At 70.3% G+C, this 43,016-nt stretch carries 33 protein-coding genes and 1 pseudogene (1 of these 34 cut by a window edge); 16 read left to right on the top strand and 18 right to left on the bottom strand.

Features of this window, described 5'->3' with window-relative positions:
• The 3 genes from G4D83_RS47335 to G4D83_RS36525 form a co-directional block, all read left to right on the top strand.
• The coding region (locus G4D83_RS47335) for an IS3 family transposase (RefSeq protein ID WP_420826686.1) at positions 1-96 on the top strand (96 nt) is incomplete at its 5' end.
• Positions 97-288: 192 nt separating this feature from the next.
• Positions 289-2,034, top strand: a complete 1,746-nt coding sequence (locus G4D83_RS36530; RefSeq protein WP_163869524.1) for a sensor histidine kinase — start codon at positions 289-291, stop codon at positions 2,032-2,034.
• Between the two features lie 42 nt (positions 2,035-2,076).
• Complete coding sequence (locus G4D83_RS36525; protein WP_163869523.1) at positions 2,077-2,859, top strand: SDR family NAD(P)-dependent oxidoreductase; 783 nt, start codon at positions 2,077-2,079, stop codon at positions 2,857-2,859.
• Between the two features lie 63 nt (positions 2,860-2,922).
• Here G4D83_RS36525 and G4D83_RS36520 read toward each other — a convergent pair whose 3' ends face one another.
• Positions 2,923-3,534, bottom strand: a complete 612-nt coding sequence (locus tag G4D83_RS36520) for an outer membrane beta-barrel protein (RefSeq protein ID WP_163869522.1) — start codon at positions 3,532-3,534, stop codon at positions 2,923-2,925.
• A gap of 222 nt (positions 3,535-3,756) precedes the next feature.
• Between G4D83_RS36520 and G4D83_RS36515 the strand changes: the two genes are divergently transcribed.
• Complete coding sequence (locus G4D83_RS36515; RefSeq protein WP_163869521.1) at positions 3,757-4,542, top strand: 2-keto-4-pentenoate hydratase; 786 nt, start codon at positions 3,757-3,759, stop codon at positions 4,540-4,542.
• A 23-nt stretch (positions 4,543-4,565) separates the two neighbouring features.
• Here G4D83_RS36515 and G4D83_RS36510 read toward each other — a convergent pair whose 3' ends face one another.
• The 3 genes from G4D83_RS36510 to G4D83_RS36500 all read right to left on the bottom strand — a co-directional run bounded on the left by G4D83_RS36510 (position 4,566) and on the right by G4D83_RS36500 (position 9,112).
• Positions 4,566-6,020, bottom strand: a complete 1,455-nt coding sequence (locus tag G4D83_RS36510) for a hypothetical protein (protein WP_205522802.1) — start codon at positions 6,018-6,020, stop codon at positions 4,566-4,568.
• Positions 6,021-6,205: 185 nt separating this feature from the next.
• Positions 6,206-7,486 (bottom strand): hypothetical protein, encoded by a 1,281-nt coding sequence (locus tag G4D83_RS36505; RefSeq protein ID WP_163869520.1) that lies wholly within the window; start codon positions 7,484-7,486, stop codon positions 6,206-6,208.
• A 132-nt stretch (positions 7,487-7,618) separates the two neighbouring features.
• A complete protein-coding gene (locus G4D83_RS36500; protein ID WP_163869519.1) occupies positions 7,619-9,112 on the bottom strand; it encodes an FAD/NAD(P)-binding protein in 1,494 nt (497 codons plus the stop codon).
• A gap of 169 nt (positions 9,113-9,281) precedes the next feature.
• Between G4D83_RS36500 and G4D83_RS36495 the strand changes: the two genes are divergently transcribed.
• On the top strand, positions 9,282-9,812 hold the full coding sequence (locus G4D83_RS36495) for a cysteine dioxygenase (protein WP_240357027.1): 531 nt from the start codon (positions 9,282-9,284) through the stop codon (positions 9,810-9,812).
• Here the strand turns inward: G4D83_RS36495 and G4D83_RS36490 are convergent.
• From G4D83_RS36490 to G4D83_RS36475, 4 genes are all read right to left on the bottom strand, one after another.
• Positions 9,751-10,752 carry a sensor histidine kinase gene (locus tag G4D83_RS36490; RefSeq protein WP_163869533.1) on the bottom strand — a complete coding sequence of 334 codons (1,002 nt, stop codon included), beginning with the start codon at positions 10,750-10,752 and terminating at the stop codon, positions 9,751-9,753. The two genes, G4D83_RS36495 and G4D83_RS36490, sit on opposite strands and share 62 nt — an antisense overlap.
• Positions 10,753-10,954: 202 nt before the next feature.
• On the bottom strand, positions 10,955-12,232 hold the full coding sequence (locus G4D83_RS36485; protein WP_163869517.1) for a protein kinase domain-containing protein: 1,278 nt from the start codon (positions 12,230-12,232) through the stop codon (positions 10,955-10,957).
• A gap of 137 nt (positions 12,233-12,369) precedes the next feature.
• A complete protein-coding gene (locus G4D83_RS36480) occupies positions 12,370-13,278 on the bottom strand; it encodes a hypothetical protein (protein ID WP_240357025.1) in 909 nt (302 codons plus the stop codon).
• Between the two features lie 318 nt (positions 13,279-13,596).
• Positions 13,597-15,006: a serine/threonine-protein kinase gene (locus G4D83_RS36475; RefSeq protein ID WP_163869515.1), complete on the bottom strand. Its 1,410-nt coding sequence runs from the start codon at positions 15,004-15,006 to the stop codon at positions 13,597-13,599.
• 283 nt (positions 15,007-15,289) lie between these two features.
• On the opposite strand from G4D83_RS36475, the gene G4D83_RS36470 reads away from it, so the two are divergent.
• Both G4D83_RS36470 and G4D83_RS36465 read left to right on the top strand, forming a co-directional pair.
• Complete coding sequence (locus G4D83_RS36470) at positions 15,290-17,551, top strand: serine histidine kinase EspA (protein ID WP_176437541.1); 2,262 nt, start codon at positions 15,290-15,292, stop codon at positions 17,549-17,551.
• The gene (locus tag G4D83_RS36465) at positions 17,548-19,347 is read left to right on the top strand and encodes an OPT/YSL family transporter (RefSeq protein WP_163869513.1); all 1,800 of its coding nucleotides are present in this window, start codon (positions 17,548-17,550) and stop codon (positions 19,345-19,347) included. Before G4D83_RS36470 ends, G4D83_RS36465 begins: the two co-directional genes overlap by 4 nt.
• A 12-nt stretch (positions 19,348-19,359) precedes the next feature.
• On the opposite strand, the gene G4D83_RS36460 is transcribed toward G4D83_RS36465, so the two are convergent.
• Positions 19,360-23,391 (bottom strand): serine/threonine-protein kinase, encoded by a 4,032-nt coding sequence (locus G4D83_RS36460; protein WP_163869512.1) that lies wholly within the window; start codon positions 23,389-23,391, stop codon positions 19,360-19,362.
• Between the two features lie 172 nt (positions 23,392-23,563).
• On the opposite strand from G4D83_RS36460, the gene G4D83_RS36455 reads away from it, so the two are divergent.
• Together G4D83_RS36455 and G4D83_RS36450 are read left to right on the top strand one after the other, a co-directional pair.
• Positions 23,564-23,914 carry a hypothetical protein gene (locus tag G4D83_RS36455; protein WP_163869511.1) on the top strand — a complete coding sequence of 117 codons (351 nt, stop codon included), beginning with the start codon at positions 23,564-23,566 and terminating at the stop codon, positions 23,912-23,914.
• A gap of 107 nt (positions 23,915-24,021) precedes the next feature.
• Positions 24,022-24,372 (top strand): DUF1428 domain-containing protein, encoded by a 351-nt coding sequence (locus G4D83_RS36450; protein ID WP_163869510.1) that lies wholly within the window; start codon positions 24,022-24,024, stop codon positions 24,370-24,372.
• A gap of 57 nt (positions 24,373-24,429) precedes the next feature.
• On the opposite strand, the gene G4D83_RS36445 is transcribed toward G4D83_RS36450, so the two are convergent.
• Positions 24,430-25,923: a Do family serine endopeptidase gene (locus tag G4D83_RS36445; protein WP_163869509.1), complete on the bottom strand. Its 1,494-nt coding sequence runs from the start codon at positions 25,921-25,923 to the stop codon at positions 24,430-24,432.
• A gap of 440 nt (positions 25,924-26,363) precedes the next feature.
• Between G4D83_RS36445 and G4D83_RS36440 the strand changes: the two genes are divergently transcribed.
• The 6 genes and pseudogenes from G4D83_RS36440 to G4D83_RS36420 all read left to right on the top strand — a co-directional run bounded on the left by G4D83_RS36440 (position 26,364) and on the right by G4D83_RS36420 (position 30,455).
• Complete coding sequence (locus G4D83_RS36440) at positions 26,364-26,822, top strand: response regulator transcription factor (protein ID WP_163869508.1); 459 nt, start codon at positions 26,364-26,366, stop codon at positions 26,820-26,822.
• Positions 26,823-26,876: 54 nt separating this feature from the next.
• A complete protein-coding gene (locus tag G4D83_RS36435; RefSeq protein WP_163869507.1) occupies positions 26,877-27,869 on the top strand; it encodes a lysylphosphatidylglycerol synthase domain-containing protein in 993 nt (330 codons plus the stop codon).
• Between the two features lie 334 nt (positions 27,870-28,203).
• Positions 28,204-28,458 carry a hypothetical protein gene (locus G4D83_RS47120; protein ID WP_338041962.1) on the top strand — a complete coding sequence of 85 codons (255 nt, stop codon included), beginning with the start codon at positions 28,204-28,206 and terminating at the stop codon, positions 28,456-28,458.
• 29 nt (positions 28,459-28,487) lie between these two features.
• On the top strand, positions 28,488-28,832 hold the full coding sequence (locus G4D83_RS47115; protein ID WP_338041961.1) for a DUF6310 domain-containing protein: 345 nt from the start codon (positions 28,488-28,490) through the stop codon (positions 28,830-28,832).
• Positions 28,820-29,580 (top strand): annotated as a pseudogene (locus G4D83_RS36425) (DUF5953 family protein). The gene G4D83_RS47115 and the pseudogene G4D83_RS36425 overlap by 13 nt, the downstream one beginning before the upstream one ends.
• A 122-nt stretch (positions 29,581-29,702) precedes the next feature.
• The gene (locus tag G4D83_RS36420; RefSeq protein WP_240357023.1) at positions 29,703-30,455 is read left to right on the top strand and encodes a glutaminyl-peptide cyclotransferase; all 753 of its coding nucleotides are present in this window, start codon (positions 29,703-29,705) and stop codon (positions 30,453-30,455) included.
• Between the two features lie 3 nt (positions 30,456-30,458).
• Here the strand turns inward: G4D83_RS36420 and G4D83_RS36415 are convergent, their stop codons facing one another.
• From G4D83_RS36415 to G4D83_RS36380, 8 genes are all read right to left on the bottom strand, one after another.
• Complete coding sequence (locus tag G4D83_RS36415) at positions 30,459-31,826, bottom strand: sigma-54-dependent transcriptional regulator (protein ID WP_163869505.1); 1,368 nt, start codon at positions 31,824-31,826, stop codon at positions 30,459-30,461.
• A complete protein-coding gene (locus G4D83_RS36410; protein WP_163869504.1) occupies positions 31,808-33,289 on the bottom strand; it encodes a sensor histidine kinase in 1,482 nt (493 codons plus the stop codon). The genes G4D83_RS36415 and G4D83_RS36410 overlap by 19 nt, the downstream gene beginning before the upstream one ends.
• A gap of 101 nt (positions 33,290-33,390) precedes the next feature.
• Positions 33,391-33,603 carry a hypothetical protein gene (locus G4D83_RS36405; protein WP_163869503.1) on the bottom strand — a complete coding sequence of 71 codons (213 nt, stop codon included), beginning with the start codon at positions 33,601-33,603 and terminating at the stop codon, positions 33,391-33,393.
• Between the two features lie 177 nt (positions 33,604-33,780).
• Positions 33,781-35,397, bottom strand: a complete 1,617-nt coding sequence (locus G4D83_RS36400) for an MXAN_6577-like cysteine-rich protein (RefSeq protein WP_163869502.1) — start codon at positions 35,395-35,397, stop codon at positions 33,781-33,783.
• Positions 35,394-37,370 carry a TonB-dependent receptor plug domain-containing protein gene (locus tag G4D83_RS36395; protein ID WP_163869501.1) on the bottom strand — a complete coding sequence of 659 codons (1,977 nt, stop codon included), beginning with the start codon at positions 37,368-37,370 and terminating at the stop codon, positions 35,394-35,396. Before G4D83_RS36395 ends, G4D83_RS36400 begins: the two co-directional genes overlap by 4 nt.
• Positions 37,367-39,487, bottom strand: a complete 2,121-nt coding sequence (locus tag G4D83_RS36390; RefSeq protein ID WP_163869500.1) for a carbamoyltransferase family protein — start codon at positions 39,485-39,487, stop codon at positions 37,367-37,369. The genes G4D83_RS36395 and G4D83_RS36390 overlap by 4 nt, the downstream gene beginning before the upstream one ends.
• A gap of 9 nt (positions 39,488-39,496) precedes the next feature.
• A complete protein-coding gene (locus G4D83_RS36385; RefSeq protein ID WP_163869499.1) occupies positions 39,497-40,762 on the bottom strand; it encodes a WD40 repeat domain-containing protein in 1,266 nt (421 codons plus the stop codon).
• A 65-nt stretch (positions 40,763-40,827) separates the two neighbouring features.
• A complete protein-coding gene (locus G4D83_RS36380) occupies positions 40,828-42,300 on the bottom strand; it encodes a cobyric acid synthase (protein WP_163869498.1) in 1,473 nt (490 codons plus the stop codon).
• 62 nt (positions 42,301-42,362) lie between these two features.
• On the opposite strand from G4D83_RS36380, the gene G4D83_RS36375 reads away from it, so the two are divergent.
• On the top strand, positions 42,363-43,016 hold the 5' portion of the coding sequence (locus tag G4D83_RS36375; RefSeq protein ID WP_163869497.1) for an ABC transporter substrate-binding protein. The gene runs 213 nt beyond the window's last position; 654 of the gene's 867 nt are visible here — the first part of the coding sequence; it begins with the start codon at positions 42,363-42,365; the stop codon falls past the right edge of the window.

Below are 43,016 nucleotides of genomic sequence, written 5' to 3'. Positions count from 1 at the left end.
GTCTTCTACAACCGTCAGCGTCGCCACTCCTCGCTGGGCTACGTAAGCCCGGTGGAGTATGAGCGGACAGCCTCACCGGTTGCGCAGGCAGCATAACCACGCTGTCCACGGAACCGGGGCAAGCTCATGGAGGCTGTGAGCCTATCCATTCGCTTGATAGGTCGCCTGCTAATTACTCAGGTACTTCATGGAGTGACCTGTCGTCAGAAGAGTTGGCGAGTAGAGAACACGTTTGGGGCATTGGAGGGGCGAGGAGCCAGACTGGGTTGAGCCCAAGGGGAGTCGAACATGCCGATGGAACCTGTCGCGCCCATGTCGCTGGAAGAGGCGCGCGCGGCGGAGGACGCGGACTCGAGGCAGCTCCTGTCGGCCGCCACGGTCGAAGAGGCGCTCGCCGTGCTCGTGGAGATCGCCCGCCGTCTGATGCGTGCCCACCAGGCGACCGTCGTCCTTTCGCCCGCTCCTGGGAAGACGCGAGGGGCGAGCGTCACGTCGCTCTCGCGCGCCTACGAAGTCTGGGGCGGCTACACCGTGCCGTCCAGCGACGAGCCCGGCCGCACGTCGAGAGAGCGTCGCGCCTCTCGCGCGGAGCCTCGGGGCCGGCTGTCCGTGCCGCTGCCCTCCGACGCGGGCGTGCTCTATCTCTTCGACCGGGAGGTCGGGGACTTCAGCCGTGAGGACGAGCTGGCCCTCCATCGGCTCGCCCAGCTGGCGGGACTGGCGCTGGAGTCCGCGCGCCTCCTGCGCGAGGAGCAGCACGCCCGCGCGGAGGCGGAGTCGGCGGAGCAGCGCGCGGCCTTCCTCGCGGATGCGAGCCGGGTGTTGGCCTCGTCCTCGTTGGACCCCAAGGCCACGCTGGACGCCCTGGCCCGGCTCTGTGTCCCCATCCTCGCGGACTGGTGCTTCGTCGACATCCTGGACGAGACGGGCACCGTGCAGCGCATGTCGGTGGCGCACGACGACCCCAGTCAGGACGCGCTCGCCGAGCGCGTGCGGCGCTTTCCCACCGGACCAGAGGGCAGCGCGCACCCCACCTCCCGCGTGGTCCGTCACGCCGAATCCCTGTTGGTGGACGACGTCAACGAGGCCTGGCTGCGCCGCGTGTCGGTGAGCGACGCCCACTACGAGACGATGCGCGCGGTGGGCTTCCACGAAATCCTCTCCGTGCCGCTGCTAGCGCGAGGCCGCTCGCTGGGCGCGCTCACCTTCCTCGCGGTGCGTCCCTCGCGCCACTACAACGCGGCGGATTTGGAGACGGCGCAGGACCTGGCCCGCCGCGCCGCGCTCCTCGTGGACAACGCCCGGCTGTACCGCGAGGCGCGCCGCTCCGTGCGCCTGCGCGACGAGTTCCTCGCCGTGGCCAGCCATGAGCTCAAGACGCCCCTCACCCCGCTCCAGCTCCGCCTCCAGTGGCTGCGGCGGCAGACGCGCAAGGACCGGCCCTACCTCCCCACGCCGATGGTCATCTCGCAGCTCGACGTCGTGCAACGCCAGGTGGACAAGCTGTCGGGGCTCGTCCACGGCCTGCTGGACGTGTCGCGCCTGTCCAGCGGCAGGCTGGTGCTGCACCGCGAGGACGTGGACCTGGAGGCGGTGGCGCGCGCGGTGAAGGACCAGCTCGCCGTCCCCGCGAGCCAGGCGGGAAGTCCGGTGTCGGTCTCCGTGCGGGGCGACGTGCATGGGCACTGGGACCGGGTCCGACTGGAGCAGGTGCTGACGAACCTGCTCGCCAACGCGGTGAAATACGGCGCGGGCCATCCCGTGCACATCGCGCTCCGGGGAGAGGCGGAGCGGGTGGTGCTGCGCGTGGAGGACGCGGGCATCGGAATCGCCAGCGAGTACCAGTCCCACATCTTCGAGCGCTTCGGCCGCGCCGTCAGCGAGCGCCACTATGGAGGGCTGGGGCTGGGGCTCTACATCACCCGACAGATTGTCGAAGCCCACGGTGGCGACATCCAGGTGCGCAGCGAGCCGGAGCTGGGCAGCCGCTTCGAAGTCACGCTCCCCCGTCACGAAGCCGCCGCGAATGCGTGAGTCGCCCGGCGCTCGGCTATAAGGGCGCTGGGAGGAAACAACATGTCACGCAAGGTGGCCCTCATCACCGGAGCCTCGGCTGGCCTCGGAGTGCATTTCGCGCGGCGCTTTGCCCGGGACGGGCACGACGTCATCCTCGTCGCACGCGGTGCCTCGCGGCTGGAAGAGCTCGCCGCGGCGCTGGAGAAGGAGCACGGGGTGAAGGCCCACGTGCTGCCCACGGACCTGGCACAGCCGGAGGCCCCCGAGCAGCTCTTCGCGCAGGTGGCCCAGCGCGGACTGACGGTGGACTTCCTCGTCAACAACGCGGGCTTCGGCAGCTCGGGCCCCTTCCTGGACCAGGACGTGAAGCGCGAGGCGGAGATGGTGCAGGTCAACTGCACCGCGCTCCTGAAGCTGGCGCACCTGTTCGCCAGGCCCATGCGGGAGCGCGGCCAGGGCCGCATCCTCAACGTGGCCTCCACCGCCGCGTTCCAGGCCGGGCCCTACATGTCCACGTACTACGCGACGAAGGCGTTCGTCGTGTCGCTGTCGGAGGGGATGTCATACGAGCTGAAGGGCACCGGCGTGACGGTGACCTGCTCCTGCCCTGGCGCGACGCAGACGGAGTTCGCCCAGCGCGCGGGCAATGACAAGAGCCGCCTGTTCCAGCGCTCCGGCGTGGCGAAGCCCGAGGACGTGGTGGAGCACGCCTACAAGGCGATGATGCGCGGCAAGGTGCTGGCCGTGCACGGCGCCCTCAACGTCATGGCCTCCTTCATGGTGCGCTTCAGCCCGCGCTCCGCCGCGACCGCCATCGCCGCGGGGCTCAACCAGCAGGCCTGAGACCTGGGGGGGCCGTGACTCGTCCGTGAGAACGGAAGCGTCACGGCCACCCGAGGCCGACCATCAGTTGAACGTGGCGGTGAAGAGCAGCGAGAAGCTGGTGACGTTCCAGTCGTCGCCGTCGTTGGCGTCGCTGCGGATGCGGCCCAGCGCCACCTCGGCGCCGACGCCCACCGCCCAGTTGTCGCTCACCCACCACTCCTTGCCCAGGCCCAGGTTCAGGCCCACGCCGGAGTCCGTCTCTCCCTCCGTCTCGCCGTCCTGCGTGACGCTGAGCTGGTTGGCAACCACCGCGCCGGAGATGTAGAGGTTGACGGGCATGAAGTAGTACGTCACGCCCACGCCAATCCCGGCGTAGTTGCTGGCCACGTCGTCGCCCTCGTCACCTTCAATCGTGATGTCGCCCACCTCGATGTCCGGGTTCGTCGTCGACGTGCCGAAGAGCTTTCCGTAGATGATGAAGTTGTTGATGATCGCGTAGCCCAGCTCCAGGTTGAGGGAGCCCGAGGCGCCCTTGATGGCCAGGTCGACTTCCTTTGCCTCGGCGCGCGTGTAGCCGATGCCCAGCTGGCCGCGCAGGTAGAAGCCGTCGTGGGTATGCCGCCCGGGCGTCTCGTCCGCGAACGCCAACGTGGTCGGTAGAAGCACTGCCGCGAAGAGCCAGAGATATCGCATGAAGTGGAGTCCTTGCTTCGGGATGCCCGCCCGGCCGGGGGCCACAACCGGGGTTATGCAGCACGTCGACCCGATGATTCCAGTCCCCGGATGCCCCGTGTCTCCGGTGGGCGCGGCTTATACCCCGGAGCCGGACGCCCTGCGCATCAGCCGCCTCGCCTGGGGCTTCCGGCCGTGCTCTGCTGCGCCGCCCCCGCAACACCCCACCTGGAGAGGGATGCAATGACGCAGACCGTGGACCCCTCGGAGCTGGCCCGACGCCTGGACGCCGCCCGGCGAGAGCGGCGCGAAGTGCCGCCCCTCACGAACGACCTGCCCCAGCTCACGCTGTCGGAGGCCTACGCCGTCCAGGAGGGGGGCATCCAGCTCCGCCTGGCCGAGGGTGAGCGCGTCGTCGGCCTGAAGATGGGCCTGACGTCCGAGGCCAAGCGCAAGCAGATGAACCTGGACTCGCCGGTGTACGGCGTCCTCACGGACCGGATGTGCGTGGCGGCGGACGGCGTCATCCGGCTGGGGCAGGGCATCCACCCGAAAATCGAGCCGGAAATCGCCTTCCGCACCGCGCGCGAGCTGAGCGGGACGGTGACGCGCGAGGAGGCGCTGGACGCGTGCGAGTCCGTGTTCGCCGCGATGGAAATCCTCGACTCGCGCTACCGCGACTTCAAGTACTTCTCCCTGCCGGACGTGGTGGCGGACAACTCGTCCTCCGCGCTGTTCGTCCTCGCGACGGAGGAGCACCCGCCGCGCGCGCTGGACTTGACGCGCCTGGAGATGAAGATGTCGGTGAACGACGCGGTGGTGCAGTCGGCCCGCTCGGACGCCATCTCCGGAGACCCGGTGCTGTCCGTGGTGCAGTTGTGCGCGCTGCTCGCCGAGCGGGGCCAGGTGCTCCCCGCCGGCAGCATCGTCCTGGCGGGCGCCGCCACGGCCGCGCACATGCTCCAGCCTGGAGACAAGGTGCGGCTCGTCGTGGAGGGCCTGGGCTCCGTGGCGGTGTCTGCCGGGTAGCGCGGCTCCGGGCTTCCGGTGCCTCAGTTCATCCACGACGAGGACACGCCCGCGCTCGAGTGACGCGGGCGCGTGTCGGTGTCGTGCCAGCGCACCGCGTAGCGGTCCCCGTGCTGGCGCAGGAAGGCTTCCAGCCGCTCCAGGCCCATCCGCTCGGGCATGGCGTGGCGCGGGGCCAGCGCCCGCTTCAGCGCGGGGTGGTAGCGGACGACGGAGGCGAAGTCGCGCGGGTACTCCCGCTCGTCCACGCCCACCAGCTCGCCCCGGTCCAACCCGCGCGAGAGCAGCTCCCGCCAACGTTGCAGCGGCGCCATGCCCAGCGAGTCCACGCCCCGGGAGCAGAGCATGAGGAAGAGCGCATCCCAGGGCTCGGACGCGTCCAGGTAATGCTCCAGCGCGCGGGCGGAAGGGCGCGTGTTGAGCACCATCCAGAAGGGCACCGCGCCGGTGCGCAGCGCCCACCAGGGCTCCAGCAGAATCGAGGACTCCACCAGCAGCTGTCCCAGCGGCATGCGCCTGTCGCGATACCAGTGCCGGTACAGGTCCGCCACCAGCGGGCTGAGCGCCTCCGGCTCCGGATAGACGATGCGACGCAGCCGCCAACGCCGCTTGCGCGCCAGGCGCTGGAGGTCCTCGCTCAGCGCGGGCTCGAAGCCCCACTCCGCCTCCGGGCTGTCGCTGTCCGGCGGCGGCGTGGGCCAGCGCGGATGGGACGAGCCCTGGCTCCGCAGCCACGCCTCCACGCGCGGGCCACCCAGGTAGTACTCGTCCGGGCTCGCCCCGCCCAACGCCCCCTGTTGGAAGACGTGCCGCTCGCCTTGCCGCAGCGTGGGCCAGCGCAGCTCGCACTCGGACACGAAGAGGGCGGCGCCGGGCTCCAGCACGTCCTCCAGGAAGCGGACATAGGCGGCGCCCAGGCGGCGGCGCTTCACCCGGAAGTGTGTCAGCCCTCGCAACAGGAGCCGGTCGTGGTTGGCGTCGTGCGTGTGGTGCAACTGGAGGTCCGGATGGGACTCCAGCAGGCGGCGCGCGGGCTCCCTGGCGAAGTCCAAATCCTTGAGGGGCTCGTCCACGGGCACCCGTCCGTCATGGCGCACGGACAACAGCTGCGTCTGGGGCAGCCACGGAATGCCCAGCGCCGCGCACAGGTGGACGAGCGCGCCATTGGAGGCGCCCACCACGGCGGCCGGGTAGCGCCGGCGCGGGTAGCGAGCCACCACCCAGCGCGCCAGGGCCTCCGCGTCGAAGTGGGCCAGCGCGCGCGGCGTGAGGGCCTCCGCCAGTCCGCCGCGGACAAAGGCCGCCTCGCGCAGCGGCACCGAGAGGTGGTTGACCACCGGGAGGAGCGTCTCGAACAAGGGGTGGGTGTGGCGGTGCGTGCCCAGCGCGGGGAAGTCGCGGCCGTGCAGGAAGCTTGCGAGCGCGCGCAACATGGCGGCCGAGGAGTCGAAGTCCGCGACGAAGCGGCGCGCCATCATGGTGGACCTGCTTCATCGCGCCCGGAGCGCCGCGGCGTGCCAGGACTCCTTGCGTGCGGCAGGCCCATTCCCCCTCCCAGGCGGTGAGTGCGTCCGTCAGGAAGGTAGCCCCTGGAGGCCACCCGAGCAGGCCGCCGACACCAGCCCGTCCGCACGAGGGGAGGGGAGGCGTGCGTGCGTCGCGCTCAGGGCTCCGGCCGGCGCGCGGTGGAGGGGAGGTCCGCCGTCACGCGCAGGCCCTGGGCCGAGTGCGCGCGAGCGCAGGGCTGGATGCGGGCCTCCGTCGGGCCCAGCGTCTCCAGCACGAAGGAGGAGTCCTTGTGGTGCGGGGGGGACTCCGGCCAGTGGCCTCGCTCGGCGCGCGCCAGGTCCACCTCCGCCAGGGTGATGAGCGCGTCGTGCTGGAGCCTTCGTACATCCAACCGCTCCGCGTACTCGCCATAGGTGGCGATGTGCGGTCCATGGATGGAGCCGAGCTGGTTCTCCTCCTCGCTCGCCTCCAGCAGCGCGAAGGCCCGGCGACGCGCGGAGGTGGGCAGGTCCGCCGCGGCCGTCAGCGCGTCGAAGCCCTCCACCAGCGTCCACCACGCGCGCCGCGAGCCCAGGGGGCCGTCGTTGATGGCCTCCTCGTCCCTCAGCTCCAGCGGCACGCAGTCCTCGCTGTGCGGCGGCAGCGCGGCCAGGGCCTCGTCGGACAAGAGGCCCCGGAAGTAGACCAGCTGTACCAGCGCGGACTCGTGCCGCAGCGACATGGAGAAGGGCGCGAAGCCCTCGGCCAGCTTCACCAACTGGGCAATCGCCAGCGGCTTGCGCTCCGTGGGCGCCGCGTCCAGCGCGTCCGCGCACGGCCGGTAGAGCACGCCGTGGCCCGTCGCGGAGAGCAGCTGCCCCTCCATGCCCCCGCCCAGCTCCAGCTCGCGGCTCAGCGCCAGCGCGTCCAGGCACGTGTCCAGCGCCGCCAGCGGCCTGCCCTGGGAGAGCTTCAGCCGCGTGTCCAGCGCGGCCAGGTTCACCACGTACATCAACGCGAACTTCCCGTTGGACCGCGCATGGGTGACGGGCGCGAGCACCCCCAGCCGCTCCGGCAGTCCGCCGAACTCCGCGTGCGTCGCCGCCAGCACCTGCTCCAGCAGGGGCCGCGCGCGCTCCAGCGTCTCGCCGCACGCCGAGGGCAAGGACGACGTCGGCAGCTTCCCGTCCGCCACGTCCCGGCAGTGCTGCCCCAGCGTCGAGTCCGGACCCGTGCCCGACTTCTGCCGCTCCTGGTACAGGTGCAACACGTCTTCCAGCAGCGGCTCCAGGTGGCGGGCGAAGGTGCCCGGGCTCGGCGGCTGCACGTGCGAGGGCCGCGCGTACCGTGCCCGCGCCAGCTCATTCACCTCGCGCACCAGCCGCTCCTCGAGCGGCCCCGTGCGCAATTGCAAGTAGGCCAGGCTCCCCGCGCAGACGAGGAGGAGGGCGAGCATGCCTCCTGCCACGGGGATGAGAGCGCGATGGGAAGTCATGAGGGGGAAGCCCGGCGGCGGGAAGCCTCGCATGAAATCCCGGCTCCAGGGGTTTCCACTCTTCCGTGGACAGGCTGCCCCGCCAGTCTATTCTCAGCCAGCGCTGCGGCGGGGGGCGATGAAGCCGCGTCCCAGCCGCTTGAGCAGGTGCTCGGACAGGGCGCGGGCCTGGGTGCGAATCTCCGGCACGGCCGTGGTCTCCCACAGCTCGCCGCGCCGGAGGGGGCCCAGGGTGAACAGGCGCCCCCCGGCATGCCCGTTCGCGTCCAGCAGCGCCCCGTGGCGGTCGGTGTCCAGGCCCAGGCCGAGGGCGTCCGGGCGCACCCGGCCTTCCTCGGCGAGGCGATGCAGCAGCGGATGTCCATGGCGGGTGACGTCGCCCTCCGGGCCCGTGCAGTTGACCACGTGGTGGACCTGGAGGTCCTCCTCGCGCCGCTCTCCCCGGCGCCGGACGCGCACCCGCACGGTGCCCGCGTCGTCTGGGTGGAAGCTCCGCACGCGGGCCGCGTGCAGCGCCAGCCGGCCCTGGGTCCTCAGCCGCTCCAGCCCGTCCGCCACGTCCGGTGCCATGCGGTGGCGGTGCACGTCCCAGTAGGCGCGCAGGTGCCGCAGGAAGCGCCGGCGCTCTCCGATGTCCAGCCGCTGCCACAGCGGCACCGTCACCGGCCGCAGCGCGTCCATCACCGCCCGCCAGCTCGCCCCTGCGTCCGTCGCGCGGCGCACCTCGTGGCGCAGCACGCGCAAGAGCGCGCGCACCCGCACGGGGATGGGATGGGGCTGCTCCAGGGCAGGCAGCCCGTCGTCGCGCAGCCCCGTGTCGCGCAGCGCGCGCAGCACGTCGCGGATGCCGGGCGAGGCATAGGTGCCCTGGAGGACGGTGCGCGGGTGGCGGTGCGGCAGGAGGCCATGGCGCGACAGCGCGTGCAGCGCTCCCCGGTGGCCGCGCTCCTCCAAGGACAGCACCGCGTCCACCATGGTGAGCCCCGTGCCGATGAGCAGCACCGTGTCGTCCTCGCCAATGCCGTCCAGCGCGCCCGGCGCCCACGGCGAGCGGTGGTAGCGAGGACTTGTGTACAGCCCGCCGTCCGCCACGCGCAGGTCCGCGGGGCTCGCGTTGCCCAGGGCCAGCACCGCCGCTCGCGCGACGAGCTCCACGCCGCCTCGGGTCGTCAGCGTCACCAGCCCGCCGTGCTCGCGCGTCGACGTCACCTCGCCCGACTGCGTCTCCAACTGGACACCCGGGGGCGCGCGGGCGATGGACTCCTTCAACACGGAGTCCAGGTACTGGCCGTAGCGCAGCCGGGGGACGAAGTCTCCGCCCTCCGTGTCGGGTGTCTGCTGGCGCAGCCAGCGCAGGAAGTGCTCGGGCTCCTCGGCGAAGGCGCCCATCCGCGCGGCCGGGACGTTGAGCAGGTGACGCTGGCTCCGCGTCGAGTAGGCGAGCCCCTGGCCCACCTGCCCGCCCCGTTCCACCAGGAGGATTCGGAAGGGGGCGCGGGCCTGTCTCAAGAGGTGGATGGCCAACAACGTTCCACTGGCCCCTCCCCCCACCACGGCCACATCCCAGGGGCTGCTCTGAACTCGCACGCCGCAATCCTATGTCCGTCCCTGCCCCACGGCATCCCGACACACGAGCGTAGACAATCGAATGACAACCCCTGGCCAGGGTCTCAGGCCGTGTCCACACTCCCACGCACATCCCGGGAGATCCATGCGAGAGCGCCCCAAGGAAGACTGGGACGGAGAAGTCCCGGACATGAGAAGCCTGCTCGGCTGGCCGTTGCCAGAGCGCAGGGAGTCCATCCCCTCGTTGTCGTGGTTGGTGGACCGGCTCCGCGACAGCCGGCCCGACTGGGGCCTGCTGGAGTCACTCGTCCAGTTCGACGAGGCGCGCTACGTGCGCAGGACGCTGGCGAAGACCGAGGCGTGTGAGCTGCTGCTGGTGTGCTGGGGGCCGGGGCAGGGTTCCCTCGTCCATGACCACGGTGGCTCGGCCGGCGTGTCCCTGATGGTGCGCGGCGCGGTGCGGGAGACCCGCTATGCGTGGGCGGGAGACCGGCTGCTGCCCGAGCTGTCCGTGCGCGCGCAGGAGGGGGACCTGATGCTCGAGGAGCCGGACACCATCCATCGCATCCTCAACACGACGCGTCGCGGCGCCGTGTCGCTGCACCTCTACGCGCCGCCGATGGAGGGCATGACGCCCTATGACGACCAGGTGGTGACGCTCAAACCACCGCGTCCAGTTGCCGCGGGGGCTGGGCGAAGGCGCCGGCCACGGGCAGGGTGACGCGGAAGATGCTGCCTTGCCCGGGCGCGCTCTCCACCGTGAGCGTGCCGCCCAGGGACGTGACGATGCCATGGCACACCGCCAGGCCCAGGCCGGTGCCCACGCCCAGGGGCTTGGTGGTGAAGAACGGGTCGAAGATGCGCTCGCGGTGCTCGGGGGAGATGCCGCAGCCGGTGTCTCGCACCTCCACCGAGACCAGGCGGCCCGCCATCGCCTCGCGCGCGACGACGCGCACCTCGTTCAGCTCCACCTGACCGGGAACAATCGCCTGCGCCGCGTTGAGCAGCAGGTTGAGGAACACCTGGCCCAGCCGCGAGCCATTGCCCTGCACGGGCGGCACGCCGTCGCACTCGACGATGAGCCGCGCGCGGTGCCGCAACTCGTGCATGGCCATCTTCGCCGCGGTGCGCACCACCGCGCCCACGTCCGAGGGCCCGCTGCCCACGTCCTCCGAGCGCGACAGCGTCTGCAAGTCGCGGACGATGAGGCGGATGCGCTCCGCGCCGTCGCGCGTCTCCGCCAGCGCCTCCAGCACCTCCTGGCGCTCGCGCTCGGGGAGCTGCTCCTTCTGCTGGAGCTCCTGGTGGATGTACTCCAGGTTGCTGAGGATGAAGGCGAGCGGGTTGTTGATTTCGTGCCCCACGCCCGCGGCGATGCGCCCCAGGGCAATCAGCCGGTCCGCGAAGAGCAACTGGGCCTGGGTGGCGTGGAGCTGCTCCAGGCTGCGGGACAGCTTCGCGTTGGCGGCCTCCAGCTCCGCGGTCCGCTCCCGCACCGTCTCCTCCAGCCGCCTGCCCGCCTCGCCGGCCTCGCGGGCGACGTCCAACCCCGGGCTCTCCGCTCCTTGTGAAAACCCCGCGCGAGCCTGGAAGGCGCGTCGCAGCGTGCCGCGCCGCTGCGCCACCGCCGACATCAACAGGACCCTGGCTCGTAGCGTCATCACGTCGCAATCTCGGCGTCAGGTGTCCGTCCCGGGTGCTTCGCGGGGGCGGGCGGACCTTCCCAGTCAACACCGCCGGGACGTGTCCGGCAAGGAGCCGATGTCGGCTCGCGCGAGGGTTCGTGTCTGTCCAGACGGGTAGTCGACGCCAGCGCTCCGAAGTGGCGCGGACAGCGTTGGCGACTGGAAGGTCCGCCCCGAGTCACCGCGTCAGCGAGGAGCCGGGCGCGTGTCGCGGAGCGCTCGGACGCGGTGTGGGCGTGGGGGATGCCCGAGGGTGAGGCCCCGAGTCACCGGGCTCCGGCGTCCGCGCGCGGCTGCTCAGCGTCAGCGCGAGCAAGGAAGGTGGCCAGCGCCGCATCCACCACACGCCACCCACGAGACACACCCCCAGCCCCAGGGCCAGCAGGGCGCGCGGTAACTCGATGGCGCGAGCCTCCCGCGTCACCGGCCGGGCCCGGACGACGAGCCCGGGCGCCTCGGCGGGGCTGGAGACGGCTTGAATCGCGGGCAGCGTCCCGGAGCCCGTCGAGCGCCGTCCGCGCGATGGAGGGCGCGGGCCGCCCTGGACGTCCACCGGCACGTTCGCCGCGTCCGGGAACAAGGGCACGTCCCACGCAGCGTCCGCGCTGGCGAGCGCCGTCTCCAGCGCCTCGCACCAGGTGCTCGCGGTGCCCCGACGCCAGGGCTGCTTGGCGAGCAGTCGCAGACATAGTTCGCTGAGCGCCCACGGCACCCGGGGGTTGAGCAGGGCGGGCGTCACCGGAGGGTGGTGGATGACGGCCACCTCGCCTTCGGGCGTCTCCACGTTCTCGAACGGGTAGCGCGCGGTGAGCATCCAGTAGAGGACGACGCCGAGCGCGTACAGGTCATCCGCCACGGTGGCCGGGTACACGCCTTCGCGGCGCTCCTGGCGGAAGGCCAGGGCCTCCGGGCTGCGGTAGCGCGGCGTCCCTGGGGGCAGCACCCCGCGCGGCAGCCGGGGCGCTCCGGAATAGACGCCCACGCCGAAGTCCATCAGCACCGGCGTGCCGTCCTCCTCGCGCACCACCACGTTGGCTTCCTTGATGTCGCGGTGGAGCACGTCCGCGGCATGCGCGGCCTCCAGTCCCCGCGCCATGCCCAGCGCCAGCCGCGCCGCGCGCCGCGCGCCGGGATTCTCCTCCTCCACCCACTGGGCCAGCGGGCGCCCGTGCACGTACTCCATCGCCAGATAGAGCCACTCGGGCGCCTCTGGTGGGAACAGGCCGCCGTCGCGGAAGCCCACCACGTTGCGGTGGGCCAGCCGCGTCAGGATGGCGACCTCGCGCTGGGCCCAGCCACCCAGTTGCACCAGTGACTGGAGCTTGAGCGCCACGGACTGGCCGTCGCGCGTGGCGCGGTACACCACGCCACAACCTCCCGCGCCCAGCAGTCCTTCCACCGTGTAACCGGCGATGTCGGTGCCCTCGGGGGCATCCAGGATGCGAAGACCGTTCATGCGACCTCCCGTGTCCGGCCCAACCTCGGGAATGGGGAAAGCCTAGCACCACCCCTGGGGATGTCCCCACCGGCGGGGGCCCTCACGGACCCAACGCGCCGGCACGGACTGTGTCGCGCGAAACCAACGCCTCGCCCTCAGGGGCAGGTGCCGCAATCCGCGCGGCAGCTCAGCGCGGTGGTGCCCGTGCCGCAGCGCTCGGTGAACTGGCAGGTGCCGTCGCCGCAGCGATAGATTTCCTGCGGGCGGATGCGCGCGGTGATGGGGCGGTAGTTCTTCCCGTTGTACGTGCAGTTTGTGTAGTAGGGCGAAGACGAGGTGCTGCCCTGGCAATACGTGGCGCACATGCCCACGTGGGTAATGGGCGGGCAGTTCTGCGCCGGGCCCGAGGCCAGTCCACACGTGCGCGGAGTGCTCTTGTCCGCGGCCAGATAGGCCTGGTCATTGGCCGCGAAGACGCCGGTGCCATCGAACAGGTTGCCGAAGTAGCACGCCTCCGTCTCGCTGTACGTCGCCAGCTCCTGCGGCGTGTACGGGATGGGCGCGTTCGTGCTCGACGTGGTGAGGCCCAGCACGGAGATGGGCACGTGCAGGCCGTACTTGTTCGCATGCGCCGCGAGGCAGGCGGAGACCACCTGCTTCTCCAGGTCCGTCGCGGGCGCTCCGTCGGCCCAACTCGGCGCCAGTCCCAGTGCCCCGAGCCACATGTGCGTGTTTCCCGTCACCGGATTGGTGAACGTGCGGGCGACCCCCGCCTGCACCGCGCACGTCACCACGTAGGACATCACCGCGTCCGCATTCACCGGGTCCTGGTTGAACCACGTCGAGAAGCCATTCGTTGAAAGGCCATTCGTGGACAGGCCATTCGTTGAGAGGCCATTCGTGGACAAGCCATTCGTTGAGAGGCCATTCGTGGACAAGCCATTCGTTGAAAGGCCATTCGCGGAGACCTGACTGTGGCGCAGGTGCCCCATCTCCTCCCCCACCGGTTCCACCCCCACCCCGCAGGCCCCCACTCCCAGCGCCAGGCTCAGGAGCCCCACCATCCATCCCCGACCCCGAGACGGGTGGGTGCTGGTGTGACGACGCGACGGCGAGGCTGGTGTGTGGTGCATGCTTTTCCCCCGTGTGTGGCGGTCAGCGCTCGCTGGCCACCTTGTCGCCCATCAGTTCCAGCATTCCCAAACAATGCCGCTGTGACTGATGGGTTCGACAAGTTTTGCAGGGGGTTCAGCCGGCTTGCATGCCGCAGGGGCAATAATTTTCCCGTGGCGGATGAATCATAACAGTCAGGGTGTAAAGTCCAGGACTCGGGGAGTCATGGATGAGGTGGAATCAACGAAGACCTGTCATTCCAGGGATGTCTAAATCGGTTCCGGGAATTCCAGGGACAGGACGGCGGCGGGGGTGAGGGCGAAGCCCTCGGGTCCGCGCAGTCGCCAGGCGCCCACGTCGGTGACGGGGCCTCCGACGACTTCGGACTCACCGGTGTCGCCGCGCGTCTCGGCCTGGCCCAGGTGAAGGCACAGGTGGACGGTGGCATCCACGGGGTCGGCGAGCTTCTGCGCGGCCTGCTGGAGGATGCGCAGGGAGCGCTCGGCCTCGCGCAGGTACGCGGTGCGCTCCGGGGTGGGCGCGCCGTTCTCCAGGGGGCGCACGGCCAGGAGCGTGGTGCCGGACTGGAGCGCGAGCAGGAAGCCGCCGCCGCGCAGGCCCTGCTCCAGGCCATCCAGCACGTCGGCGAGCACCGCGTACATCGCGTCGTCGTCCTGGGCGGCGGAGGGAAGCACCACCTCGGCGTGGACGGCGAGCGCCAGCCGGGAGCGGTGGGCGGGCTGCACGGGCTCCTCGGCGGCGTCCGCGAGCGCGGCGAGGAAGGCGCCCACGGTGGTGAAGCGGCGGCTGGCGTCCTTCTCCAGGCAGCGCAGCACCACTGCGTCCACGGCGGGGGACACCGGGGCGATGGCGCTGGGCCTGGGCGCGGGGGCCTCCAGGTGCAGCCGCTCCAGTTCCATCCGGTCCTCGCAGAGGAACGGGTAGCGGCCGGTGAGCAACTGGTGCAGCAGCACGCCCAGCGCGTAGATGTCAGTGTACGGGCCAATGGTGCCGCCGCGGAACTGCTCGGGGGCCATGGCGTGCGCGGTGCCCAGCCGCTGGCCGGCGATGGTGAGGCCCTCCTGCGAGCCCTCCGCGTGCATCAGCTTGGCGATGCCGAAGTCGAGCAGCTTCACCCGGGGCTTCTCGCCCTCCTCCACGACGAGGATGTTGCTGGCCTTCAGGTCGCGGTGGACGACGCCCGCTCGGTGCGCCGCCTCCAGCGCGCCGCACACGGGCTCCAGGTAGGCGCGCGCTCGGGACGCGGACAGCCGGCCGCGCTCCTGCACCACCTGGCCCAGCGTGCGGCCCGCGAGCAGTTCCATGACGTAGTAGGGGCTGCCGTCCGGCATCAGCCCGAAGTCATAGACATCCACGATGTTGGGGTGGCGAATCTGGTTCACCACGCGGGCCTCGCGCACGAAGCGCTTGAGCATCTCGCCCTGGTCCGCCAGGTGGGGATGCAGCACCTTCACCGCGGCGCGGCGGCCCAGAATCCGGTGCTCGGCTTCATAGACGCTGCCGTGGCCACCGGAGGCGAGCAGGGCCTTGAGGATGTACTCGCCCGCGAGCGTGCCGGGGCCTCTGTCGCTCTTGCCCGCATCACCGCGCCCTCGCTCGGAGCCATGCAGATCCGCCCGTGCCTGGATGCGGAACGTGCTCTCGGAGTCGGCCGCCATGTGTGGAAGGCACCCTAGCACCCACCTTGGAGCCCTGCTGCATGCCCCGGGCCCGAAGCGACCGCCGCGTCGCGCCAATCCTTGTCATGCGTTCACCACCCATCACCTCGGGTGGGGGAGGGAGGGGCAGATGTTGCCTTGCGTATGCTCGGGCGCCCCAACACCCCGGGTGGTTGGACGCCGTGGCCAGGGACTGCTGGATTCCCGGGACGTGACCTCACGCGCGCGGGACGGGGCTGGTCGGGTGGATGGACGCCGCGCGGGGGGGACGGGGGGCCTCTTGATGACGACACTGGATGACCTCACGACCTGCGCCGGGATGGCGCTGGCGCCACCTTCCTCGACGGGGGCCTGCCTCATCCTCATCAGCACGACGACGCCGGCCGCCATCGGCAAGGCGTACCGGCTGGAGCTGGGGGAGCACATCATCGGCCGTGGCTCCGAGGCCACGGTGCGCATCGACGACCACGGCGTCTCGCGCAAGCATGCCCTCATCATCCGCTCGCCCGACGGGGGCTGCCACGTCACGGATTTGGAGTCGACCAACGGCACGCTGCTCAACGGCACGCCCATCGCGACGGCGGAGCTTCAAGAGGGCGACCGGCTCCAGATTGGCACCGTCACGGTGTTCCGCTTCTCCAAGCGGGAGCTGTTGGAGCAGCGCGAGGAGCAGCTCAGGCAAGCGCTGTCCGCCGCGCGCGTGGGCATCTGGGATTGGAACGCGCAGAGCGGCCGGGTGACGTGGAGCGAGCACGTGGACCGGCTCCTCGGGCTGCCCGTGGGCAAGCTGTCCGGTCGGGCCATGGAGCTGGAGGAGGTGGTGCACCCGGCGGACCTGCCGCGCGTGCGCGAGTCCCTGTCCACCGCGTTGGAGAAGAAGACGCAGGTGGACGTGGATTACCGCATCGAGCCGCAGGGCAGCGGGTGGCGCTGGATTTCCTGCAAGGGTGACGTGCTGTGCGACGCGTCCGGCATGCCCGCACGGGTGACGGGCACGGTGATGGACATCACCGCGCGCAAGCAGGCGGAGCAGGAGTTGAACCGCCAGGCGCTCATCTTCGAGAGCATCTACGACGGCGTGGTGATTACGGATTTGGGCGGCGGCATCATCGACTGGAACGCCAGCGCGGAGCGGATGTTCGGCCGCAACAAGTCGGAGGCGATGGGGCAGACGCTCTTCCGCGTGTTGCATCCGGACGAGCCGGACCGGCTCACCGGCATGGTGCTGGCGGCGCTGGAGAAGCAGGGGCGGTGGACGGGGGAGCTGGAGTTCAAGCGGCGCGACGGCACCACGTGCTGGTGCGAGTCCGTGGTCGTCCCGCTGCGCGACAGCGAGGGGCGCACGATTGCCAACATCATGGTCCACCGCGACACGTCGGAGCGAAAGCAGCTCCAGGCGCACCTCGTCGTGGCGGACCGGCTGGCGTCGGTGGGCACGCTGGGCGCGGGCGTGGCGCACGAAATCAACAACCCGCTGGCCTACATGCTCGTCAACCTGCACCTGGTGCGCGAGGGGCTGGAGCGGATGGAGAGCCAGGTGCCCGCGGCGGCCATCGCCTCGCTCCAGCAGTTGGTGCGAGAGACGACGGAGGGCGCCGAGCGCATCGCCACCATCGTCCGAGACCTGAAGGTCTTCGCGCGGGGCGAGCAGGAGGTGCGGCTGATGCCGGTGGACGTGCGCCGCGCGGTGGAGCTGGCGTGCAAGATGGCGGACAACGTCATCCGCCACCGCGCGCGGCTGGTGACGGAGTTCGAGCCGGTGGCCCCGGTGGAGGCCAGCGAGTCGCGGCTGTGCCAGGTGTTCCTCAACCTGCTGCTCAACGCGGCGCAGGCGATTCCGGAGGACCGCTCGCCCGAGCACGAGCACGAAATCCGCGTCGTCATCCGCGCGGGAGACCGTGGCCGGGTGCTGGTGGAGGTGCGCGACACGGGCATGGGCATGTCGCCCGAGGTCATGGACCGCATCTTCGACCCGTTCTTCACCACCAAGCCGGTGGGCGTGGGCACGGGGCTGGGGTTGTCCATCTGCCACGGCATCATCGAGTCCATGGGTGGCTCCATCCACGCGGAGAGCGAGCCGGGCAAGGGGAGCACCTTCCGCGTGGTGCTGCGCGCGGCGACGCGGGAGCTGGAGGTATTGCCCCGGCTGACGGCGGTGGTGGCCGTCAACGCGCGGGCGCGCATCCTCGTCGTGGACGATGAGCCGAACGTGACGCTGGCGCTCCAGCGCTCGCTGGCGTCGGACCACGAGGTCGCCACGGCGAACAGCGCGCAGGCGGCGCTGCGACTGCTCAATGACGGCAGCCGCTTCGACCTCATCCTCTGCGACGTGATGATGCCGGGGATGACGGGCATGGACCTGTACCACGAGCTGGGACGCATCGTTCCAGACCAGGCGGGCCGCATGGTGTTCATGACGGGCGGCGCCTTCACCCCGCGCACGGTGTCCTTCCTGCGCGAGGTTCCCAATCTGAAGATTTCGAAGCCGCTGGACCTCACGCAGCTCCGCGAGCTGGTGGGACGTTCGGCGGAGGCAGGAAGATGAGCAGTCCCCCGAAAGCCCTCGTGTCCTCCACCCCCGTCGTCCCCGAGTCCGCCAGCGACGCCCGCCTGTCGGTGGTTCCCGAGTCCGCGCCGTCCCCCGTCCGCGAGCGTCGGGAGTGGTCGGTGCGCGCGCTGGGGATGGGGCTCGTCGTCGGTGCGCTCCTGGCCGTCACCAACGTGTCCATGGGGTTGAAGTTGGGCTGGTGGGAGAGCGGCTCCGTCACGGCGGCGGTGTTGGGCTTCGGTGGCCTGGCGGCGGTGTCGCGCAGGCGCGGCTCGCCGTACACGCCGCTGGAGAACAACCTCACGCAGGTGGCGGCGGTGTCGGTGGGGGCCATGCCGGCGGCGGCGGGGCTCTTGGGACCCTTGCCCGCGCTGATGTTGATGGGGTTGGACCTGCCCGGCGTGGGGGTGGCGGTGTGGAGCGTGGCGCTGGGCGTGCTCGGCGTGCTGGCCGCGCACCTCTTGCGGCGCCGGCTGCTGGAGGAGGAGGCGCTGGCCTTCCCCACGGGAATCACCACGGCGGAGCTCATCACCGCGATGCACGCCTCGGAGCCCGAGGAGAATCGCGGGCGCGGCGTGTGGCTCGCGGTGGCGGCGGTGGTGTCCACGGCAATCACCGTGGTGCGGGACGTGCTCCAGAAGCTGCCGGGCATGGTGGCGGCGCCGGGCTCGGTGGGAGGCGTTTCGACGGCGTCGCTGACGTGGGGGCTGGCGGCGAGCCCCATGCTGCTGGCCGTGGGGATGATGGCGGGGCTGCACCTGGGCCTGAGCATGCTGGTGGGAGCGCTCGTGGGCTGGGGCGCACTGGCGCCGTGGCTCTTGAGCACGGGCGCGGTGAAGGAGGCGACCTACGACTCGCTCCTGAACTGGCTCACGTGGCCCGGCGTGGGGCTCTTGGTGGGCTCGGCGGTGGTGTCGCTCGCGGCGCAGGCGCGTGACTTCTGGGGCGCGGCGAAGGACGTGGGCTCACTGAAGTGGAGTGGCGTGCTTCCCCGGTGGGCGTGGCTGTGTGGCGGCGCGGCGGGCGTGTTGACGTTGGCGTTGGGCGTGGGCCTGTTCGGGATGAGCGTGCCGCAGGTGCTGCTGGCGCTGGTGGTGCTGCTGCCCTTGTGCGCGGTGTGCGCGCGGGGCGCGGGGCAGGTGGATGTCTCGCCGGTGACGCAGGTGGGGCAGCTCTCCCAGGTGGCGGCGGGTGTGCTGCTGCCTGGCGCGGTGGCGCCCAACATCGCGGTGGGTGGCGTGGTGTCCGGCGCGGCGGCCCAGACGGGCGTGAGCATGTGGGCGCTCAAGGCGGGGCACCTCCTGGGGGCCTCGCCAGGGCGGATGCTCGGGGCACAGTTGGTGGGGGTGCTCGCGGGCTCTCTGGTGAGCGTGCCGGCGTACCTGCTGCTGACGCGGGCGTATGGGCTGGGCTCGGAGGCGCTGCCGGCGCCGTTCTCCCATCAGTTCCGCGCGGTGGCGGAGCTGGCGGTGAAGGGGCTCTCGGGCCTGCCGCCGAACGCGGCGCTGGCGGGCGGCGTGGCGGCGGTCGTGGGCGCGCTCTTGACGGTGCTTTCGCGGGGTGGGGCGGCGCGGTGGATGCCTTCACCGGTGGCGATGGGGATTGGCTTCATCCTGCCCGCCTACTTCGCGGTGACGCTGTGCCTGGGTGGCGCGCTGGCGGCGGTGGCGCGGTGGCGCTGGCCTCAGGCGACGGTGCGCAACGTGCCCGCGCTGGCGGCGGGGGCGATTGCCGCGGAGTCGCTCGTGGGCGTGCTCATCGGTGCGTTGAAACTTCTGGGCTTCATGGCGTAGCACCCGACGGCTTCACACTGGAGGGACGCTCTCCCGTGCGCGCTCCAGCGAGCGGCGGATGCGCGCCTCCATGAGGTTGGGCAGTCGCGAGGCGAGCTGGAGCGCGTCCGTCAGGATGCGGATGGCCTCCTCGCGCTCACCCCGGCGCAGCGCCGCCAGCCCCATCATCTCCAGCACCTCGAGCGGCTCCTGCTCCACGGAGACCTGGGCGGACCACTCCTTCAGCGTGTTCCATGCCTCCGCCGTGGCGTCGCGCGTGGCCAGCTCCACCATGGCGAAGAGCACCTCCTCCGAAGGGCTCAGCTCCACGCCGTTGCGGCCCTCCGCCAACACCTGCCGCACCTGCGCGAGCAGCTCGCGGGCCCGCGCCTGTCGCCCGAGCCACGCCATGGTGCGCGCCTGGAGCAGCAGGGCCCACGGACGGGGCGCCACCTCCGGGTGCCTGCGCTCCAGCGCAATCGCCCGGGTGATGTGCGGCGTGGCCGCGTCGACGTCTCCAGCCTGGTAGTGCAGTTCGCCCAGGTTGTGCTCGGCGAAGTACTCCCAGCCCACCATGCCCAGCTCGCGTCCCAGGTGCATGAAGCGCTCCTGGTCCTTCAGCGCGTTGGCCAAATCCCGCCGGGCCACCCACAGGTTGCGGCGGTTGTTGATGGCGCTGCCCAGGTGGAACAAGTCGCCCCGCTCCGAGCACGCGGCGATGACCTCCGTCAGCACGCGGTCCGTCTCGTCGATGTCCCCCAGGTTGGGGAGCATCACCGCGAGCAGGAGCTGGGACACCACCTGCGTCTCGTAGCCCGCGTCACCCAGGCGCCGGGCAATCTCCGCCGCCGCCTCCAGGGGCTCGCGGGCCTCCTGCCACTCGCCCTTGCGGAACAGCGCGCGGCCCACCGCGAGCAGCAGGCGCCCCTGCACATAGGCGGAGCCCACGCGGGCCGACATCGCCTGGGCCTCCAGCGCGCGGGCCTCGCTGGCGGGATAGTCATTCACCCAGTCCAGGGCCATGGCCTCGTCCAGCAGCAGCTCCACCTCCGTGCGCGTGTCGCCCAGCCGGCGCGCCCGCTCCCGGGCGGCGGCGAAGTCCGCCAGCGAGTCGTCATACCTGCCGATGCGGATGCGCATCAGCCCCCGTCCTCGCAGCGAGGTGAGGCAGCGCAGCTCGTCGGAGCTGTCCAGCAGCTCCAGCGCGCGCGTGTACATGGCCTCCGCGTCGAGGAACGCGTGGCGTCCGCGCGCGGACTCGGCCAGGTCGATGGAGAGCGCGGCGGCCTCGTCGCGCAGGTCCGCGGCGGCGGCGTGCAGCGCCAGACGGGGCAGCCGCTGGCGCTCGCTGGCGCCCGTGGGGCCCAGGAAGTAACGGTACGCGGCGAGGTGGATGCGCTCGCGCTCGGCGGCGGGAAGCGTGGCGGCGACCGCGTCGCGCAGGAGCTCGTTGCGGAAGCTCAGGCCCTCCAGCCGGTGCGACACCAAGAGGCCGGAGTCGAGCAACCTGCGCGTCGCATGGCCCGCGTCCAGCGGGAAGCCTCCGGCGGCGCCGTCTCGCTCCAGCTCCCGCACCACGCCCTCCGCCGTGGCGGCGGTGAAGTCCGTCCCCAAGAGGGCGCACAGCCGGGCGTGCGCGGCCAGCGTCGGCGGCAGCGCCCCCAGCTCGCGGTCCGCCAGCCACTCCACCAGCCGCAGCTCGGGCACCTTCTCCACGCCGTCGGTGACGAGGTACCAACTGCCACCCGGGGCGCGCTGGCGGACGAGCCCCTGGCGCTTGAGGCCGCGCACCAGCTCCACCATGTAGAGCGGCACGTGCTGGGCGCGCTCGACGATGCGCTCCACCGCCTGCGCCGGCACGTTCTCCACCGGCTTGAGGAGCATGCGGCACAGCTCCTGCGCCTGCTCCGCGCCCAGCGCGCGCAGGGACACCGTGGACTGCCGCGCCGCGCGAGCACCCCACAAGGGGCGACTCTTCTCGAACCCCGGGCGCGCGAGCACGCACACCCAGATGGGCACGCTCGCCTCGGCGAGGCACGCGTACTCCAGCGCGTCCAGCGCCGTCTCCTCGGCGAAGTGCGCGTCGTCGATGACCAGGCACAGCGGGCGCTCGCGGGCGGTGGTGGCCAGCAGCTCTCCGGTGGCGCGCATGGCCAGGGAGCGCAGCGCGCCCGGCGCGGCCGCCCAGCTCTGCAGCTCCGGCCCGCCCGGCGCGTACCAGCCCAGCGTCGCGGCCACGCCCGGCCACAGCTCCGAGCCCAGCGTGGGGCCCAGCCGCTGCATGATGGCCGCGCGGCCCTGCTCCTCCGTGTCCGTGTTCTCGCTCTCGAAGGCGTTGAGGGCGCAGCGCAGGAGCGTGCGCAGCGTCCCGTCCGGGTCGCCCTGCACGGGCTCGCGCGAGCGCGTGGTGTAGATGCGAGTCAGTGGCAACTGCATCTGGAGTTCACGCGCGAGCGCGGCGGCGAGGTGGCTCTTGCCCAGTCCTCGTTCGCCCAGGACGGTGACCAGGGTGGGGGTCGCCTCGCCCGCGGCCGCGCGGGCGCTGTCCACCAACGAGGCCAGCTCCGCCTCGCGGCCCACCAGCACCTCGCTGCCCAATTGGAGCACGGTGATGTCGGGACGCGGCGCGGCGCCCGGAGACGCGGGGCGCAGGAGGCCAGGGTGGCCCGGCACCTCGGTGCATGGCACCTCTGGCACGGCCTCCGCGGCGGCCGGGGACAGCAGCAGGCCATGGGTCTCCGGCCCGGTGGGGTAGCGGTCCGCGCGAGAGAGGATGGCGCCCAGGTAGCGCGGAGTGCCGGTGGGGCGGCGCTGCACGGTGACGGCGGACACATCGACGAGGGCGCTCGCGGCGAGTCCCCGGTCGGCCAGTCCCTCGGCGGCGCGCATGGCCCGGCGCACGGGGTTCTCTCCCACGTCCGGGTCGAACACGGCGGCGATGCGCGGCCCATCCGTGAAGGCCAGGTGCCCACCGTAGGAGGCGAGCCCCTTCTGCAGGCTGACGGGGTTGGCGCGGGACGTCAGGAAGAGCACGGCGACGGAGCGGCGCACCTGCGCGGGGCGGGGCTCTCCGGGCGCGGCGGGCCTGGGCGTGATGGGCTCGGACGGCCGGTGCGCATGGGTGAAGGCCTCGCGCAGCGCGGTGGCCAGCGCGGCGGCGTCCTCGGGGCGGCGCGCGCGCTCCTTGGCCAGACAGCGCAGCACGACTTCCTCCAGCGCGGGAGGCACGGGCGCGAAGTCGGAGGGGGGAGGTGGGCGCAGGGCCAGGTGCGCCTGGAGCACTTCTGGCGTGGGGCCGAAGAAGGGCGGCCGGCCGGTGAGCATCTCGTAGAGCAGCACGCCCAGCGCGTACACGTCCGTGCGCGCGTCCACGTCCGAGTTGCCCGCGCACTGCTCCGGCGCCATGTACTCCGCGGTGCCGGCGAAGGCCGACGAGTCGCTCGTCGTCGCGCCCTCGCCGGGCAGGGCGGAGCCCTCCTGGAGTGAGGTGCCGCGCACCAGGCCGAAGTCGAAGACGCGCACCTGCCCGCCGCCGTCCTCGTTGAGGAAGAGGTGCTCGGGCTTCAAGTCACAGTGGGCGAGCCCCCGCGCATGCACCAGGGCCACGGTGTCCGCCACCGAGAGCGCCAGGGAGGCCAGCTCCTGGGCCGGCACGGGCCCCGCGGCGCGCGCCAGTCGCTCCGCCAGGGTGGGCAGCGGGACGTGCTCCATGACGAGGAAGCGGATGCCTCCGGAGAGCACGCCCACCTCGTACAGCGCGGGCACGGTGGGCGGCCCCAGCGTGCGCAGCGCCTCCGACTCCCGGACGAGCTGCGCGCGCGCCAGGGCATTGCCGGTGCGGGCCAGCTTGATGGCCACGCGCTGCTGGTCCGTCTCGCGCCGGGCGCCCAGGAGCACGCCGAAGCCGCCGCGCGCCAGCACCCCCTCCACGCGATAGCCGGGGATGAGGAGCGGGGCTGGCTCGACGACGGACGTCGCACGTCCCGCGCCCTCGGCGGGTGAGCTTGGCGGGCATGGCGCGTGGGAGCCTTCCCAACGCCGCCCACATGTCTGGCAGCGCGGCACGCGGCAACTCTACGCCAAATGCAATGGGGATTCAGGACACCCCTCGGTTACCCCGGGGGTCGGTCGCGCATCACCCGGACTCCAGGGCCTCTTGCTCATGCGAACGCATGTTCATTGCCCCGCTCCGGGCGCGATGCTGTCATGCCCGCTTCCATCGAGAGAGGTCCCATTCATGAGCCTGGCGAAGAAGCTGAACTTGAAGGAGGGCGTGAAGGCCCGGGTCATCGGCAAGCCGAAGGGGGTCGACCTGGACGATGTCGCGACGACGTCCTCCGTGAAGGCGGAGGCGCTGTTGCTCTTCGTGACGCGGATGGAGGACGTGGACACGAAGTCCGCGCCCGTCATCGCCGCCGCGAAGGAGGACCGAGTCACGTGGGTGGCCTACCCGAAGGCGGGGCAGCTCGACACGGACCTCAACCGGGACATCCTCGCCCGGCGTCTGGAGAAGGAGGGCATCCAGACCGTGCGGCAGGTGGCCATCGACTCCGTCTGGAGCGCGCTGCGCTTCCGCCCGGGGCCGTGAGCGCCTGTCGCCGACGTGTCGGAATCTCGCCGTGACGACAGGTTGCTTCCAGTGCTTCTACGGGCGGTGTGGTTGACTGGCCGCTCATCTCGCTGCTGGAGGTTGGCATGCCCTACGTCGACGGATTCGTCTTGCCGCTGCCCACGAAGAACCTCGCCGCCTACCGCAAGATTGCTCGCAAGGCCGGCAAGATCTGGCGTGAGCACGGCGCGCTCCAGTACACCGAATGTGTCGCGGATGATATCGCCGAAGGCCCGCTCGCCCTGTTCGCCAGGAGCGTGAAGCGCAAGGAGGGCGAGACGGTGGTGTTCTCCTTCATCGTCTACAAGACGAAGGCCGACCGCAATCGCATCAACAAGCTGGTCATGGCGGACCCTCGCCTGAGCGACATGACGCAAATGCCCTTCGACATGAAGCGGATGATGTACGGCGGCTTCAAGCCCATCGTCTCGCTGTAGCAAACCTCAGCGGCGTCCGGCGGGTGGGAGGGAAGGCCCGCCGGACACCGTGAGGGACTACGGAATCTCCAGGGCGCGAAGCACCGTGGAGTCCGAGTCCGGGGCTCGCACGCGCAACAGGAGCGCGGCGCCCGACTTCGCGGAGGTCAAGGTGTTGAACGCGTCGGACGCGTTGGACACCTTGCCATCACCGACCTGCGTCAACACCATGCCGGGCATCAGTCCCGCGCGCTCCGCGGGGCTGCCAGGCTCCACCTCCATGATTTGAGCGCCGCCGCCCTCCGCGTCTCGCAGGCTGATGCCCAGCTTGCGCGTGGCCGGCGCGGAGGCGTTGCGCGGCGTGATTTCCTCTTCGCCGCGCTGGGCCGGACGCGTGCCGAGCGTCACGTCCAGCGTCATGGGCTTGCCGCCGCGCACCAGCTCCACCTTCACGCGGCTGTCGGGCTTGAGCAGCGCCACCGCGCGGGTGAGCGTGCCGGCGGAATCCACCGCGCGGCCTCCGACGGAGGTGATGATGTCCTCTTCCTTGAGGCCCGCGCGGTCTCCGGGGCCTCCTCGGCTGATGTTGGCCACGACGGCGCCCTTGTTGGCGTCGACCTTGAGGGCGCGCGCCAGCTCCGGCGTGAGGTCCTGGATGGCCAGGCCCAGGTAGCCACGGCGCACCGCGCCCGTCTCCTGGAGCTGCGGTAGCAGCGCGCGGATGAGGTTGCTGGGCACCGCGAAGCCGATGCCACTGGCGCCGCCGATGATGGCGGTGTTCATGCCGACGACTTCGCCCTTCATGTTGAAGAGCGGCCCACCGGAGTTGCCGGGGTTGATGGCGGCGTCGGTCTGGAGGAAGTCGTCGTACGGGCCGGAGTGGATGTCGCGAGCGCGCGCGGAGAGGATGCCGGCGCTGACGCTGGAGTCCAGGCCGAACGGGTTGCCGATGGCCATCACCGCGTCGCCCACGCGCACCGCGTCCGAGTCACCCAGCGGCACGAAGGGCAGGTTGTTCGGCGCGCCCTTGAGCTTGAGCAGCGCGACGTCGGTGAGCGGGTCTCTCCCGAGCACCTCCGCGTCGAACGAGCGGCCATCCTCCAGTTTCACGCGCACCGTGTCCGCGCCTTCCACCACATGGTTGTTGGTGAGGACGGTGCCCGTCGCGTCGATGACGAAGCCCGAGCCCAGGCCCTGGCGCGGCTGCGGGTTGCCCTGCATGCCCGGAGGCATCATTCCGAAGCGCTCGGCCATGCCCGGAGGCAGGCCCTGCATGCCGGACATGCGCTTGGGGCGGGCCTGCACCTCCACATAGACGACGGAGCCCTTCACTGAATCGACCAGCGGCGCCAGCGAGGTGACAACGGTCGCGGGGTTGAAGCGCGCGGGCTGCACGGGCGCGCCGGAGGGCGTCGCGGCCGCGGCCATCGTCGTGGCGGCGACGGTGGCCGTGGCTTGAGAGGAATTGGAAGAACCCAGGGCCTGGGCTTGTCCGCACGCGAAGCCCAGCGTCGCGGCGGGCAGGAGGGCCAGGGCACCGAGGAAACGGCGAGAGGGGAGCGAGCAGGCCATCGTTCGTTCTCCGTGAGGCCGGAGTCAGTCCGGTCAGGAAAGAGTGTTTGAGAATCGGTTCAGATGTGGGGAGGACGCGGAATGGCTCCCCCTGGAGGTGGAAAGGTCTGCCGCTGGTCGTCCCCCGACTCCCGACGGCTGCCATTGCTCGGGGCTCGTTCCGCGAGTCCCCACATCCGAACCGATGCCAGACCCTTTTGCACGTGCCGGGCCAGGGCTTCGCGCGGGGTGCTCTCCTCTGAGCGTGGGGGCAGCGGGGCAAGAAGCTCGGGGCAAAGTGCCCCGCTCGGGGCAAATGTCCCCGGGGCGAAGTGCCTCCTTCCGCAGGGGAATGAAGTGGCACGTCGAATGCTCTGCCCGGGCTCGCTCGTCACATTCCGTACTTCCACGAGGAAGGCGGGAGGGCGGGCAGCCCACCACGCTGGAAGGAGTCGAACTTGATGGGGCCAGACGAAGAGCAGGAGCAGTCGGGAGCGCGGCCGTGGCCGCTCCCGGATGCCGAGCGAGGGCAGCGTCCGCGAGTCCTCGTCGCGGAGGACCAGCCGGAGATGCGCGCGTTGTTGCGCAGGGCGCTCCAGCGCCAGGGCTATGAGGTGGTGGAAGCCGCGGATGGTCCGGGCCTGGTGCAGGTCATCATCGACGGCTTGCTGGCGGACCAGACGCTGGTGCCGGACCTCATCATCACCGACGTGCGCATGCCTGGGTACTCGGGGCTGGAGGTGGTGGCGCGGCTGCGGCGCGAGGGTTGGACGACGCCGGTCATCCTCATCACCGCGTTTGGAGATGCGCAGGTGCATCGCGACGCGGAGTTGTTGGGCGCGGCGCGGGTGTTGGACAAGCCCTTCGCGATGGAGGATTTGTGCGCCACGGCGGAGGCGCTCGTCCCGCCGGTCCGCTGAGCCCCTGCCTGCTCGACGCGGGCGGGGACGGAGGCAGGTGCGCACTGTCGGAGGGTGCTCTCTCCGACCCGGTTGAGGCGAGCGCTCCTCGCCCTGCTTCCCCTGGTGCTGCTGACGTTGGCCTTCCTCGTGATGCGCCACGAGCTGCGCGAGCTGAATGTGGAGTCCGTGGCCCGCGGGCTGGCCTCGATTCCACGCGGGCGCATCGCATTGGCGGTGGTGTGCGCGGCGTGCAACTACCTGGCGTTGACGCTCTATGACGTGCTGGCGCTGAGGCACCTGGGGCGCAAGCTGCCGTATCGGCAGGTGGGCTTCACGTCCTTCGTGGGGTACGCGTTCGGACACAACATCGGCATGTCGTTCCTCACGGGGGGCGGCGTGCGCTACCGGCTGTATTCGGCGCGAGGGCTGACGGCGCTGGACGTGGCGCAGGTGGGGACGTTCAACGCGCTGACATTCTGGGCGGGGCTCTTGGCGGTGGCGGGCGTGGCGCTGGTGGTGGACGCGGGGCAGGGGGCCATGTCGTCGTTGTCGCTCCAGCCTGGGATGGCGCGGGGGCTGGGTGTGGGCCTGCTCGGGGTGTTGCTGGGCTACCTGGTGCTGTGCGCGCGGGTGCGGCGGACGCTGAAGGTGCCCCGGCTGCATCTGGAGGTGTCGTTGCCCACGCTGCGACAGGCATTGGAGCAGGTGGGGGTGTCCTGTCTGGACTGGTCGCTGGCGGCGATGGTGCTGTGGGTGTTGTTGCCTGCGGGGTCGGGGATTTCGCCGCCGAGCATGGTGGCGTTGTTCGCGGTGGCGCAGCTCGTGGGCATCGCCAGTCAGGTGCCGGGCGGGCTGGGTGTGTTCGACTCCATCATCCTGGCGGCGCTGACGCCGGGGGTGCCGGCATCGATGGTGCTTGGCACGCTCGTGGTGTACCGCATCGTCTATTACCTGCTGCCCTTCGCGGTGGCGGCGGTGCTGCTGCTGGGGCACGAATTGGCGCAGCACCGGGGCCAGGCGGCGGAGCTGCGGGCCCGCCTGGGACGGCGACGACAGGAGGGGTGAGTGGAGGTCGCTCATCTCTCGGGGCTGGCATCCTCCAGCGCAGGTCCGCGAGGATGCAGCGATGCGACCCCTCGCGTGCGCCGTGCTCCTGCTCTTCTTCTCGGCGTGTGCGACGTCGGCACCGGCTTCAAGTGTGCGCAGGCCCCCGAGCCCGAGGGTCGCCAATCTCCAGAGAGCGGCGAAGTTACCGTGGAGGGACGGTGGCCGATGCGCCGTCCATCAGGCCTCCCAGCCGTGGCCCGTGTTGGCGGAGCGCTGCTTCCAGGCTCTTGACCATGACCGGGTCCGATTCAATGACCCCACGGGCAGGTGCGCCGTTGCTTCGGCGGGCACGATGGTTCTGGGAACCGGCCTCTGCATCCTGGCTGCGCCGGAAATCATCGCCGGTGCCGTGGTCGTCGTTGGCATCTTGGTGGTGGGCGTCGCCATCAAAGAAGCGCTGGATGCATATGCCCTGAGCGGAAGTCACTCCGAGGAGGAAGAGGTCACGCTCCTGGCGAAGCCCGTCTCGCGGGAGTCCTCCTCGAAGCGGAAGCCTCAACCCGAGCCAGCAGGGCAGGACTGGTTTTCTCCAACGCCACCCGACTAGAGCGCCACCCCCGGTGCGAGCCCATCCCGGTGCCGCACCTTGGCGGAGATGCCGCGCATGACAGGTGCGCCGACCAGTTCCCTCCGAATCGTTTCCCTGGCAAGGACGTGCTCGTGAAGGGCAAGCGCTTCGACGCGCTGCAGGTCGGCGCGCGGGTGCTATGGGAAATCAAGACCGACCAATTCGACACGTACTCGGAATTCCTTCAGGAGCAGGTGGTCCGGCAGCAGGTGGCGACGATGCGAGAAGAGCGAACCATCGCGATGGAGTGTGGATATGGCTTCGTCGTCGGGGTGAGCACCGAAGCCCACAAGGAAGCACTGGCCGAGCTCGAACGCACCCTCAACATCGTCGTTACGGGATGCAAGCGGTGACCACTCGAAGAAGACTCAGCATCGCCGTCTACGCTCCAGTGCTCACGAGAAGTGATGGCCGTCCGCTCGCGGTCATCCAGGGGATGGAACGGGCGCTGCCCGGCTTGCGTCTGGAGTGGAAGGTCTCCGAGGACGGGCACCCCATGGCCTTGCAAGCTCGCGATGCGTGGCTCGCGGAAGAGATGAGGGACGGAGGATTTCCTCTCGTGTGCAACGGGGACGAGAGTCACCCCGTGACGGTCCACGGACTGCAAACGCCAGGGAGTCAGGCACCAGGTGGTCAGCCGATGCTCGACGTCCATGCGAAGCTCCCGCTGGACGAGGACTTGATTGCCGCGGCGGTGGGCGTGCTGGAAGGCGTGGCGGAGGGAGCGCGCGCTGGGGGCATGCGACGCCGACCAAGACGGCGGTGCGAATCGCGGGGCAGACAGTGGATCCAGTGCACAAACCTGGGATTCCGCCCCAGGAGCTTCCAGCGCTCAAGTTCCCCGAGAAAATCCGCTCGCCCGAGATTCCGTATTGCCTGGGATGGCTGAACTACTGGTCGGCCGCCACCGCCCAGACCCTTGGGTTCCCGGAGGCCTCGCGCGACGCCGAATTGCTCACGCGAGCGCGTCGTACGCTATCTGGAGGGTGGATTGTCCAGCTCACGGCCGCGCCACTGGACCTGGATGACCCCGCACATCTGGATGCGCTCCTGCTCGCCTATGCGCGGTTCCCGGAGATTGGTGGCCGCTCGGCTCCTTGACCATCCTGAACAGGGCCTCCGCGCGCGTGTTGTGCCGGCCTTCGTTTCCTGCTTCCGTGACTCCCGCGATGCGAGTTCATCAATCAGCGTGGGTGTCGGCGCTCTGTGTCCTGGGCATGGGGATGGGAAACGGCTGCAGCTGCGGCCCCGCGCAGCGGCGCATCAACCCGGATGGGGGCCCCACGCGGAAGGTCGCCCGCATCGTCCAGGAGTATCCACACTCGACGGAGGCCTTCACGCAGGGGCTCGTCTTCCACCAGGGCCGGCTCTTCGAGAGCACCGGCCACGAGGGCACGCTGCGCGAACTCTCCCTGGAGTCCGCCACGCCCGTGTGGATGGAGGAGTTGGGCAACATCTTCACCGAGGGCCTCGCCAGTGACGGCGAGCGCCTCTACCAAATCACCTGGACGGAGGGACTGCTCTACACCTGGAGCGGCCTGCCCCCTGTTCGCGAGCGCACCACGCGCTACTCCGGAGATGGCTGGGGCCTGTGCTACTGGCAGGGCCGCCTGGTCCGCAGCGACGGCAGCTCCACGCTGACCTTCCACTCACTCGACACCTTCGAACCCCTGGGCACGGTGGAGGTCACGCTGCAAGGCCAGCCCCAGGACCAGATCAACGAGCTGGAGTGCGCCAACGGCGTCATCTACGCCAATGTCTGGCACTCCTCGAGCGTGCTGGAGATCGACCCCACCACTGGCAACGTCATCGGCATCATCGACGCCTCCGCTCTCACGCGTGCCGTGGCTCCTCAGTTGGACAACCGCGAGGCCGTCCTCAACGGCATCGCCGTGGACCCCGGCACCGGCCGCATGCTCATGACGGGCAAGCTCTGGCCGAAGCTCTTCGAGGTCCGCCTGGAGACGCTCGACTGACGCTCAGGGCTTCTTCGCCTCGTCGTCGCGCTCCAGCTTCCGGTACAGCGTCTTCCGGTCCACGCCGAGGATGCGCGCCGCCAACGTCCGGCTGCCACCCACCGCCTCCAGCACGCGGTGGATGTAGCGCCGCTCCAGCTCCTCCAGCGTCACCAGCTCCGACGGGTCCGTGTTCTCTGGCACCACCTTGGGCTGGCTGTAGTTCCGGATGCGCTCGGGCAGGTCATCCACCGTGAGCTGCTCGAACGACGTGAGCGCCACCGCGCGCTCCATGCAGTTCTGCAGCTCGCGCACGTTCCCCGGCCACCCATAGGCCAACAGTCGCTGCGCCGCCGCCGGCGACGGCCCCACCACGCGCTTGTTGTTGCGCGCGGCGAACTGCTCGATGAAGCGCTGGGACAACAACAGCACGTCGTTGCCCCGGGCCCGCAGCGGAGGCAGCTCCACGCCGATGACGTTGAGCCGGTAGTACAAGTCCTCGCGGAACCGGCCCTCCTCCACCGCCAGCTCCAGGTCCCGATTCGTCGCCGCGACGATGCGCGCGTCGAACGCAATCTCCGTGTCCCCACCCACTGGGCGCACCACCCGCTCCTGGAGCGCGCGCAACAGCTTGGGCTGGAGCGTGAGCGGCAACTCGCCCACTTCATCCAGGAACAGCGTGCCGCCGTTGGCCTGGACGAAGAGACCCGTGCGCGTCGCCTTGGCGTCCGTGAAGGCGCCCTTGGCGTGGCCGAACAGCTCGCTTTCCAGCAGCGCCTCCGGCATCGCCGCGCAGTTGAGCGCCACGAACGGCCCCGCCGAGCGGCGACCCCGCGTGTGCACCGCGCGCGCCGCCACCTCCTTGCCCGTGCCGCTCTCGCCGGTAATCAGCACCGTGGAGTCCAGGTCCGCCACCCGGTCGATGAGCGCATAGGCCTGCTGCATGGCGGGGCTCTCGCCCACCACCGCGCCGCTGTCCTGCTGCCGCCCCAACTGCTGCCGCAGCCGGCGCACCTCGTCGCGCAGGGCCCGGTGCTGCACCGCGCGCTCCAGCACCAGCACCAGCGCATCCAGGTCGATGGGCTTGGTGACGAAGTCGTACGCCCCCGCGCGGATGGCGGCCACGGCCGTCTCCAGGCTGCCGAAGGCCGTCAGCACGATGACGGGGATGTCCGGCCGGTTGAGGACGATGCGCTCGCACAGCGCCAGCCCATCCATCCCGGGCATGCGCAGGTCCGTCAACACCACGTCGAAGTCCTCGCCGGCCAGTCGCGCCAGCGCCTCATCCGCGGACGCGAGCGCCACGGGCGTGTAGCCCCGGCGAGTCAATCCCTTCTCCAACATGGCGCGCATCTCGCGCTCGTCCTCGACCATCAGGACGCGGCCTGGCATGTGTCCCCTCCGCTCGGCAGATAGATGGAGAAGCAGCTACCGCGTCCCAGCTCGCTGCGCACGGCAATCCAGCCGCCATGGTCCCGGATGAGACCATACGAGACGGACAGCCCCAGCCCCGTGCCCTCGCCCACGTCCTTCGTAGTGAAGAAGGGCTCGAAGACATGGCCCAGCACGTCCGCGGGGATTCCGCCGCCCTCGTCCTCCACGTCCACCCGCACGTAGCTGCTCTCCGCGCCCCCGACGTCCGTGGGCGGCGTGGCGCGCGTGCGCGTCGCGAGGATGCGCACCGTACCGGGCTTGTTCATCGCCTGCAGCGCGTTCATCACCAGGTTCGTCAGCACCTGCTGCACCTGACCTCCATCGGCCTCCAGCATGACACCCGGGGGCACGTCGTCCACCAGGGTGATGCTCTTCTTGGAGGCCATGGGCCTGAGCAGCGACAGCGAGCGGTCCACCAGCTCCCGCACATCCTCCGGGGCCCGGTGCGGCGCGCGGCGCCTCGCGAAGTCGAGCAGTTGCCGGATGATGCCCGTCATGTGCTGGGCCTGCTGGGAGATGATGCGAGCGCACTCGCCCACCTCCTCGCCCTCCGCTTCGCCCGACGAAATCATCTTCGAGCGGCCCATCACCACGTTGAGCGGCGTGCCCAGCTCGTGCGCCACGCCGGAGGCGAGCTTGCCCACGGTGGTGAGCCGGTCCGCGTGGCGCAGGTGCTCCACCGCGGACAGGCGCGCGACCGTCTCCGCGGACAGGCGCGAGCGCGTCTCCTCCAACTGCTCGCCCATGCGGTTCATCGCGTCGGCCAGCGTGGTGATTTCGTCCCCGCGTCGCTGGGTGGGCAGCCGCACGCGGGCCGTCAAATCACCCTGGCCGAAGCGGTTCGCCAGTTGCACCAGCTCGTCCACCGGCTCTCCGACGAGCCTGCGTCCCATGGCCATGGCGGCGATGAAGAAGGCGAAGGTGATGGTGCCGGTGGCGACGATGGTGCCCACCACCGTGACGAAGACGTGCTGTCGCTCCTCGCCCAATGACTCGGTGATTTCGATGGCGCCGAAGCGCGGGCCGATGCGGACCGGCGTGTACGAATGCAGCAGGCCGGGCTCCGGAGTCGGGTCCACCATGGAGCCGTCCTGGCCCTGGCGCAGCGTGGCCAGCAGGCGCGGCGGGAAGCCGATGAGCGACGGAGTGCCAGGGCCCCCATCCAACCAGACCCAGCGCAGGTGGACCTGCTCCTGGTAGTTGTTGGACTGGTTCAGGAGCGTGAGGGCTTCACGCTCACCGGCGAGCTGCCACGCCTTGCCGATGGTGCCAGCGAGCGTGTGGCCGAGCAGCCGGTGGTCATGTTGCATGTCCAGCGCCGAGCGTTCCAGCTCACGGCGGACCTGGATGACCTGCAGCCCGGCGATGACGGCCACGGCGAGCAGGACGAGAGCGAGGGTGAACTTGCGAGCGAGTCTCACGGTGGGTCGAGGCTATTCCGGTCCATGCACCTGGGAGGGGTCGAATCCGCATGGACCGGAAGGAAGTACTCACAACGTACCGCGAGCGCCGAAAGAAGAGGTCAGTGCGTCGCGCCGGTGTCCTTGGTGGGAGTGGAGGCGGCCTTCGTGTGGGCCGCATGCTCCTTGGAATGCTTCGCCTTGGTGCCAGGCTTCGCGGGCGCCTCGGCGGCGGGCTTCTGCGCGGTGGGGGGCGTGCTCGGCTTGGGAGCCGCGGCGAACGCGCCCGTCGACAGCAGGGAAAGGCCGACAGCAAGAGACAGGGTACGCTTCATGGCTTCTTCTCCGGTCCGTGCCCGCGATGTCTCGTGGGGCACGGGGGGAGGGCCTGAGCATCCCCCATGCCAGGGCGGTGCTCGGCGAGACTTCCCTCGGAGGACAGCGTCCCAGCGGGATGAACTGACCCGCCGGGACCGGGGCACATTGCCCCGTCGGGGCGAAGTGCCCCCGCTTCAATACTGTTTGTCCAGGGCCACCACGTCGCTGACCAGGGAGAAGCCACTCGCGGGGCACGCGGCGATGGCGGGCTCCGACGTGTCCAACAATCCCCGGCGCTCGACGAGCGTGCTGCCCACGACTTCGTGGACGAAGATGCGCCCGCCGTTGGTGTCACCCAGGTAGGAGCGATTGCCCACCACGGCGAAGCGGCCGGCGGCCGGAATCGGACAGGAGCCGATGCCTGGCGAGCATTGGATGGGCGCGGTGGACACCACGCGGTCCTGCGCGTCGAGGAGCACCAGCGCCGAGCGCTCCACGGACAGCAGCTTGAAGTCGGAGTCATAGGTGGCCTTGCCGCCGCAACTGACGAGGAGCTGTTCGCCCACGGGCGCCACGGAGCTCGGGTTGAGGCAGCCCTCGCCCAGGTCGATGAGGTCCACCGCGCGGCTCGTCGGGTCGATGCGTGCGAGCAGGCCGGGCCCGCCGGGGCTGTACGTGACGGGGTTCAGGTTGTTGAGGGCGACGTACAGCTTGCCGTGGTGGCTGGCGATGCCGGTGGGCGTGGACAGCGTGGTGTTGCCGGAGAAGGGCTTGAGCGCGGCCCCCGAGGGCAGCTCGATGGTGTCCACCACGGTGGGCTCGTTGTTGGCCAGTGAGACGCGCACCACACGGCCCCCGGCGGACGGGTCGCCCAACAGGTTGCCATAGAGCGTGACCCAGAGGTCGTTGCCCGTCCACGCCATGGCGAAGGGATTGGTGTTGGCGCCGAAGCTCACGCTCGCGATGTCGGTGAGGGGGATGCCGTCGGGGTAGTGGGAGGGCCGGGGACCGGGGGGGATGGGGTCTCCCTCGCGACGGAGGATCTGAAGCGTGTTGTCGGATGAGTTGAGGATGTAGAGGTACGGGTCCAGGACCAAAACCTGGTTGGGAGCGCGGCCCGTGTCGTTGCGCGCGGGCAGCACGCCGTAGTCACTTAGACGCGCCTGGACGAGCTTGCGTGTGGAGTCGAGCACCAGCAGCACGTTCATCATCCGCGCCGCGCTCTGCGGAGACGAGGCCACCAGGGTGTTCGGGCCCTTGAAGTCCGAGCCGGACTGGATGCCCACCACCTGCCCGGTGTTGAAGCACGTGGCCACCACATCGTAGGTGCACACGCCGCCCCGGCAACTGCGAGCGTCGCCGCAGGCGTTGTCGCAAGCGCCGCAGTGGAGGTTGCTGACGGCCGGATTGATACACCCGTTTGAACACTGAAGCATGCCCTCAGCGCAGCTCCCCTGGCAGTCGCCATTCATGCACACCTCGAACGGTTGGCAGACCTTGCCGCCTTCGCCCGCGCAGCCGCCGCAATGCTGGGGCGAGGACTGGGTATCGACACAGGCGTCGCCGCAGGCCGTGGCGCCCTGCTGACAGCGGCACGCGCTCTGCGCGCAGAGCTGTCCGGTGCCGCAGGTGTTGCCACACTCGCCGCAGTTCGCGGACTCGCTGGTGAGGTCCACGCAGGTGTCCCCGCAGCGGGAGAGTCCCTCGCTACAGACAACGCCTTCGTCGGGGCAGCCCGTCAGCAGCAGGCACGACAGCAGGGAGACCAGGACGGCGACGTGTCGCCCGGGAGGAAGTGGCGCGGCATTCATGGGGTGTCCGCCTTTTTTCGAGGGGAAGAGGGAGAGACGTCGAGCGACATCGCCACGGAGGCGAGCACGGCGCGGCCCGGCAGGGGATAGCCGTCGAAGTCCTCGACGAAGGTGTCGAAGACATTCTTGAAATCGAGAGAGAGGGTCAGTGCGGGATGGCGTCCCAAGATAGTGGACACGCCCGCGTGCAGCAGCGCCCGGGCCGGCAGCACCAGCTCCCCGGTGCGGTTGCGAAGCTGCGAGGATTGGGCCCGCAGCTCCACGCGGCCCGTCAGCCAGGAAGGCCCGGCGGCCACGCGCGCGGACACGGTGTGACGCGGACGGAGCGGAAGCTCCTTCAGGTAGTAGCGCGGGTCGTCCCGGAGGTTGCGCGAGACGAGCACCGTGTACGCCAGGGAGCCCGACATGTAGGGCGTGGGTCGCGCCTCCGCGTCCACTTCCAGCCCCGAGACGCGCGCCGAGGCGAAGTTGAAGGGCTTCGCGGCGAACGGGGGATAGGCCTCGTAGGCGATGAGGTCCTCGTAGAGGCTATGAAAGGCACCCACGGACACGAGCGAGCGCTCCGTGTGGTGGGCCAACGCCACGTCCGCGGACACGGCCCGCTCGGCGCGCAGGTCCGCGTTGGGCAGCAGCGTGCCCTGGCGCACGTACAACTCCAGCATCGAAGGCGCGCGGTGGGCCTGTCCCACGTTGGCGCGCAGCTCCAGGCCGGCGGGCAGTGACACCAGGGCCCCCAGCTTGGGAGACCACAGTGTGTATGGGCCCACGCGCTCCAGTCGCAGCGAGGGCGTCACGTGCAGGCGTCCCGAGAAGAGCGCGACGTCGTCCATCGCCATGACGCTGGCGCGCAGCCAGGACGTCCGCTCCTCCGTCGGCGTGGCGACCCCGTTCGTGGACAGGCCTTCGCCACCCACGCTCGCCAGCGCTGAGACGACGTGCGAGTCACCCAGGGGCCTTCGCCCCTCGAACTCTCCGCCACCCGCGCGCAGCACCTGCACGCCCTGCTGCGACACCGGGCCGCCGGACAGCTCCAAGCGCTCCTGTCGGAAGTGCGCGCGCGCCGACACGTCGACCCGGTTCGCGAGCGAGCCGAGCACGCGCAGGCTCAGCACGCCCCGGCGACTGGACTGACGAGCGTCCGCGACGGGGTTCTGCACCGTGCCCGCGAGTCCGCGTCCTTCCAGCGAGCCCTCGCCCATCGCATCCACCACCACGCCCGGAGCCAGCCGATGCCTCACGCGCAGCAGCGCACCCGCGCCCCGTGCATCGTTGTTGTCGCGCCGTCGCGTCTCGGGCGCGTCTCCCGGCAGCGTGGGCGTGGTGTCGAAGGGGTAGGAGAAGCCGCCAGAGGAGGTGCCACCATGCACGAGCAGGAGCAGCTCACTGTCCAGCAGCGGGCCGGTGGCGGCGAGCCAGCCCGTCGCCGTATCCCAGCTTCCGTAGCTCACTTCCCCGGACAGGCTCAGCGTGTCGCCAGGGCTGCGGGTGACGATGTTCACCACCCCGCCGAGGCCACCACTGCCATAGCGTGCACCCGCGCTGCCACGCAGCACCTCGAACTCGCGAGCGAGCGCCAGGGGGATGCGCGACAGGTCCGCGCTGCCGCCCGCGCCGTTGAGGGGGATGCCGTCGAGCAGCACCAGCGTCCCGTTCGACGAAGCACCGCGGACGACGAGGCTCTTGCTCTGGCCATACCCGCCCGACTCCTGGATGGCGACACCGGGTGACGTGGCGAGCACCTCGGCGGTGTCGCGGGCCGTGCCGCCGCGCTCCTCCACGGAGATGACGGTGACGACGCTGCTGGGGTCTCGTTGCGAGGCGCGGTCCATCGGCTCGGGGTCGGGCACCTTGCCCACCACGTCGATGACCTCGGACAACGGTGGGGTGCCAGCGTCCTCGGAGGATTGGGCCCGCACGGAGGCGCCTGTCAGCAGCGCCAGTCCCAGGCACCACCTCGCGAACGCTGTCCTCACGCTCCCGCACCGGGAGCGAGTCCCGGACCGAAGCCGAGAATGGAAGCCCGGCGCAGCGAGCCGAGCATCCGCAGCAGCCGTCCTTCATCCAGCGTGGCGTCTTCCCGAGCGGCACGTTCGAGCAATCGCCAGCCCGTCATGCGGGGTTCGATGGTCTCCACCAGCTCCGCGAGGGAAGGGGAGACGAGCTGGAGCACCGTGCCCCACGGAGTCCGCACGCGGAACGCGCCACAATGTCTCCACCCGCCGGTCATCTGGCGCGCATCCTCCAGGGCGCGACCTTCCGCGTCCAGGGCGAACCCGAGTGGCTCCTTCAACAGGTGCCCCAGGTCGTTTTCACCCGCGAGACCGCCGGGCTCGGGAGGAAGCCGCTCTCCGAGCACGTGCAGTTCCAGGTCCAGCAGTGAACCGTAGGCCGCCTGCTTCATGACGAGGTGCTCACCCAGCACGCAGCCGTCGAGCCCCGTGGACAGCAGGCACCACAGGGCGTCCTCGGGTGTCTCGACGATGGGCTCTCCCGCGACGTTGAAGGAGGTGTTGAGCAGGACGGGCACTCCGGTGCGGGCATGGAACGCCGTGAGCAGCGCGTGCAGCAGCGGGACGTGTTCCGCGCGGACCGTCTGGACGCGGCCGGTGCCGTTGACGTGGGCGACGGCGGGGACGCGATGACGCTGCGCCTCACGAAAGCGCCACACCCGCAGCATGAAGGGACTGTCGTCGGACTCCTTGGCGTCGAGGTCGAACCACTCGCGTGCGTGCTCCGCGAGGATGGCGGGCGCGAAGGGGCGGAAGGCCTCGCGGAACTTCACCCGGCTGTTGAGGACGTCCTTCATGTCACCGGGACGCGGGTCGCAGAGGATGCTCCGTTGCCCGAGCGCGCGCGGGCCCAGCTCGGAGCCTCCCTGGAACCACCCGAGCATCTTGCCCTCCACCAGCAGGTCCGCGACGGCGGGCACCACCGAGGGCAAGCGACGGGATACGACGGCGGGCGTCGCCTGGATGGCGCGCTCCATCCAAGCGGAGGGATACGTCCTGCCCACGCTGTCCTGCTGGAGCCTTCGACTGGAGCGATGTCCTGTCAGGTGCCAGAGCCCGTGGTACGCCGCGCCCAGGGCCGTGCCACTGTCCTCGGCGGCGGGCATGACGTAGACGTCCCGGAAGCCCGCTTCGGTGAAGAGGCGCTCGTTCGCCACGCTGTTGAGCGCGACGCCACCCGCGTAGCAGAGCGTGTCGCAGGACGTGCTCGCGCGCAGTCGTCGGACGACGTGTAGCAGCCCTGCTTCCAGCGCCGCCTGTGCGGAGGCCGCGAGGTTCCGATACTCCTCCTGTCGCGCGGGCCAGCGCTCGTTGTGAGGGAACCGCCGAGGCACGGCGTCGGAGAAGACGAACCGTCCGTCGACGATGTCGAAGAAGTCGGTGATTGGGAACTCGGGCACGCCATGGGGCGCGAGGCCCATGACCTTGCCCGGCCCTTCGAGCACGTCCAAGAAGAGCTGTCGCCCGACGGCGGAGTACAGGCCTCCCAGGCTGCCGAAGCGTGGCATCCCCTGGAAGCGCTCCAGCTCCGCGGAGGCGGTGACCTCCAGGAAGGTCCCCAGGTGTTTCTCCAACGGGACGAAGCCCTCGGGTGAGGCGCGGTAGACGGAGAGCGTCTCCTCTCCGCGCCGCTCGGAGACGACCGCCGCCAGCTCCTCTGGGGACAAGTCGTTGACGTTGGAGCCGAAGCCGTCGACGACGAGCACCAGGGCCTCGTCGAAGCCGGACGTGGCGAAGGCGCCGACGGCGTGTCCCAGATGATGGGAGAGGGTGAGGGTCGGCACCCCCGTCCTGTGGAGGGCGAGGTCGGGGTTGGCCCGCACGTCGAACAGGGGCCCACGAGGCCCCATCAGCGAGCAGCACGCGACGAGGCTCAGGTCCTCGGGTTGGATGCCCGCGTGCTCCAGGCAGTAGCGCACCGACAGCGACGCGAGGCCGCCAGGAAGCCACGCCCGCTTGCGGCGCAGCAGGCGTTCTTCCTGGATGGCCACGACCACTTCGTCGCCGCGCAAGAGACACGCGGCGCCGTTGTGGTTCGACGCGCCAATGCCCAGCACCCACGGAGCGCTGTGGCCCGACATGGTGGCGCCTCAGTTCGCCGGAGCGGGCTCGGGCCTCAGGGAAGGTGCCTGGGGAGGAGCCACCTTGGGAGCCTGCTTGCGCGGCTCGGGAGCGGCGGGAGTGGGGACGCCGACGTTGAAGAGGTTGACGAGCACGCCCACGGCCGCGAGCTGGGACGTGGTCGGGTTGTAGTCAATGGCCTCGCCGATGGGGAAGTCCACGGAGCTGGAGGCCTGGACCTGGAGCTGCCCGGCGGGGGTGACGAGGACGGTCCACAGCAGGCCTTCTTGCGTGGTGGCGAAGACGTACGGCTGGCCGCCGACGCGGGCCATGGCGGCGCGGAACGCGAAGGACTGAGGCAGGGACAGGTTCTGCTTCAGGTCCACGGAGCCCTGGGACTGGAACTCCGCGGGGCGCACGCGGAAGAGCCACGTATTCTTGTCCGAGGGACCCACGGAGCAGGCCACGGCGACCAGGTGGTCATCGAGGATGGCCAGGCCGTTGATGCCGCGCTGGGCGCTCGGGTTGTAGCGCTTGCGGGCGAGCACGTTGCCCTGGGGGAGCTGGAGCATCACCAGGTCGCCGTCCTCCGCGCCGGTGATGACGATGCCATCGCGCCACGCGACGATGTCGCGCACGTTCCAAAGCTGGAAGGGGCTGGGGATGGGGTTGGGGGAGCGGACGTTGAGCTTCTTGTGCATCGCGAGCTGGCGGCCGTTGCGCGAGACGCTCCAGATGAGGACGAAGCCGTTCTCATGGCCCGTCACCAGATACTCGCGGTTCGCGTGGACGACGAAGACGCCGCTGTTGGCGGTTCCCACGTCCGCGTCGTAGGCGAAGTTCTCGAAGCGGAACTCGCGAGGGAGCCTGTCCAGGTGCGCCGGCTCCGCGTCCTCTTGCAGCGCTGAATCCCGCTCGCGCCAGAGGGTGATGGTGGTGCTGTCGTTGGAGGTGACGAAGGTCCGCTCGTCGCGAACGGCCATCATCTCCACGCCCCGGTTGGCGGGGGTGCGCAGGACATCGGTGAGCATGGGCCCCCACTCCGTGGGGCCCGGGGGACGGAAGAACGTCATGGAGCCATCCAGGCGCCCTACGATGAAGCGGGTGGAGTCCAACCACTGCAACTGTTGGGTATAGGGATACGTGGTGCCCACGGGTGTGAGCACTTGCGCGGCGAGGTTGCTGTCGGTGGTGCTGACAGAGGCCTGTTCCTGCGCGTGGGCGTCGTGCTGACAGGCCATGGCAAGCAGCAGCACCACGCGTGGCAGCACACGGACGAATCCATCGAGCTTCATGTCGAGCCTCCTCCTACATGCGCTTCAGTCGGGAATCCCCAAGCGCCCCCCTCGGCGGGATGGAGTCAGGCAAACGTTGTCATGTGCTCGGCCAGGGTGGATGCCAGGCGATTGTAACTCTCCTCACGACGGGTGTCATGGTTGCACAGAGGTGCTGTCAGGACTGGCAATCCCTTGCGCTGGCGCAATGAGTCGATAAACGACCTGCTGAGTCGGGGATTCTTGAACAGGTCATGGATGAACGTGCCGAAGATGGGCAGTCGCTCATGCACGGCGCCGTCGACTCCGCCCGCATGGGCGTAGAGCGGCCTCGCGCTCGCATACCTGACGAGTCCGGAGTGGATTTCATACCCTGACACCGCGCCCGCGCCCGCGAAGGGATTGTCAGACGTGGGCGTGTAGTGACGATTGAAGACCGTCTTCCCGGGTAGGAATTCCACGTCGATATCCAACAACCCCAGGCCCGTGGTGCTCCCGTGCTCGGACTCGCGGCGCCCCTCGTCCAGCAACGCACGCCCCAGCATCTGGAAGCCCCCGCAGATGCCGACGATGGGCGTGGTGGCGCTCAACTCCTGGAGCACTCGCTCGAAGCCGATGCGCCGCAGGTGATGCAAATCCCCCACGGTGTTCTTGGTGCCGGGCAGGATGATGGCGTCCGGCGCGCCGAGCTGGTCCACCGAGCGCACGAACCGGACGCGCACGTGGGGCTCCTCCTGGAGGTAGTCGAAGTCCGTGCTGTTGGAGATGTGCGGCAGGTACACCACCGCCACGTCGATTTCCGGCGCACCCTGCATCCGAGGCTGGACGCGGTCCTCCTCCTCCAGCGCCAGCGACAGATAGGGAATCACCCCGACGACAGGCCGCTTCGCGTGGTGCTCGATGAAGTCCACCGCGGGCTGGAGCACCTGCCGGTCTCCTCGGAACTTGTTGATGATGAAGCCGGCGATGCGCTCGCAGTCCTCCGGCGCCACCAGCTCCAGCACCCGCAAAGTGCCAAGCAGCTCCGCCGCGATGCCGCCCTTGTCGATGTCCACCGCCAGGTACACCCGCGCGTCCAGCCGGTGCGCCACCTCCATGTTCACCACGTCGAACGGACGCAGGTTGGGCTCCGCGCAGCTCCCCGCGCCCTCCGCGATGACCAGGTCGTAGTGGCGCGTCAGGTGGTCGATGGACTCCTGGATGGCGGACAGCTTGAGCGCGCGGTGCGTGTCGGAGAGGAAGTACTCGCGCGCGTCGACGTCCTGGTGGGGTCGGCCGTGGATGATGAGCTGGCTGACGCTGTCCGACTTGGGCTTGAGCAGCAGCGGGTTCATGTGGACGATGGGCCGCTGCCTCGCCGCGAAGGACTGCACCGCCGTGGCTCGGGCGATTTCCTCGTTCTCCTCCGTGACGAAGGAGTTGAGGGACATGTTCTGCGACTTGAAGGGGGCCACGCGCAGCCCCTTGTTCGCGTACAGGCGGCACAGGCCGGCGACGAGCGTGGTCTTCCCCACGTGGGAGCCCGTGCCTTGAATCATGAGGTGGGGTTGCTTCGGCATGGCGGGCCTCCTGGCGCGCGTGCACTATAGGGCGCCAACCTCTCACGGGTTCCTCGCCGCTCATGTCCGTCGCACGCTCTCTCTTCCTGCTCGTCCTCTCCTTCACGCTCCTCGCGGGCTGTCAGCGCTCGGCGCCGGCCCCGGAGGCGGGCGCGCGGCGAATCGTCTCGCTGTCGCCCGGCATCACGGAGACGCTCTTCGCGCTGGGTGCGGGAGAGCAGGTGGTGGGCCTCTCCGACTGGGCCTCCTGGCCCCCCGAGGCGGCGTCCGTGCCCAAGGTGGGCTCCACGCTGTCGCCCAACTACGAGGCCATCGCCCGCCTCAAGCCCACGCTCATCATCGATGAACAGGTGAAGCAGGCCCCCGCGGGCTCGCTGTCCGCGCTCGCCCCGGTGAAGGTGCTGCCCTGGCTCTCCGTCGACGACGTGGCGAACGGGATTCGCGAGCTGGGCCGCCAGACGGGGCGTGAGGACGCCGCCACGAAGCTGGCCCAGAAGGTGGAGACGACGCTGAAGCGCAAGCCTCCGCCGGATGCGCCCCGCGTGCTGCTGGTGATTGGAGACCCGGAGGCCGCGCTCACCAGCATCTGGTACATCCGCAAGGGCTCGCTCCATGGCGCGGCCCTGGAAGCCGCCGGCGCGCGTAACGCCGTCGCCGAGGACCCCGCGGGGCCGCCCAACGTCTCCGTCGAGCAGCTCATGACGTTGGACCCGGAC

The organism is Myxococcus eversor (assembly GCF_010894455.1).
GTDB lineage: Bacteria > Myxococcota > Myxococcia > Myxococcales > Myxococcaceae > Myxococcus > Myxococcus eversor.
The sequence above is the reverse complement of the archived record's forward strand: the minus strand, read 5'-3'. Positions and strand labels throughout refer to the sequence as shown.

Bases quoted from the DNA above. Each gene is read 5' to 3' on its own strand.
- G4D83_RS36530 (WP_163869524.1), top strand. From the start codon at position 289: ATGCCGATGGAACCTGTCGCGCCCATGTCGCTGGAAGAGGCGCGCGCG.
- G4D83_RS36525 (WP_163869523.1), top strand. From the start codon at position 2,077: ATGTCACGCAAGGTGGCCCTCATCACCGGAGCCTCGGCTGGCCTCGGA.
- G4D83_RS36520 (WP_163869522.1), bottom strand. From the start codon at position 3,534: ATGCGATATCTCTGGCTCTTCGCGGCAGTGCTTCTACCGACCACGTTG.
- G4D83_RS36515 (WP_163869521.1), top strand. From the start codon at position 3,757: ATGACGCAGACCGTGGACCCCTCGGAGCTGGCCCGACGCCTGGACGCC.
- G4D83_RS36510 (WP_205522802.1), bottom strand. From the start codon at position 6,020: ATGATGGCGCGCCGCTTCGTCGCGGACTTCGACTCCTCGGCCGCCATG.
- G4D83_RS36505 (WP_163869520.1), bottom strand. From the start codon at position 7,486: ATGCTCGCCCTCCTCCTCGTCTGCGCGGGGAGCCTGGCCTACTTGCAA.
- G4D83_RS36495 (WP_240357027.1), top strand. From the start codon at position 9,282: ATGAGAAGCCTGCTCGGCTGGCCGTTGCCAGAGCGCAGGGAGTCCATC.
- G4D83_RS36490 (WP_163869533.1), bottom strand. From the start codon at position 10,752: ATGACGCTACGAGCCAGGGTCCTGTTGATGTCGGCGGTGGCGCAGCGG.
- G4D83_RS36485 (WP_163869517.1), bottom strand. From the start codon at position 12,232: ATGAACGGTCTTCGCATCCTGGATGCCCCCGAGGGCACCGACATCGCC.
- G4D83_RS36480 (WP_240357025.1), bottom strand. From the start codon at position 13,278: ATGGTGGGGCTCCTGAGCCTGGCGCTGGGAGTGGGGGCCTGCGGGGTG.
- G4D83_RS36475 (WP_163869515.1), bottom strand. From the start codon at position 15,006: ATGGCGGCCGACTCCGAGAGCACGTTCCGCATCCAGGCACGGGCGGAT.
- G4D83_RS36470 (WP_176437541.1), top strand. From the start codon at position 15,290: ATGACGACACTGGATGACCTCACGACCTGCGCCGGGATGGCGCTGGCG.
- G4D83_RS36465 (WP_163869513.1), top strand. From the start codon at position 17,548: ATGAGCAGTCCCCCGAAAGCCCTCGTGTCCTCCACCCCCGTCGTCCCC.
- G4D83_RS36455 (WP_163869511.1), top strand. From the start codon at position 23,564: ATGAGCCTGGCGAAGAAGCTGAACTTGAAGGAGGGCGTGAAGGCCCGG.
- G4D83_RS36450 (WP_163869510.1), top strand. From the start codon at position 24,022: ATGCCCTACGTCGACGGATTCGTCTTGCCGCTGCCCACGAAGAACCTC.
- G4D83_RS36445 (WP_163869509.1), bottom strand. From the start codon at position 25,923: ATGGCCTGCTCGCTCCCCTCTCGCCGTTTCCTCGGTGCCCTGGCCCTC.
- G4D83_RS36440 (WP_163869508.1), top strand. From the start codon at position 26,364: ATGGGGCCAGACGAAGAGCAGGAGCAGTCGGGAGCGCGGCCGTGGCCG.
- G4D83_RS47120 (WP_338041962.1), top strand. From the start codon at position 28,204: ATGGTTCTGGGAACCGGCCTCTGCATCCTGGCTGCGCCGGAAATCATC.
- G4D83_RS36420 (WP_240357023.1), top strand. From the start codon at position 29,703: ATGGGAAACGGCTGCAGCTGCGGCCCCGCGCAGCGGCGCATCAACCCG.
- G4D83_RS36415 (WP_163869505.1), bottom strand. From the start codon at position 31,826: ATGCCAGGCCGCGTCCTGATGGTCGAGGACGAGCGCGAGATGCGCGCC.
- G4D83_RS36405 (WP_163869503.1), bottom strand. From the start codon at position 33,603: ATGAAGCGTACCCTGTCTCTTGCTGTCGGCCTTTCCCTGCTGTCGACG.
- G4D83_RS36400 (WP_163869502.1), bottom strand. From the start codon at position 35,397: ATGAATGCCGCGCCACTTCCTCCCGGGCGACACGTCGCCGTCCTGGTC.
- G4D83_RS36390 (WP_163869500.1), bottom strand. From the start codon at position 39,487: ATGTCGGGCCACAGCGCTCCGTGGGTGCTGGGCATTGGCGCGTCGAAC.
- G4D83_RS36385 (WP_163869499.1), bottom strand. From the start codon at position 40,762: ATGAAGCTCGATGGATTCGTCCGTGTGCTGCCACGCGTGGTGCTGCTG.
- G4D83_RS36380 (WP_163869498.1), bottom strand. From the start codon at position 42,300: ATGCCGAAGCAACCCCACCTCATGATTCAAGGCACGGGCTCCCACGTG.